The sequence below is a fragment of the Nonomuraea sp. NPDC001699 genome (assembly GCF_053596455.1).
In genome coordinates this window covers 1-56,132 of the sequence record NZ_JBSFGF010000017.1, presented here as the reverse complement: position 1 = coordinate 56,132, position 56,132 = coordinate 1, and the positions used below count along the sequence as shown (strand labels likewise).

The 56,132-nt window shown below is 70.9% G+C and carries 51 protein-coding genes, 1 pseudogene and 1 riboswitch (1 of these 53 running past the window's edge); of the genes and pseudogenes, 24 read left to right on the top strand and 28 right to left on the bottom strand.

The genetic code is table 11. The annotated features are described in order from the left end of the window. Positions 1–1,217: the 3' portion of an FAD-binding oxidoreductase gene (locus ACWCSU_RS37030; protein WP_449941411.1), read on the top strand. It extends 91 nt beyond the left edge of the window; 1,217 of the gene's 1,308 nt are visible here — the last part of the coding sequence; the start codon falls outside the window, past its left edge; the stop codon is at positions 1,215–1,217. Here the strand turns inward: ACWCSU_RS37030 and ACWCSU_RS37025 are convergent, their stop codons facing one another. Next, positions 1,218–2,489, bottom strand: a complete 1,272-nt coding sequence (locus ACWCSU_RS37025) for a C39 family peptidase (RefSeq protein WP_449941409.1) — start codon at positions 2,487–2,489, stop codon at positions 1,218–1,220. A gap of 255 nt (positions 2,490–2,744) precedes the next feature. Here ACWCSU_RS37025 and ACWCSU_RS37020 point away from each other — a divergent pair, with 255 nt between their 5' ends. Further along, positions 2,745–3,731 carry a polysaccharide deacetylase family protein gene (locus ACWCSU_RS37020; RefSeq protein ID WP_449941408.1) on the top strand — a complete coding sequence of 329 codons (987 nt, stop codon included), beginning with the start codon at positions 2,745–2,747 and terminating at the stop codon, positions 3,729–3,731. 30 nt (positions 3,732–3,761) lie between these two features. Then, complete coding sequence (locus ACWCSU_RS37015) at positions 3,762–4,265, top strand: N-acetyltransferase family protein (RefSeq protein WP_449941406.1); 504 nt, start codon at positions 3,762–3,764, stop codon at positions 4,263–4,265. Between the two features lie 25 nt (positions 4,266–4,290). Here ACWCSU_RS37015 and ACWCSU_RS37010 read toward each other — a convergent pair whose 3' ends face one another. After that, entirely contained in the window at positions 4,291–4,737 is a 447-nt protein-coding gene (locus ACWCSU_RS37010; RefSeq protein WP_357693846.1) for an Lrp/AsnC family transcriptional regulator, read from the bottom strand. Between the two features lie 74 nt (positions 4,738–4,811). On the opposite strand from ACWCSU_RS37010, the gene ACWCSU_RS37005 reads away from it, so the two are divergent. Then, positions 4,812–8,315, top strand: a complete 3,504-nt coding sequence (locus ACWCSU_RS37005) for an indolepyruvate ferredoxin oxidoreductase family protein (RefSeq protein WP_449941405.1) — start codon at positions 4,812–4,814, stop codon at positions 8,313–8,315. Further along, positions 8,312–9,445 carry an acyl-CoA dehydrogenase family protein gene (locus tag ACWCSU_RS37000; protein ID WP_357693842.1) on the top strand — a complete coding sequence of 378 codons (1,134 nt, stop codon included), beginning with the start codon at positions 8,312–8,314 and terminating at the stop codon, positions 9,443–9,445. The genes ACWCSU_RS37005 and ACWCSU_RS37000 overlap by 4 nt, the downstream gene beginning before the upstream one ends. A gap of 435 nt (positions 9,446–9,880) precedes the next feature. Here the strand turns inward: ACWCSU_RS37000 and ACWCSU_RS36995 are convergent, their stop codons facing one another. The 5 genes from ACWCSU_RS36995 to ACWCSU_RS36975 form a co-directional block, all read right to left on the bottom strand. Then, entirely contained in the window at positions 9,881–10,222 is a 342-nt protein-coding gene (locus ACWCSU_RS36995; RefSeq protein WP_449941402.1) for an SseB family protein, read from the bottom strand. Then, the gene (locus ACWCSU_RS36990) at positions 10,219–10,488 is read right to left on the bottom strand and encodes a hypothetical protein (protein WP_357693840.1); all 270 of its coding nucleotides are present in this window, start codon (positions 10,486–10,488) and stop codon (positions 10,219–10,221) included. Before ACWCSU_RS36990 ends, ACWCSU_RS36995 begins: the two co-directional genes overlap by 4 nt. Continuing rightward, the gene (locus tag ACWCSU_RS36985) at positions 10,485–11,684 is read right to left on the bottom strand and encodes a hypothetical protein (protein ID WP_449941400.1); all 1,200 of its coding nucleotides are present in this window, start codon (positions 11,682–11,684) and stop codon (positions 10,485–10,487) included. The genes ACWCSU_RS36990 and ACWCSU_RS36985 overlap by 4 nt, the downstream gene beginning before the upstream one ends. 204 nt (positions 11,685–11,888) lie before the next feature. Further along, positions 11,889–12,128, bottom strand: coding sequence for a hypothetical protein (locus ACWCSU_RS36980; protein ID WP_364086981.1), 240 nt, complete (start codon positions 12,126–12,128; stop codon positions 11,889–11,891). A 556-nt stretch (positions 12,129–12,684) separates the two neighbouring features. Next, positions 12,685–13,548 (bottom strand): hypothetical protein, encoded by an 864-nt coding sequence (locus tag ACWCSU_RS36975; RefSeq protein ID WP_449941397.1) that lies wholly within the window; start codon positions 13,546–13,548, stop codon positions 12,685–12,687. Between the two features lie 970 nt (positions 13,549–14,518). On the opposite strand from ACWCSU_RS36975, the gene ACWCSU_RS36970 reads away from it, so the two are divergent. Beyond that, complete coding sequence (locus tag ACWCSU_RS36970) at positions 14,519–15,877, top strand: M20/M25/M40 family metallo-hydrolase (protein ID WP_449941394.1); 1,359 nt, start codon at positions 14,519–14,521, stop codon at positions 15,875–15,877. A gap of 161 nt (positions 15,878–16,038) precedes the next feature. On the opposite strand, the gene ACWCSU_RS36965 is transcribed toward ACWCSU_RS36970, so the two are convergent. Further along, positions 16,039–16,419 (bottom strand): hypothetical protein, encoded by a 381-nt coding sequence (locus ACWCSU_RS36965; protein WP_449941392.1) that lies wholly within the window; start codon positions 16,417–16,419, stop codon positions 16,039–16,041. 81 nt (positions 16,420–16,500) lie between these two features. Further along, positions 16,501–17,367 carry a LysR family transcriptional regulator gene (locus ACWCSU_RS36960; RefSeq protein ID WP_449941390.1) on the bottom strand — a complete coding sequence of 289 codons (867 nt, stop codon included), beginning with the start codon at positions 17,365–17,367 and terminating at the stop codon, positions 16,501–16,503. On the opposite strand from ACWCSU_RS36960, the pseudogene ACWCSU_RS36955 reads away from it, so the two are divergent. Next, positions 17,347–17,877: pseudogene (locus tag ACWCSU_RS36955) on the top strand (EamA family transporter); the annotation flags it as partial. The gene ACWCSU_RS36960 and the pseudogene ACWCSU_RS36955 overlap by 21 nt on opposite strands. Before the next feature lie 525 nt (positions 17,878–18,402). Here the strand turns inward: ACWCSU_RS36955 and ACWCSU_RS36950 are convergent. Beyond that, entirely contained in the window at positions 18,403–19,311 is a 909-nt protein-coding gene (locus tag ACWCSU_RS36950) for a LysR family transcriptional regulator (protein ID WP_449941387.1), read from the bottom strand. 134 nt (positions 19,312–19,445) lie between these two features. Between ACWCSU_RS36950 and ACWCSU_RS36945 the strand changes: the two genes are divergently transcribed. Genes ACWCSU_RS36945 through ACWCSU_RS36935 form a run of 3 tightly spaced genes read left to right on the top strand, consistent with a single transcriptional unit; the run spans position 19,446 to position 21,327 of the window. After that, entirely contained in the window at positions 19,446–19,886 is a 441-nt protein-coding gene (locus ACWCSU_RS36945; protein WP_397042624.1) for a nuclear transport factor 2 family protein, read from the top strand. Positions 19,887–19,914: 28 nt separating this feature from the next. Continuing rightward, entirely contained in the window at positions 19,915–20,457 is a 543-nt protein-coding gene (locus ACWCSU_RS36940) for a YceI family protein (protein ID WP_364086997.1), read from the top strand. A 36-nt stretch (positions 20,458–20,493) separates the two neighbouring features. Beyond that, a complete protein-coding gene (locus ACWCSU_RS36935) occupies positions 20,494–21,327 on the top strand; it encodes an NAD(P)H-binding protein (RefSeq protein WP_449941384.1) in 834 nt (277 codons plus the stop codon). A gap of 221 nt (positions 21,328–21,548) precedes the next feature. On the opposite strand, the gene ACWCSU_RS36930 is transcribed toward ACWCSU_RS36935, so the two are convergent. The 4 genes from ACWCSU_RS36930 to ACWCSU_RS36915 form a co-directional block, all read right to left on the bottom strand. Further along, positions 21,549–23,333: a hypothetical protein gene (locus ACWCSU_RS36930; protein ID WP_449941381.1), complete on the bottom strand. Its 1,785-nt coding sequence runs from the start codon at positions 23,331–23,333 to the stop codon at positions 21,549–21,551. Between the two features lie 116 nt (positions 23,334–23,449). Further along, positions 23,450–23,770, bottom strand: a complete 321-nt coding sequence (locus tag ACWCSU_RS36925; protein ID WP_357693814.1) for a helix-turn-helix transcriptional regulator — start codon at positions 23,768–23,770, stop codon at positions 23,450–23,452. A gap of 116 nt (positions 23,771–23,886) precedes the next feature. Beyond that, positions 23,887–24,567: a TetR/AcrR family transcriptional regulator gene (locus ACWCSU_RS36920; protein ID WP_364087007.1), complete on the bottom strand. Its 681-nt coding sequence runs from the start codon at positions 24,565–24,567 to the stop codon at positions 23,887–23,889. 44 nt (positions 24,568–24,611) lie between these two features. Further along, entirely contained in the window at positions 24,612–25,901 is a 1,290-nt protein-coding gene (locus ACWCSU_RS36915; protein ID WP_449941378.1) for a cytochrome P450, read from the bottom strand. A gap of 206 nt (positions 25,902–26,107) precedes the next feature. Here ACWCSU_RS36915 and ACWCSU_RS36910 point away from each other — a divergent pair, with 206 nt between their 5' ends. Continuing rightward, complete coding sequence (locus ACWCSU_RS36910) at positions 26,108–27,004, top strand: cation diffusion facilitator family transporter (RefSeq protein ID WP_397042614.1); 897 nt, start codon at positions 26,108–26,110, stop codon at positions 27,002–27,004. On the opposite strand, the gene ACWCSU_RS36905 is transcribed toward ACWCSU_RS36910, so the two are convergent. Together ACWCSU_RS36905 and ACWCSU_RS36900 are read right to left on the bottom strand one after the other, a co-directional pair. Beyond that, a complete protein-coding gene (locus ACWCSU_RS36905) occupies positions 26,989–28,245 on the bottom strand; it encodes a DUF3500 domain-containing protein (protein ID WP_449941375.1) in 1,257 nt (418 codons plus the stop codon). The two genes, ACWCSU_RS36910 and ACWCSU_RS36905, sit on opposite strands and share 16 nt — an antisense overlap. 20 nt (positions 28,246–28,265) lie before the next feature. After that, entirely contained in the window at positions 28,266–28,973 is a 708-nt protein-coding gene (locus ACWCSU_RS36900; protein ID WP_449941373.1) for a FadR/GntR family transcriptional regulator, read from the bottom strand. A 66-nt stretch (positions 28,974–29,039) separates the two neighbouring features. Here ACWCSU_RS36900 and ACWCSU_RS36895 point away from each other — a divergent pair, with 66 nt between their 5' ends. Both ACWCSU_RS36895 and ACWCSU_RS36890 read left to right on the top strand, forming a co-directional pair. Continuing rightward, a complete protein-coding gene (locus tag ACWCSU_RS36895) occupies positions 29,040–29,927 on the top strand; it encodes a fumarylacetoacetate hydrolase family protein (RefSeq protein ID WP_449941372.1) in 888 nt (295 codons plus the stop codon). Between the two features lie 29 nt (positions 29,928–29,956). Then, complete coding sequence (locus ACWCSU_RS36890; protein ID WP_364087020.1) at positions 29,957–30,787, top strand: AraC family transcriptional regulator; 831 nt, start codon at positions 29,957–29,959, stop codon at positions 30,785–30,787. Here ACWCSU_RS36890 and ACWCSU_RS36885 read toward each other — a convergent pair. Together ACWCSU_RS36885 and ACWCSU_RS36880 are read right to left on the bottom strand one after the other, a co-directional pair. Next, positions 30,745–31,662: an NAD(P)-dependent oxidoreductase gene (locus ACWCSU_RS36885; RefSeq protein ID WP_449941369.1), complete on the bottom strand. Its 918-nt coding sequence runs from the start codon at positions 31,660–31,662 to the stop codon at positions 30,745–30,747. The two genes, ACWCSU_RS36890 and ACWCSU_RS36885, sit on opposite strands and share 43 nt — an antisense overlap. Positions 31,663–31,756: 94 nt before the next feature. Then, a complete protein-coding gene (locus ACWCSU_RS36880) occupies positions 31,757–32,482 on the bottom strand; it encodes an MgtC/SapB family protein (RefSeq protein ID WP_449941367.1) in 726 nt (241 codons plus the stop codon). Positions 32,483–32,596: 114 nt separating this feature from the next. Between ACWCSU_RS36880 and ACWCSU_RS36875 the strand changes: the two genes are divergently transcribed. Beyond that, positions 32,597–33,430, top strand: coding sequence for an SDR family oxidoreductase (locus tag ACWCSU_RS36875; protein ID WP_357693794.1), 834 nt, complete (start codon positions 32,597–32,599; stop codon positions 33,428–33,430). A 32-nt stretch (positions 33,431–33,462) separates the two neighbouring features. On the opposite strand, the gene ACWCSU_RS36870 is transcribed toward ACWCSU_RS36875, so the two are convergent. Together ACWCSU_RS36870 and ACWCSU_RS36865 are read right to left on the bottom strand one after the other, a co-directional pair. Next, positions 33,463–34,479 carry a hydroxyacid dehydrogenase gene (locus tag ACWCSU_RS36870; protein WP_449941363.1) on the bottom strand — a complete coding sequence of 339 codons (1,017 nt, stop codon included), beginning with the start codon at positions 34,477–34,479 and terminating at the stop codon, positions 33,463–33,465. Between the two features lie 26 nt (positions 34,480–34,505). Beyond that, the gene (locus tag ACWCSU_RS36865) at positions 34,506–34,646 is read right to left on the bottom strand and encodes a helix-turn-helix domain-containing protein (protein ID WP_357693790.1); all 141 of its coding nucleotides are present in this window, start codon (positions 34,644–34,646) and stop codon (positions 34,506–34,508) included. A gap of 141 nt (positions 34,647–34,787) precedes the next feature. On the opposite strand from ACWCSU_RS36865, the gene ACWCSU_RS36860 reads away from it, so the two are divergent. Next, complete coding sequence (locus ACWCSU_RS36860) at positions 34,788–36,230, top strand: acyl-CoA synthetase (protein WP_357693788.1); 1,443 nt, start codon at positions 34,788–34,790, stop codon at positions 36,228–36,230. Positions 36,231–36,241: 11 nt separating this feature from the next. Here ACWCSU_RS36860 and ACWCSU_RS36855 read toward each other — a convergent pair whose 3' ends face one another. The 3 genes from ACWCSU_RS36855 to ACWCSU_RS36845 all read right to left on the bottom strand — a co-directional run bounded on the left by ACWCSU_RS36855 (position 36,242) and on the right by ACWCSU_RS36845 (position 38,908). After that, a complete protein-coding gene (locus tag ACWCSU_RS36855; protein WP_357693786.1) occupies positions 36,242–37,249 on the bottom strand; it encodes an endonuclease/exonuclease/phosphatase family protein in 1,008 nt (335 codons plus the stop codon). A gap of 41 nt (positions 37,250–37,290) precedes the next feature. After that, positions 37,291–37,854 (bottom strand): hypothetical protein, encoded by a 564-nt coding sequence (locus ACWCSU_RS36850; protein ID WP_449941359.1) that lies wholly within the window; start codon positions 37,852–37,854, stop codon positions 37,291–37,293. A gap of 61 nt (positions 37,855–37,915) precedes the next feature. Next, positions 37,916–38,908, bottom strand: a complete 993-nt coding sequence (locus ACWCSU_RS36845; protein WP_449941357.1) for a hypothetical protein — start codon at positions 38,906–38,908, stop codon at positions 37,916–37,918. A gap of 177 nt (positions 38,909–39,085) precedes the next feature. Here ACWCSU_RS36845 and ACWCSU_RS36840 point away from each other — a divergent pair, with 177 nt between their 5' ends. Next, the gene (locus ACWCSU_RS36840; RefSeq protein WP_357693780.1) at positions 39,086–40,861 is read left to right on the top strand and encodes a hypothetical protein; all 1,776 of its coding nucleotides are present in this window, start codon (positions 39,086–39,088) and stop codon (positions 40,859–40,861) included. After that, positions 40,858–41,220, top strand: coding sequence for a hypothetical protein (locus tag ACWCSU_RS36835; protein ID WP_357693778.1), 363 nt, complete (start codon positions 40,858–40,860; stop codon positions 41,218–41,220). The genes ACWCSU_RS36840 and ACWCSU_RS36835 overlap by 4 nt, the downstream gene beginning before the upstream one ends. Before the next feature lie 73 nt (positions 41,221–41,293). Here the strand turns inward: ACWCSU_RS36835 and ACWCSU_RS36830 are convergent, their stop codons facing one another. The 3 genes from ACWCSU_RS36830 to ACWCSU_RS36820 form a co-directional block, all read right to left on the bottom strand. After that, positions 41,294–41,932, bottom strand: coding sequence for a GOLPH3/VPS74 family protein (locus ACWCSU_RS36830; protein WP_449941352.1), 639 nt, complete (start codon positions 41,930–41,932; stop codon positions 41,294–41,296). Beyond that, entirely contained in the window at positions 41,929–43,332 is a 1,404-nt protein-coding gene (locus ACWCSU_RS36825; protein WP_449941349.1) for an APC family permease, read from the bottom strand. Before ACWCSU_RS36825 ends, ACWCSU_RS36830 begins: the two co-directional genes overlap by 4 nt. A gap of 192 nt (positions 43,333–43,524) precedes the next feature. Continuing rightward, a complete protein-coding gene (locus ACWCSU_RS36820; protein WP_449941347.1) occupies positions 43,525–45,819 on the bottom strand; it encodes a chitinase C-terminal domain-containing protein in 2,295 nt (764 codons plus the stop codon). Between the two features lie 293 nt (positions 45,820–46,112). Between ACWCSU_RS36820 and ACWCSU_RS36815 the strand changes: the two genes are divergently transcribed. From ACWCSU_RS36815 to ACWCSU_RS36795, 5 genes are read left to right on the top strand one after another with little or no spacing between them, the layout of a single operon-like run. Beyond that, positions 46,113–47,111, top strand: coding sequence for a LacI family DNA-binding transcriptional regulator (locus tag ACWCSU_RS36815; RefSeq protein ID WP_449941345.1), 999 nt, complete (start codon positions 46,113–46,115; stop codon positions 47,109–47,111). Positions 47,112–47,125: 14 nt separating this feature from the next. Beyond that, positions 47,126–48,391, top strand: coding sequence for an ABC transporter substrate-binding protein (locus tag ACWCSU_RS36810; protein WP_449941342.1), 1,266 nt, complete (start codon positions 47,126–47,128; stop codon positions 48,389–48,391). Continuing rightward, positions 48,388–49,266: a carbohydrate ABC transporter permease gene (locus tag ACWCSU_RS36805; RefSeq protein WP_357693766.1), complete on the top strand. Its 879-nt coding sequence runs from the start codon at positions 48,388–48,390 to the stop codon at positions 49,264–49,266. Before ACWCSU_RS36810 ends, ACWCSU_RS36805 begins: the two co-directional genes overlap by 4 nt. Next, positions 49,266–50,072 (top strand): carbohydrate ABC transporter permease, encoded by an 807-nt coding sequence (locus ACWCSU_RS36800; protein ID WP_357693764.1) that lies wholly within the window; start codon positions 49,266–49,268, stop codon positions 50,070–50,072. The genes ACWCSU_RS36805 and ACWCSU_RS36800 overlap by 1 nt, the downstream gene beginning before the upstream one ends. 10 nt (positions 50,073–50,082) lie before the next feature. Continuing rightward, the gene (locus ACWCSU_RS36795) at positions 50,083–51,444 is read left to right on the top strand and encodes a sulfatase-like hydrolase/transferase (RefSeq protein ID WP_449941340.1); all 1,362 of its coding nucleotides are present in this window, start codon (positions 50,083–50,085) and stop codon (positions 51,442–51,444) included. Here the strand turns inward: ACWCSU_RS36795 and ACWCSU_RS36790 are convergent. After that, entirely contained in the window at positions 51,439–52,482 is a 1,044-nt protein-coding gene (locus tag ACWCSU_RS36790) for a PP2C family protein-serine/threonine phosphatase (protein WP_449941337.1), read from the bottom strand. The two genes, ACWCSU_RS36795 and ACWCSU_RS36790, sit on opposite strands and share 6 nt — an antisense overlap. A 160-nt stretch (positions 52,483–52,642) precedes the next feature. After that, positions 52,643–54,595, bottom strand: a complete 1,953-nt coding sequence (locus tag ACWCSU_RS36785; protein ID WP_449941335.1) for a glycosyl hydrolase family 18 protein — start codon at positions 54,593–54,595, stop codon at positions 52,643–52,645. A gap of 242 nt (positions 54,596–54,837) precedes the next feature. Here ACWCSU_RS36785 and ACWCSU_RS36780 point away from each other — a divergent pair, with 242 nt between their 5' ends. Next, entirely contained in the window at positions 54,838–55,185 is a 348-nt protein-coding gene (locus ACWCSU_RS36780; protein WP_449941333.1) for a luciferase domain-containing protein, read from the top strand. A gap of 263 nt (positions 55,186–55,448) precedes the next feature. After that, a riboswitch (cyclic di-AMP (ydaO/yuaA leader) is annotated at positions 55,449–55,586 on the top strand. 13 nt (positions 55,587–55,599) lie between these two features. Continuing rightward, positions 55,600–56,132, top strand: a 533-nt coding sequence (locus ACWCSU_RS36775; protein ID WP_449941331.1) for a CHAP domain-containing protein, incomplete at its 3' end; no start/stop codon positions are given.

The window sequence follows — 56,132 nt, the reverse complement described above, 5'->3', positions numbered from 1 at the left end:
TGACGGTGGCCCAGCCGGTGGCCGCCGTGGTCGAGGCGGCCGACGCCGGCGACGTGGCCGCCCTGGTCCGCCATGCGCGCCAGGAGGGGCTGACCGTCTCCGCGCAGCCGCGCGGGCACGGCGCCAGCGGCGTCTGCGAAGGCGTGATCCTGCTGCGCACCAACCGGCTGGACGAGTTGGAGATCCACCCGGGCGAGCGGCGCGCCCGCGCCGGCGCGGGCGTGAACTGGGGCGCCGTGCAGGCCGAGGCGGGCAGGCACGGCCTGACCGGGCTCGCCGGCAGCAACCCCACCGTGACGGTCACCGGCTACACCCTCGGCGGCGGCCTGGGCTGGTTCGCCCGCAGGTACGGCTGGGCGGCCGACAGCGTGCGCGCCTTCGACGTCGTGGACGCCGAGGGCAGGCCCGCGCGGGTGACCGAGGAGAGCGACCCCGACCTGTTCTGGGCGCTGCGGGGTGGCGGCGGCGACTTCGCGCTGGTCACCGCCGTCGAGTTCGACCTGTACGCCGAACGCGCCCTGTACGGCGGCCGTCTCATGTGGCCCGGCCAGAAGGAGGCCGAGGTGTTCGCGGCCTTCCGGGAGCTGACCGCCGACGCGCCGCCCGAGTTGTCGCTGTGGCTGAACCGGGTGCAGTTCCCCAAGGCGCCCCCGATGGTGACCGTGGACCTGGCCCACCTGGGCGTGGCGGCCGAGGCCGAGGACCTGCTGGGCCGCCTGGCCAAGATCGACGGCGTGCTGGCCGACACGCGGGCCGCCATGGCCACGGCCGACCTCGGCACGATCACCGCCGAGCCGACCGACCCGGCGCCCGCGCTGTCCCGTACGGAGCTGCTGACCGGGCTGGACGACGACACCGTGGAGATCCTGACGGCCGAGCCGGTCGAGCCGCTGATCAGCATGCAGATCAGGCACCTGGGCGGCGCGCTGACCCGGCCGGGAGGCGGCGCCGGGGGAGCGCTGGCCGAGCCGTACCTGCTCTACCTGCTCGGGCCCGGCGCCACCCCCCAGCTCACCCAGGCCGTACGGGCCAAGCAGGACGCGATCGCCGCCGCCCTGGGGGACCGGGTCAGCGGGCGCAAGCCGTACACGTTCCTGGCGCCGGGCGAGCGGGCGGCGCAGGCGTTCACCGAGCCCGCGCTCGCCCGGCTGCGCGAGATCAAGCGCTCGCGCGACCCGCACGGCGTGTTCCGCGCCAACTACCCGGTCCTGGACTGATCACCAGTTCGCGGGCAGCCCCGGCGTCGTGGCGGGCAGGGCGTGGCCGGGCGGGCGGATGACGTAGGCGACGCCGCCGCTGCTCGAACTGCGCAGCCACACGTTCTCGAAGGCGGCGCGGGGATAGACGTGGCGGACGGCGTCGTTGCCGGACGAGGCCGGGTCGTTCGCGATCACGTCGCCCGTCGCGGTGAAGCCGACGACCACCATGAGGTGGCCGTCGGTGCCGTACCCGGCGCCGGGCAGCTCGCCCTTCTTGAACGACTGCGAGGTGATCACGGGGATGCCCGCCTTGATCAGCCGTTCCAGCTCGGTCAGGGTGCGCAGGCGGGTGACGAAGCCGTCCAGGCCGTACCGGCCGGCGTAGGCGGTGTTGAACGGCCAGTTGCCCGCGCCCTGGTAGGCGTGGTCGTAGGTGTAGCGGGCCGCGTGGTCCACCTCGGGGTTCGGGTCGGACGGGTCCACCCAGGAGGTGTCCTGCGCGCTCGGCCACTTGTCCCAGTAGCCGAGCACCATCGTGGTCGAGGTCGGGCTGCACCACGCCTCGCCGCCGCCGTCCCATTCGGGGTAGTGGCCGGCGTGCACGTTCTGGGAGCGGCGCGGCACGTTCAGCTCGACGCCCCACGCGCCGCCGCCCGGGCTGACCGGGACGGTCTTGCGGTCCGGCACGTTCGAGGCCATCGCGCCGAGCGTGCGCACCCGGGGCGTCACGGTCGAGCCCGGCGTCCGGTACAGGGTCAGGCGCAGCTGGTACGCCGACAGCTGCCGCCCGGCCGCCGCCACCAGCGTGTCCACGGCGACGGACGCGTCCGCGTCGCCCTGGCCGGCCACGGAGGTGCGCAGGATGTCGCCCTCGGCGTAGGACCAGCGGCCCAGGACGTACCACTTGGTCAGGCCGGCGGTGTTCCTGGCCCTGGCCTCGACCTGCACCCAGCTGCCCTGGGGCACGTCGGCGGTCCAGGAGGCGATCAGCTCGGTGGCGGGGAAGCCGACCGTGCGCTCGGGGCCGGTCCAGCGGGCGTACTCCCAGCTCTTGGTGCCCAGGGCGTCGGTGTAGGAGGTGGTGCCGGCGGCCGCGGCGAACGACAGCCCGTCCCCGGCGGACGTGCCCTCGCCGGCGCCCGCGGCGAAGTCGGCCCGCTGGTAGACGACGTCGGGGACGAGCGGCCCCGGCTTCTGCTCGGCGGCGGCGGTGGCGACGGCGGCGGCGGCGGGAGGTTGGAGGGTGGTGGCCAGCAGGAGTCCGGACAGGAACACAGTCAGCACGCGCATGAACCCACCTTGCTCGGAAGGCTTCGGATGGGGCCGACAGTAGGCACATCGGGTGGGCAAAGCATCGGGAAATCTACGTATGGGTCATGAAGCTTTCCGTGCGGCGAAACTTTCTCGGCCGGTTCACGCAGCTCTTCTCGCTGGTCATCGGAGAGCGTGGACGAAAGTTTCTGTGATGGATTGACATGTTTCGGGATGGTCATCACACTCGCCATCGAGCTTCCCCCCTCCGCCCGGCCGCTTTGGAGGCAGACCATGATCCGGAAGTTGCTCGTCCTGGGCGCCGCGTGCACGCTCGCCGCGGGCCTCGTGCTGACCTGGACCACCACCCCCTCGAAAGCCGCCGACTGCGGCGGCGGCTACGTCGGCCTCACCTACGACGACGGCCCCAACCCCGCCACCACCTCCAACCTGCTCAACGCGCTGACCTCCAACGGCCTGCGGGCCACGATGTTCAACGTCGGTCAGAACGCCCAGAACAACCAGGCCCTGGTCCGGGCCCAGCAGAACGCGGGCATGTGGATCGGCAACCACAGCTGGACCCACCCGCACCTGACCCAGCTGGGCGCCGCCCAGATCCAGTCCGAGCTGCAACGCACCCAGCAGGCGATCCAGCAGGCCACGGGCGCCGCGCCGAAGCTGTTCCGGCCGCCGTACGGGGAGACCAACGCCACCCTCCGGTCGGTCGAGCAGCAACTCGGCCTGACCGAGGTCATCTGGGACGTCGACTCCCAGGACTGGAACGGCGCGAGCACCGCCCAGATCGTCCAGGCAGCGGGCCGGTTGCAGAACGGCCAGGTCATCCTCATGCACGACAACTACGCGACGACGATCGCCGCCGTCCCGCAGATCGCCGCGAACCTGCGTGCCCGCAACATGTGCGCGGGCATGATCTCGCCGGCGACCGGCCGGGCCGTCGCGCCCGACGGGAGCGGCCCGACCACGCCGCCCTCGTCCCCGCCGCCCGGCGGCGGCACCTGCACGGCGACCGTCTCTGCGGGCCAGCAGTGGAGCGACCGGTTCAACCTGTCGGTCACGGTCTCCGGCACGAACTCCTGGATCGTCACCGTGACCGTGCGCAGCCCGCAGAAGATCATCGCCACCTGGAACGGCACCCCGACCTGGGACGGCACGGGCAACGTCATGACGATGCGGCCGAACGGCAGCGGGAACACCTTCGGGTTCACCGTCCAGCACAACGGCAACTGGACCTGGCCCTCGGTCTCCTGCCGGGTGGGGTGAGGGCGGTCCCGGTATGGAATGCTCTCCGCCATGCTGATAAGGAACGGGACAATTGACGACATTTCCCCGATCGTGGCGTTGCACGTGGAGAGCTGGCGTACGGCCTACGCGGGCATCATGCCCGACGCCTTCCTGAACGGCCCCCTGGACGACGACCGGCTGGCCCTGTGGCGGGAACGGCTGGACGCGCCGGTGCCGGGGGCGGGCCTGTTCGTCGGCCATGACGACGACGGGGACCTGCTCGGGTTCGTCTACCTGCTCCCGGCCCCGGATGGCCGCGTCCTGCTCGACAACCTGCACGTGCGGCCGGGGAGCACGGGCTCGGGCGCCGGGTCGCGGCTGCTGCGCCGTGGCCTGGCCTGGGTGGCGGAGGAGCACCCCGGCCGGGAGGTCTACCTGGAGGTGCTGAGCGCGAACACGCGGGCCGTCGCCTTCTACGAACGACACGGCGCACGCCGCACCGACGAGCGGATGTGCCGTTTCGAGCAGGGGTTCGAGCTGCCCGAGTACGAGTACGCCTGGCGGGTGAACTGACCGGCCCGTGCCTCGCCGGGTAGGGTCAGGTGAGGGCGTCGCGGGTCCAGGAGCCCAGGACCAGCAGGGACTTGGTGCCCGTGACGTTGCCGGCTCTGCGCAGCCGGTCGATGACCAGCTGGAGGTGTCCCAGGTCCCGTACCCGTACGTGGATGAGGGCGTCGGGGTCGCCGGCGATGGTGAAGACGGCCTGCACCTCCGGCACGTCGGTCGCCGTGCGGACGATCTCGGCCACCGGCGTGGTGCCCGGGTACCGCAGCTCGGTGAACGCCTCGATGCCCCATCCGAGCTTGGCGTAGTCGATCTGGACGGTGAACCCCGTGATCACCCCGATCTCCCTGAGCCGGTCGACCCGCCGCTTGACCGCCGCCACCGACAGACCGACCTGCTCGGCCATCTCGGAGAAGGTCCTCCTGCCGTCCTCGCGCAGCAGCCGGAGCACGTGGTGGTCGATGTCGTCGATGTCCGGCATGTGAGAATCCTCCCTGGTGACGCAAAGATCTTCTGTGTCAGAATCGCCCAGCTCACATTATTTGCGTCTTCTTCGTGGTTTCGCGTCTGATACTTGCGCACAGTAGCTCTCCGTTGCTGTGCTGGGGAACCCACATACGCATTGCCCGCCAGGAGGTTCGCGTGAGCGTGAACAGCGCGACCGTGTCGCTCGACGACAAGTACGCCGCGCCCGACGGCCGGGTGCTGATCTCCGGCATCCAGGCCCTCGTCCGGCTGACCCTCGAACAGCGGCGCCTGGACCGGGAACGCGGCCTGGACACCAGGGCCTTCGTCTCCGGCTACCAGGGCTCCCCGCTGGGCGGCGTCGACCTGGAGATGGCCCGCGCCGCCCGGTTCCTGGACGAGGCCGGCGTCGTCTTCCGTCCGGGCCTCAACGAGGAGCTGGCCGCGACGGCCGTGGCCGGCACGCAGCTCCTCGGCCAGGTCCCCGGCCGCAGCCACGACGGCGTCACCGCCTTCTGGTACGGCAAGAACCCCGGCCTCGACCGCGCCGCCGACGCCATCAGGCACGGCAACATGGCCGGCACCGCCGCGCTCGGCGGCGCGGTGGCCTGGATCGGCGACGACCCCGGCTGCAAGTCCTCCACGGTGCCCAGCTCGTGCGAGCCGATGTGTCAGAGCCTGTCGATGCCGCTGCTCGCGCCCGGCTCGGTCGCCGAGATCATCGAGTTCGGCCTGCACGCGGTCGCCCTCTCCCGCGCCACCGGCCTCTGGACGGGCCTGAAGATCGTCGCCGACATCGCCGACGCCTCGGCCACCGTCGACCTGGGCGCGCTGCGCGACGGCATCCCCTTCCCCGACCACGCCGACCGCGGCAAGTCGCCGATCCTGGTCGGCCCGTCCGCCCTGGACGCCGAGTACGACCTGCTCACCCGCAGGCTGGAGCTGGCCCGCGACTACGCCCGCGTGAACGGGCTCAACCGCGTCATGCGCGACGCGCCCCGCGCCACGCTGGGCATCCTGGCCTCCGGCACCACGTACGCGGTGGTCCTGCGCGCCCTGGCCGACCTCGGCCTGGACGAGAGCGCCACCGAGGACCTCGGCCTGCGCCTGATCCGGCTCGGCATGCCGTTCCCGCTGGCCGCGGCCGACCTGGCCGCCATGACCTCCGACCTCGACCGGGTGCTGGTGGTCGAGGACAAGGTGCCGTTCCTCGAAGGGCACCTCAAGCAGGCCCTGTACGGCGGCGAGCGCGCGCCGGTCGTGTCGGGCCGGGACCTGCTGACCGCCCGCGGCACCCTGGGCGCCGAGGACGTCGCCAAGGCGCTGGTCAGCTGCCTCGGCCCCGACCGGCTCCCGCGCGGTAGCGTCCGCCTGACGCCGCCCCCGTCCGCCGCGCGCCGCCTGCTGCCGGTGGTCGCCGCGCGCACGCCGTACTTCTGCTCGGGCTGCCCGCACAACTCCTCCACCCGCACCGCCGACGACACGCTGGTCGGCGTCGGCATCGGCTGCCACGCCATGATCGCCCTCGACGGGCACGGCCGCGGCACCCAGATCGGCATCACCCAGATGGGCGGCGAGGGCGCCCAGTGGATCGGGCTCGCGCCGTTCACCCGGGACCGGCATTTCGTGCAGAACCTCGGCGACGGCACCTTCCACCACTCCGGCTCCCTGGCGGTGCGGGCCGCGGTGGCGGCCGGGGTGACGATGACGTACAAACTGCTCTACAACGACGCCGTCGCCATGACCGGCGGCCAGCGCGCCGAAGGGCGGCTCGACGTGCCCGCGCTGACGCGGTCGCTGGCCGAGGAGGGCGTGCGCCGGATCGTGATCACCACGCCCGAGCCGGAGACGTACCGCGGGGTGCGGCTCGGGCCGATCGTGTCGGTGCGGCACCGCGACGACCTCGCCGACGTCGAGCGGGAGCTGGCCGCGCTCGACGGCGTGACCGTCCTGCTGCACGACGACAAGTGCGCGGCCGAGGAACGGCGGCTGCGCAAGCGCGGCAAGCTGCCCACCCCGACGGCGAAGGTCGTGGTCAACGAGCGCGTCTGCGAGGGCTGCGGCGACTGCGGCGACGTCTCCACGTGCCTGTCCGTCCAGCCCGTCGAGACCGAGTACGGCCGCAAGACCCGCATCCACCAGCCGTCGTGCAACTCCGACCTGAGCTGCCTCAAGGGCGACTGCCCGTCGTTCCTGCTGGTCGAGCCGGGCACCAGGGCGCCGCGCGAGCTGCCGCCGCTGCCCGTGCCGCTGCCCGATCCGGTCGTCAGGCTCGACGGCGACGCCGAGACGCTGATCCGGATGCCCGGAATCGGCGGCACCGGGGTCGTCACGGTCTCGCAGATCCTCCAGATGGCCGCCCACCTCGACGGCCTGCACGCCGCCGGCATCGAGCAGACCGGCCTCGCGCAGAAGGGCGGCCCGGTCGTCAGCGACGTGCGCATCGCCAAGCGGCCGGTGGACGGCTCGGTGCGGGCCTCGCGCGGCACGGCCGACGTGCTGCTCGGGTTCGACCTGCTCGGGGCCGCCGCCGACGCCAACCTCGCCGTCGCCGCGCCCGGCCGTACGGTCGCCGTGGTGAACACCTCAGTCGTGCCCACCGCCGCCATGGTCACCGGACGGGTCGCCCTGCCCGGCTCCTCCGCCGACGCCGTGGTCAGGCTGGAGTCGGCCACGGAGGGTGGGGACAACCTCTACCTTGACGCCCACGAGCTGGCCGAAGCGCTGTTCGGCGACCACATGCCGGCCAACATGCTGCTGGTCGGGGCGGCGTACCAGCACGGCTGCCTGCCCGTCTCGGCCGCGTCGGTCGAGGCGGCGATCAGGCTCAACAAGGCCGCCGTCGAGCAGAACCTCGCGGCCTTCCGCTGGGGCCGGGCCGCCGTCGCCGACCGCGAGGCGGTACGCCGGGCCGCGCTCGCCGAACCCGCCGAGCGGCCCGCGCCCGGCCTGGAGGAGACGCTGGCCCTGCGGGTGACGGACCTGACCGGCTACCAGAACGCGACCTACGCCCGTACGTACGAGACCGAGGTCAGGCGCGTGATCGCCGAGGCGGCCGGGCGTGCGGGGGAGGAGGCCGGCGCGCGCGTCGGGCTCGCCTACGCCCGCTCCCTGCACAAGCTCATGGCCTACAAGGACGAGTACGAGGTCGCCCGCCTGCACCTCGACCCCGACGAGCAGGCCAGGCGCGAACGCGAGTACGGCGCCGACGCGGTCGTGTCCGTGCTGCTGCACCCGCCGCTGCTGCGTGCGATGGGCATGAAGCGCAAGATCCGGCTGCGCCGCAGCGCGCCGACGCTGTTCCGCGGCCTGCGTGCCGCACGCGTGCTGCGCGGGACCGCCTTCGACGTGTTCGGCCAGGCCGGGGTCCGCCGGGTCGAACGGGAACTGATCACCGAATATCGTGATCTCATGCGCGCCGCCCTCGCCCGGCTGACCCCCGGCACGATCGACGCCGTCGCCGAGATCGCCGGCCTTCCCGAGTCGATCCGCGGGTACGAGGACATCAAGCTCGCCCGCGTCGCCGAGTTCCGTGAGCGGGCGGCGACCGCCCTGGCCCGCCTCGCCGAAGCCGCACCCAAGGAGTCGTCGTGACCGTTGACCGCCTGCTCCCCGACCAGGACGCCAAGGACCTGATCGAGCTGACCCGGGACATCGCCGACAAGGAGCTCGCGCGCCGGGTCGACGAGCACGAGCGCGCGGAGACGTACCCCGAGGGGCTGTTCGCCACGCTCGGCGCCGCCGGGCTGCTCGGCCTGCCCTACCCCGAGGAGTTCGGCGGCGGCGGGCAGCCGTACGAGGTGTACCTCCAGGTGATCGAGGAACTGGCGGCACGCTGGGCGGCGGTCGCGGTGGCGACGAGCGTGCACACGCTGGCCTGCTTCCCCGTGGCCGCGTACGGCACCGCCGAGCAGCGCGAACGCTGGCTCCCCGACATGCTGGCCGGACGGATCGTCGGCGGCTACAGCCTGTCGGAGCCGCAGGCGGGCTCGGACGCCGGCGCGCTCACCTGCCGCGCCGAGCGCACCGAGAGCGGCGACTACCGCATCACCGGCAACAAGGCGTGGATCACCCACGGCGGCATCGCCGACTTCTACGCCCTGTTCGCCCGTACCGGCGAGCGCATCTCCTGCTTCGTCGCGCCCGGCGCGGCCGAGGGCCTGACGTTCGGCCGTCCCGAGGAGAAGATGGGCCTGCACGCCGTGCCCACCACCAGCGCCCACTGGGACGGCGCCGTCATCGACGGCGACCGGCTGATCGGCGAGGAGGGCCAGGGCCTGCAGATCGCCTTCAGCGCCCTCGACTCCGGCCGGCTCGGCATCGCCGCCTGCGCCGTCGGCCTCGCCCAGGCCGCCCTGGACGAGGCCGTCGCCTACGCCAAGGAACGACAGACGTTCGGCAAGCGCATCATCGACCACCAGGGCCTCGGCTTCCTGCTCGCCGACATGGCGGCGGGCGTGGACAGCGCACGGGCCACGTACCTGGACGCGGCCCGCCGCCGCGACGCCGGCCTCGACTACAGCAGGCAGGCCAGCGTGGCCAAACTGGTCGCCACGGACACCGCCATGAAGGTCACGACGGACGCGGTCCAGGTTTTCGGCGGCTACGGCTACACCAGGGAATTCCGGGTGGAGCGCTACATGCGCGAAGCCAAAATCATGCAGATCTTCGAGGGTACGAACCAGATCCAGCGCCTGGTCATCAGCCGCTCGTTGGCCAAGTAGCCTCCGACCTGCGATAACCCCTGCCTTCCGGTCCTGGAAGGCAGGGTTCGCTGTCTTGTGTTCGAGGCTCAAATGGTCCCGCTGTAGGTCCGGGAGCTGATGTGGCGGTCATCCGTCCAGCGGAAGAGCAGGTTGTGGGTGCGGGGCTTGCCATCCAGCCTCTCCCAGGGCAGGGAACAGCCCAGCGGACGGTAGACCGAGACGTGCCGATCGGACGGCCTCTGCCGTCCTATCGGGCAGCGGTACGACGCGCTCCCGGTCGTGCGGCCACACCCTGGACGTGGTATGACGTCGAGTTAAAGCGACTACTCGCAATCGAGAGGAGAATTTCGCTGCTCTCTTCGCGTATAGGAATAAAGCGGGCACTTTCTCCCATGGGCCGGATCAGGGCGGTACGGCCGGAGGCATTCTTCTCGGACTCCGTAATCCCAATCCTTATGGGCGTTGAGTCTGTATCGCGACCCGCTGGATGGCATCGGCGCGCAGATGGAGGGCGTGGTCAGTGCCTGGGTCGAGGAGAAGGTGGCATCTGCCGGGGAGCTGGGTAAGTAGATCGTCCCCTTTCGTGCGGAACCAGGCCCGATGCTCGGTGAACCCGGCCAGAGCAGCGAGTGAGCTGAAGATCGGGATGATGCTGCGGCCGGTCACTTCTCTGGCAAAGAAGCCGGGTGCGGATGGAGCCTCGCAGAAGACTGGTGAGAGGCGGAAGACCTCGTGGAGGGCCACGCCGTCCAGCCTTCCGTCGGCAAATCGCTTCGCTGCTTCCACCAGTGTCACGGGGCTTTTGGACCGAACTTCTGCTGGAACGATGCGATCACCTTCTCCGCCTGCGCCTGACTGATTTCCACAAGATCTCCGACTGCATTGCCCACTTCCCAGTGCTTGATCTCGCGTGTTGGATGCCATTGGAGGTCCCGGTGTAGGGCTTCGTCAACCTGGGTGCCGTTTTCCAGCACGCGTCGGCGTGCGAGCCCGCCAGGGCTTTCCGGGCTGTCGGGGCCGTCCAGAAGGACCATCGCGTAGTACTGCACATGTTCGTTCATCTAGGTGGGTTGACCTTCGTGAAGGAGGGGATGTCGCGTGCGCCTGGCGGCACCGGAACCGCGGAGAACACCTCCTCCTGATACCTTTCCCAGCGCGTAATCTCTTCAGGTGGAGTCGTCGGGTCCTCAATCTTCTCATAAGCGTCGTGTGTCGACTGCTTGGCCTGCCAGCTGCTGGGGGTGTGGAATTGCACCTCGAACAGTTGGCCGCTCTTCGGATCCCGCCACCTCGTATTGATACCCTTATAGCTTCCCGGGTTGCTCCAGGAAGGCTTCTGCAGGATCAGCTCGTAACCTTGCTGCTCCAGCAGTTGTCTCGCACGTGTCACCCCAGAGGTGTAGCGGTCATCAGAAAGGCTGAAGGTATACCTGATGCCGTCAGGGATGCTTCCTAACAGCTTGTCCAGCGGCAGATCAGGGCGCTCGGCGACCTGCTTGGCCAGCTTCTCTTTGAAACGATCCTCACTCTTCAGTACGAATTCCGGATAGCCTTCCATCTTCGCGCCCAACTCCCCTGCGTTCATCCGCATGTTGGCCGACACGTCCTGCTCGGCCTGCCGTAATCCGGAGAACACCTCAGTCACTCGGCGGTTGACCTCAGGCTCGAGCCGCAGGCCCTTCCATTCCCAACCTCCGTCAGCGGTGATCTTTGCTGCTGCCTTGCCCGCTCCAGCCACTTTGTCCAAAGCGCGGGAGGCTTGGTCGACTGCACGGGCCCCCTTTACAGCACCCGAGGCCGCGCCACTCGAACCCGCCGACGCCGCCGCCATGAGCATGTCCGGCACCAGCCGACCGAAGGCCCTGTCGGGGTTGGTGGCCCACGTGTCCCAGTCCAGCAGCGCCTTACCCAACTCGATCGGGTGTTGGGCTCCATGCGCCAGGCCGCTGCCCAGGTCTTCAAGGTCTTGTGCCCAGCCCGCTGGATCCACGACAAGCCGGACGGTGGAATATGCGGAGGCCATGTCCACCAGACCACCTACGGCCTCCACTGCACCCTTGGCCATCTCCGCTGCCGAGAAGCCCGAGTTCTGATTGAGGTCAAGAGCGCTTTGGAACATCTGTCCCAACCTGTCCCCAACATCACCCATGAGCGGCAGCGGCTTGCCGGGGGCAAAGGTCTCGGCGTCGACCGTTATGGCCCTTCCCCCTTGGAAGAGGTCCGGCCGTACCTGCTCCATCCGCTCCAACAGCAGCACGCGCTGATTGATCCCGGGGACTTGCCGGCCTGCCCACCCGGCTGCTTGCCGTACAGCATGTGCGGGGGTAACCGACAACCCAGCTTCCAGCAGGAGCCCCCACAACCCCTCCGCTGCTGCCTCCAGCGACGACTCGGCCCGGCGCAGCCTCCCCATCAGAGCCCTGACCCCGTCAGGCACCATGCCCTCTAAGCCGCTCATGGCCTACTGTGGTGCATCGGCCGGAGTGCGGGCCAGGAGCATACGTAGCTCACTGATCGCCGCAGTGAACGCCCCCATGACGGCCTGACGCTGCCCGGCCAGTTCCTGGCCGAACTGATCCGCAGCTGGTCCCGTCCAGACACTCTGCGACATGAGTGCCACAGCGCCATCGAGATCAGCCCTCGCCTGCTCCGCCAGCGCCTCGGCGCCTCGTAGCGCCTGCTCCAGTTGCTCTCGTGTCATACACGACTCCCTCGCAAGCCGGACAACAATTGCACAATCACTCGAAGCATCAGGCAACCGAAGTGTCGGAATTGGTCTATCTAGAACACCCTGCTCAGTCCAGTGATCTGGCAGGGCAGCGGACATGGCTCATCCACAGGGCTGGCCTTGCTTGCTGAGCCACGGCCAGCCGCACGGCGAAACCGGCGGGAATGTCTTGCTCCGCAAGAAGCGCGCCAGAAATGAGCCCCCGGTCAAGCCGGGGCCGAAAGCGGGTTGATCAGGACTACCCGTCCAACACGTCGTTGAGCTTGGTATTCATCTGCCCTGTTGACCATCCATGCACTTGGCATAGCCCCGACGCAGAACATCGACGCTGTGGCCGGCCCGCTTGGCGGGCCTTCTCTTGCTCGAACGGCGAGGCTTCTCCTCCGGGGCGTCGGCCATCACGCAGCGCTCCCACGCCGCGCGGTGACCGGCTCGACAAGTCCCGCCGAAATGAACGCCTCAAGGGCCGCCGTACCCGGCCCTCTGCCGCCCGCCGGTCGGGACTTAGCGTATGGCGGCTGACTGACGATCATCTCTGCGGAGGCTCGAAGTCGACGAGGTATTCCGCGCTGATCGCACGCAGCTTGCTCCCTGCGGCAAGGGTCTCGTTGAGACTCAGAGTGGTTGAGTCGACCTCAACAAGCCGGCGCCCGACCCTGGCGAACAGCACCATTCTGCCGTTCGCCTCCTTCTTGGACAGCCATCGATCCGCCGCCAGCCGCTCGCAGGACTCAGAGCCCCTTTCCCACGCCGTACACGCCTTGCGTGGATCCCCGCTGCTGCTGATACGGACGAATACGTCGGGCTCGCTCTGTCGGTCCTTGGCGTAGTCGAGCGCCAGGACGTCGTCGGCGATGGTCCATACGTTGACCAGTGTGCGCCCCGGGACTACGTCAGGCACCGCCAGGGGAAGGGACTCGTTGTAAGAGGCGATCAAGTCTTTGCGCAGTTGCTGTTTCCGAGCCTCCGTTCGCTGTTGATGGATCGTCGTCGTCGTGATCACGCACGCGCACACGACCACGGCCGCGATGACCCGGGGTATCAGCGACGCCGTACTCGCCAATCCGGCGGCGCTCGCATAACTCGCCATGGCCAGGACGGTGAATCCGAGCAAGGCCAGATGGGGACGGGGGCTCGGCACGGCCAGATCCACCGCGTTCTTCAACATCAACAACAACAAGGGCGCTAGCAACGCGCTGCGGATCGGATGCGCAATCCTCAGCATCCTGGCAAGCAGCCATCCGACGGGAACGACCAGCAATACGCCCACAGCCACCAAGGGCATGACCGTGTACGTCTCTATGTCCTCCTCGTACAACCGCGACACCGGATACCCGAGCCCGAGGCCTACCACCAGCCCAACAGCAGCGCCCCGGACAAGATCCTTCCCCATGGGCCCACGATGCCATCCACCGGTGTAGGGCACACACCGAACCACTCAAATAGTGCTTATCAACGGCAGACGGGATGGTCAGGCGGGCGAAGGTGTGCGCGTCCGCGCGGGGTTCTCAAGCCGTGGCCCGATGGGGCGGCAAACCAGGGGAACAGCGGGAGGTCACGGAGAACGCGATCAGTGCCGTGAGCTGCGTCTTCGCAGGTCAGGCCTGATCAGGATTCGTCTTTGCAGGCAAGATGCCGGGAGTTCGTATCTCCTTGGCTCCACTCGAGGTCAAACGCCACTACCCGTGATCGGGAAGTGGCCTTGGCGATCTTGCGCAGCTGCCAGGTACAGCTACGGCATCAGCTGTTCTCCAGGCGCTCGCTTTACTGCTGGGGGATGGGGAAGCCGTAGCGCTGCGAGATCTCATTGAGTGCCTCGATACATGCCGAGTGCGTGAACTCGCGGTCCGCCTCCTCGTGCCTGATCTTCACGCTTGCGTACGGCCTGTGCGGACACGGACCCCGCCTCAAAGTCATCTCATGCCAATCGCAGAGGCCCTTGCGCCCCTTCGTGTCTGGGTTGTGATTCTGCGGCTCGAAGGGCTTCGCCCAAATGACGATGTCTGCCATGACGCCGATCTTATGAGCTGTGAGTAACGGCGACGTTGCGATCCGTTGACATGGGCGCCATCCCAAGCCAGCCAAGGCCGTCCCAGAGGGGAACGGCCTTCGTGATTGAGCCTGTTGCCCCATACGTTCCAACTGATCGAGTTGTTCTCCAAGGGAGAGGTCCTGTCCGGCCTGCTCCCGGTGAGCGACGGCCGATCACGGAGTACGGGGCCGACAGCTTCTGGCTGGGCCGTCGCGCTCGCCGTGCGTGAGAGGCGCGGGGGTTGCGCCAGTATTACCGCATGGACCATCAGAAACTTCGCGAATCGGTCAGTCGGGCCTGGGCGACGGACGTCCTGTCCAGCCTCTCCGCATTGATCGAGATTCCGGCCGTGTCGTCCGCCTACGACGCCGCCTGGGAGGAGCACGGTCATCTGCTGGCCGCCGTCGAGCACGTGCGGGACTGGGTGGCGTCGCGGGGCCTGCCCGACGCGCGGTGCGACGTCGTGCGGCTCGACGGCCGTGCCCCGCTCCTGTTCGTGGACGTGCCCGCGACGCCGGGCGCGGCGGCGACCGGGACCGTCCTGCTGTACGGGCACCTCGACAAGCAGCCGCCGCTGGGTGACTGGTCGGAGGGCCTGGGCCCGTGGCAGGCGGTGATCCGCGACGACCGGCTCTACGGCCGCGGTGCCGCCGACGACGGGTACTCGGGCTACGCCGCCACGACCGCGCTGGAGGCCGTACGCGGGGCAGGCGGCGAACACGCGCGGGCGGTCCTGCTTCTGGAGACTGGCGAGGAGTCCGGCAGCCCGGACCTGCCCGCGTACCTGGAGCATCTCGCCGACCGGCTCGGCGAGGTGTCGCTGGTGGTCTGCCTGGACGCGGGCGGCGGAGACTACGAGCGGCTGTGGCTGACGTCCAGCCTGCGCGGCGCGGTGCAGGCGACCGTCACGGTGCGCGTCCTCGAGACGGGCATCCACTCCGGGCTCGGGAGCGGCATCGTGCCGAGCTCGTTCCGCGTCATGCGCCGGCTGCTCGATCGGGTGGAGGACTCGGAGACCGGTGAGGTCAAGGTGGCCGAGATGGTGGTGCCCATCCCGGAGGAACGGCGGGCGGAGGCGGCGGCGCTCGTCGCGCTCCATCCGGAGGTCGCCGTGCCCCGGTTGCCGCTGCTGCCGGAGACGAGGCGCGTGTCCGACGATGACGTCGAGCTCGTCCTCAACAACACCTGGCGGCCGACCCTGTCCGTGACCGGCGCCGGCGGGCTTCCGGACCCCGCGGTGGCGGGCGCCGTGCTGCGGCCCTGGACCTCCTTCCGGCTGAGCTTCCGCCTGCCGCCCTCGGCCGATGCCGAGGCGGCGCGGGCCGCGCTGGAGAAGATCCTCACGACCGACGTGCCGTACGGGGCGCAGGTCGAGGTCGGCGACTTCATGGTCCTGAACGGCTGGCACGCGCCGGCGCCGGCCCCATGGCTGGCCTCGGCGTTGCGGCAGGTCGGTGATCGCGTGTTCGGGAAGCCGTGCCAGAACATGGGCATCGGCGGCGGGATCCCCTTCATGGAGATGCTCGGCAGGCGGTACCCGCAGGCGCAGTTCGTCGTCACGGGCGCGCTCGGTGCGGACTCGAACGTGCACGTGCCGGACGAATGGCTGCACATCCCGTTCGCCGTACAGGTGACCGAAGCGGTCGCGCACCTCCTCGACGCGCACGCACACGCCGGTGGGCATGCCTGACCCGATCCGTCATGACGCCTGAACGGTGGCATCCAGGCCGACATCCCGTCCGGCTCGGCGTGCCGAGCCGGGTCAGCTTCACCAGTCTCCGACGAGGACGATGCCAACGCCAACGGTGCCAAGGCGTCGAGCGAAGTCTTCGATGCCGTCACCTTGCGGAATCATGCCCCAAAGAAAGGGGAAGCTCGGATCGGATGCTGAGGCGGTTCGCCCAGGACTGTGGCCAGCTCGTCCTTTGTAACAGTGAGGGCGAATCCCGTGCCTGGTTGCCCCGAGTTCCATCCTTGCTCGACGGCTCGCCGGATGCATTCGACGACGAGAGCAGGACGGATCGCGATCGCTCGCTCTCCTAGCCAGTTGTCCGGCCGGGCGTAGGGGAGTGACACCATGAGAACGGCTCCCGGCTCCTCGGCTCGCTCGACTGCGAAGCTGAGGGGTGACCAGGCCATGCCCTCGTCGTAGGTCGGCTTGTGGCGCACGCGCCAGCGGAAGGCGGTGCCGTCGACGGTGATGAGCCGTGAGCCCTTCTTCGGCATCGCCACAGCCGCCTCCAAGCTCTGCTCTTGTTCCGTCGCTGTTCCGTGGGGGATGGCGCAGTGCTCTGAGGGGCGCGGCACCAGAGGTCACGAGTCGGGGGCGCCGTGTACGACGGCGTGTGCCACCCGGCTGAAGTCTGACAGGGCGGGGTGTCGGGAATTGGGGGCCCACGCGAGAAACACCGGCACCGCGGGTGCGTCGGTCAGGGGAATGTAGACGATCTCGGCGTGCGGATGCAGGCGGGTGCTCGATGCCGGGGTGATGCCCACACCGTTGTTCGCGGCGATGTTGCTCTGCCAGTCATCGACCGAGCCGACCTCCGCGGCGACGCTCGGCCGCGCCTCGGCGTTCCACAGTTCGGGTGTCGTCGTGCCTCCGTTGCGGTGCACGATCAGGCCTTCTCCGGCGAGTTCAACGAGCCGGAGTTCGCGACGGCGGGACAGACGGTGCTCCACGGAGACCGCCGCCACCCGCTCCTCGCTGTAGAGCAGCTCGCTGCGATATCCGGGCCGCGGTTGCGGGCCGCGCAGCACGCTGATGTCTATCCAGCCGCCCGCCATCCCCGCGTAGGGATCGTCCAGCCGGCACAGCTCAAGCGGCTGTTCCGGCCGCAAGGTGCGCCAGCGGCGCAGTACGGCCGAGGTGTGATCGCCGAAGGCTGACCACGCGTGCCCGACGCGCAGCGGCCGCGCGCCGCCGAAGGGCCGCTCCACGGCTTCGGTGAACGAGGCCATCGCGGCAGCGGCCTTGATCCGGAAGGTTTCGCCTTCGGGGGTCAAAGCGACACCGTGGGCGGAGCGCACGAGCAGCGCCGCGCCGACATGGCTTTCGAGCTGGGCCAGGGTGCGCGAGACCGCGGGCTGCGCCAGTCGCAGACGACGGGCTGCGGCGGTGATGCTGCCCTCCTCGACGGCTGCCAGGAAGGTCTCCAGATGCCGGATGTCCAGCCCCATAACCACGGAGCATACCCCATCGCTAATCGGCATTTCCGGGATATCCATGCGCCTCGCTACCTTTGCCCGAGTACCTCTATTCATCGGTCTCTCTTGCCGAGGATTTTCTCGATGCCCCGAAAGAATTCGTCATTCATTGTTCTCGCTCCGGCTGCTTTTGTGCTCATGTGGGCGAGCGGGCCCGTCGCCGTCGAAACGGGATTGTCGTACAGCTCGGTGCCCACCTTCCTGCTTCTGCGCGCACTTGGTTCCGCGGTGTTGGCGTGGACCATCTGGTTGTTCGTGCGCGACAGGTTGCCTCGTACCGGCCCGGAATGGACGCGGACCGTTCTCGTGGCAGTGCTTCTGCAAACGGCCTATCAAGGTTTCTTCTTCGTCGCCGTCGGCGCCGGAATACCCGCCGGCATCATCGCCGTCGTGCTGGGGACACAGCCGATCTTCACCACGCTGCTCACCCGTCCGGGTCATGACCGCCGATTCCGGATGGGGCTGCTGATCGGTCTCCTCGGTGTCATACTGACGGTTGGTCCGGCTTTCGGTTCGACGTCCCGGGCCAGTGAGACCGGTACGCTTTCGGGATTCCTTTTCGCCTTTCTCACATTAGGGGCCATCACCGTCGCCACCATCGTCCAAGGCCGATCCGTGGGCGTGGGCACCTGGGCGGCACTGGCGATTCAATGCACCATCAGTTCGGCGGCGTTCGCCGTGATCACGGCATGTACGGGTGGGCTGCACCTGACCAGCCATCCGGCCTTCTTCCTCGCGCTCGGCTGGATGATCGTGGTCGTTTCGGTCGGCGCAGCCGCATTGTTGTACTTGATGGTCGCGGCCGGTGAAGTCGCCCGGGTGACCAGCCTGTTCTACTGCGTGCCACCCGTCACCGCACTGCTGGATCTGCTGTTCTCCGGTACGGTGCTGACCGCCGTCGAGTTCGTCGGGATCGGCCTGGTCGTGGTCGCTGTCGCCCTTGTCCCGCCGACGGCGCGGCAGGGCCGTCGAAGCGACCTCGGCGACCGCGCCCGTGACCTTCCTGCGTCAAGCACCGTGAGGAGCGTCCAGCACGATGGGACCGAGGTCGGCGGCGGTCCGGGCCAGGGCCCGGATGGCCGGGTTGTCGATGCCGGACGGCCAGATCAGGGCGAACTGAAGAGCGGGAGCGTCGGTGAGGGGCACGAAGACGATGCCGGGAGGGCGGTTGTAGCGGGCGGCGATCTCGCCCAACGGGTGGACGCAGTGCCCGGCGGCGACCAGAGCGAGGATCTCGTGGAAGGTACGCGCGATGGGCCCCCGGGGGACCCGACGGCCGAGCGGCGTACGAAACGGAACCATTGACGCGACCCAGTAGTCAGGTGCACGAGGCCCGAGGTCGATGACGTGGTTGTCGGCGAGATCCTCCAGGGAGGCGCTGCCGCGTTCGGCGAGCGGATGGCCCTCGGCCACTGCCAGCACCCGGCCGCTGGTGAGCACGGTGGGCCCGACGGAGAGGTCCGGTTCGGCCACGGGCAACCACAGCACGTGCCCGTCGGCCTCCCCGGCCCGCAGCGCGGCGAACGGGTCGCCGCCGGTGACCTCGCTGAACTGCACGTCGCCGCCGGGGTGACGGGCGCGGAAGGCGTCCACGAGAGGCTGTAGCTCGTGCCCGGCGTGGCCGAACACGCCCAATCGGAGGGTGCGGCCCGTGCCCTGACCTGCCGCCTGGGCGCGGGCCAGGCCCTCCCGCAGCAGGTCGTAGGCCTGCTGCAGATCCTCGCGGAGCCGTCGGCCGATCGGGGTCAGCGCCACGCGCCGGCTGGTGCGGTCGAACAGCGCCGCGCCGATCTGTCGTTCTTGCTTGCTGATCGCCTGGCTGACACGCGCCTGGGACACGTGAAGCCGTTCGGCGGTGCGGCCGAAGTGCAGCTCTTCGGCGAGCGTCAGGAAGATCTCGATGTCCCGTAACTCCATGAATAACCCCCATGTTATGAATCGCCCCACGAACCTTACATTGATCGGCCTCTGACCTGCGCTGATGATGAACACGTCACCACCTGGAAGGTGGCGAAGCACCTCAGGAACACATCGACAAGGCAGGGATTCCGATGAGCGACATGCAGGCCGTCGCCGACCGCGTCGAGATCGAGGCGCTGCGCGGCGAGCTCACCGACGCGGTGATGATGCGCGACTACGACCGCCTCGCCTCGCTGTTCGTCCCCGACGCCGCCATGCGCTGGCCGCACATCGGCAAGGAGTTCCTCGGCAGGGAGCAGATCCGCGAAGGGGTCAGGTGGGGCCAGGGACTCTGGGAGTTCTTCGTGCAGAACGTTCACCCCGGCATCATCCGGATCGACGGCGACACCGCGACCGGCCGGGCCTACATCCAGGAGTTCGGACGCATGCGCGACGGCAGCTCGCACCTGAACTTCGCCCTCTACCACGACCGCTACCAGCGCACCCGCGAAGGGTGGAGGTTCGCTGAGCGCGTCTACGAGGTCAGGTACCTCGACTCCACGCCGCTGCCGGGCTCGCCGCTCAACGCCTGATCCCCCGACGCATCCAGGAGAGACCAGCATGACGACCACCTTCGTGCTCAGCGACCTGACCGGCGACTACACCCTCGACCTGGCCCGCACTCGGATCGGCTTCGTCGCCCGGCACACGATCGGCCCCGAGGTCCGCGGACGGTTCGACGACTTCGAGGGGCACGCACGTCTGGACGGCGGCGACCCGGCCAGGTCGGCCGTCCAGCTCACCGTCCAGAGCGCGAGCATCCAGAGCGGCAACCCGAAGCGCGACGAGTACCTGCGGGACAAGTACCTGAACCTCGCCGAGCACCCGGCCATCACCTTCACCTCAAGTGAGGTGCGGCAGATCGGCGCGACCGCCTTCGAACTCACCGGGGACCTGACCATCCGCGGCGTGCGCAACCCGATCACCGTGAACCTCGAACTGACGTCCGCCGAGCACGACCCGTCGGGCGACCTCCGGCTCCAGCTCAAGGGCGGCGCCACGATCAACCGCAAGGACTGGGGCGTGCACTGGTCCGCCGCCGCCGGCCTGGTGGCCGGGAAAGTGACGCTGGAGTTCGACGTGGCGGCACTCAGAAGGCCCTGACCGGCCCGGCCCCGAGAAGAGAAAGAGAGATCGATCATGATCCTGGTCACCGGCGCCTCAGGAAACGTCGGCGCCGACATCGTCCACCAGCTCCTGGAAGCGGGGGAGCAGGTCCGCGTGCTCACCCGTGACCCCACCCGCCACCCGTTCCCCGATGAGGTCGAGGTGGTGGTCGGTGACCTGACCCGGCCGGACACGCTTCCCGCGGCGCTGACGGGAATCGACCGGGCCTTCCTGTTCCCCCTCCACGACGCCGTCGACGGCTTCCTGGAGGCGGCCAGGCAGGTCGAGCTGCGGCAGGTCGTCCTGCTGTCGTCGGCGGCCGTCACCTACGCCACGCCCGGGCTGATCGGCGAGAAGCATCTGCGGCTCGAACGGGCCGTCGCCGCCTCCAGGGTGCCGTGGACCTTCATCCGTCCCGACTATTTCATGACCAACGACCTCGGCTGGGCTCGGCAGCTCGCCGAAGGGGAGGTCGTACGCGGCGTCCACGGCAACGCGGCAGTACCCGCGATCGATCCCCGTGACATCGCCGCGGTCGTCGTCCGAGCCCTGCTCGACGCACGGGTCGGTGAGGCGTACCTCCTGACCGGACCGCAGTCGCTGACCCAGATCGACCGCGTGCGGATCATCGCGGAGACGGTGGGCCGGCCGGTGCGCTTCGAGGAGGTGCCGCGCGAGCAGGCCCGGCGGCAGCTGGTCGGCAGCGGCATGCCCCCGCAGGTGGCCGACGCCTACCTCGATGGGCTCGCCGCGCTGGACGGCAGGACCGCCGAGACGTCGCCGACCGTCGAGGACGTCACCGGACGGCCGCCGTTCACCTACGCCCAATGGGTCGCCCACCGCGCGGCGGCGTTCAGCCTGACCTGAGCGTGAAGCGGGCCAAGGAGCACTTCGGTCGGCTGGACGTCATCGTCAACAACGCGGGCTACGGCCTGTCCGGCGCTGTGGAGGAGCTGACCGAGCCGCAACTGCGCGACCCGCTCTACGACGGCCTTCGCGACGACGCCCCATCCGGCCGGCTGACCAGCGCCGGGGGCGGCAGTGACAGGCGGCGCAGCCGGTTGAGCTTGACGTCCGGCGGCCGCCGCTCACGGCTTCAGCGTGAGCCGCTTTCTCGACGTACCCGGGAACACGACGACCAGGTGTTCCTCTCCCGTCTCGCCGATCCGCACGTAGACACGGAGACGGTAGCCGCCCTTGCCCGCGATCGCCAGGTTCGGCATCGGGGCGCCCGCGCCCACCTCGCCCTCCCCCTTCTCGGGCACGGTGAGCCGGCCGCTGAGGCTGACGATCGGCACCTCGTCGACCTGATCCCAGCCGGCGGTGCGCCGTGGCGGCGCGGTACGGAGTGCCTTGACCGTGAGACACAGATCAGAGACGTCCTCGACATGCCCGATGAGCGCCGCGCTGCGAGACACCCCGATGCCGGCGCTGTCGTCGTAGCTCCTGTCCGTCGCCTGTTCCGCCGCCACTTCGGCGGCTTCGTCCGCGGGGTCGTGGACCAGGTAGCCGGGATCGCCGTCGACGAACAGGAAATAGTTGGCCGTGGCCTGGACGACCCCCTTCGTCCGGGGCCACGGATCGCGGCATTTCGCGTTCTCCTTGGCGATGTAGGCGTCGTGCGCCGCCTTGGTCTCCGCGGTCGACCGCAGCAGTTCGGGATTGGTCGCGCCGACGATCTCCGGGCAGACGTAGACGAGGTCCCACGGGGACGCGCCCGAGGCGGGCCGCGCGCTCCCGGCCCGCTTCAGGATCACCTCCTGCTCGTCACGGTCTCTGGCGCGGCACAGCGCCCGCCCGTACGCGAGGATCGCCTGGTCCGACAGGTTGTCCGGGAACATGGGCGGGATCCCGGCAGTTGTGCTGCGCGCCAGGCACAGGAACGCGGCGTCGCGTTCCGCGGGTTCGAGGTCGCCGAAGCTGGGCCGGTCGTAGCAGCCCGGCGACGTGCCGGTGTGGGTGGCGGTGTAGGTGCGGTACGCGTTCTGCTCCGGGTGGATCGCCGCGATGATCGGCAGCACGACCACGGCCGCCACCGCGACGCGGACCGCCCGCCGCCGCGCGGGCGGAAGATCCGCCAGGCGGTCGTCGGTGGGCAGTTCACGGGCGGTCGCGGCGAGCCACACGAGGCTGACGAGCCCCACCGCGTCCATCACGACGGCCGTCGCCAGACTGCCGCCGAAGACCTCCGCGAAGAGCAGGCTGAGCGGGATCACCAACGCCCAGACGCCCACCGATGACCACCCGGCGATCAGCGTGCCGCGGCTCCACCGTCCGTCGCGCCACTGCCCGAGGACCGTGATGACGGTCGCCGCCGCTCCGCTCAGCATCAAGACCGGTCCGACGATCCCGCCCGAGCCGAGCTCCGAGAGGTCGAGCTCGTCGAGCAGTTCGTTGGCCATCCCGGTCAGATCGACCGCGAACACCGCCCCGGCCGCCGTGCGCAGCGCCCAGGACCGCCAGCGGATGACGAGCAGGTACAGGACGTCGATCGAGGTCCACAGCGCGAGCCGGAACGCCGCGCCGACCACGTCGGGGAGCAGCGCGATCGCGACCCACAGCACGAGCATGTACGCCACCGCCAGACACAGCAGCAGGCGCAGCACCTTCGCCCGGCCGTCCAGCGGGCCCGGTGCGGGGGCACGCAGGATCAGCCACAGGAGCACGGCCTTCACCGGGGCCGCCGCGAGCAGCGTCACCGTCGTCAGGGTGTCGAACCCGTTGGGCGCGTAGAACCTCAGCTGAGCCGGTGGCGACCATTCGACGGCCACCCAGAGCCAGGAGTCGCCGATCATCAGTCCCGCGACCGTCGCCGCAAGGACCAGACCTACCAATCCGATCCTGATAATTCGCCATAAACCGTCCGGCTGCACGGGACGCGATCTTAACGCGGCATCGCCGTCGCCCGGTCTTCCGTGATGTAGGCGGTGGCGTCAGCTGATGGTCAGGGGGGCGCCTTCGGGGAATTCGCCTGCTTGTCGCAGGACCTTCAAGGTCCGGGGTCGTGGCGGGTGGGGAGGTCGTGCTGGGCGAAGATGTCGATCAGGGCGCGGACCGGCATGCCGGCCTCCGTCGGGTAGCGGAAGCCGCGGTCGAGGTTGAGGCTGTAGTGGTTGCGGCGGCCCACGCGCTCGCGGTTGAGGTAGCCGCCCTCGTGCAGGTCGGAGACGATGCCCTGGACGGCCCGCTCGGTGATGCCGATGCGGGCGGCGATGTCGCGCAGCCGGGTCTCGGGATCTCTGGCGATCTCCATCAGGACGCGTGCGTGGTGGGTGAGGAAGGTCCAGGTGGAGGGGCGGTCGTCGGGCACGCTGGCTGCTCACTTCACGGTCGGCTGCCGGGCAGGCTCAGAGGAGTTCGATCACTCACCACCATATAACGAACTCTCTTTCCGGTAATCAGCTTCAGTTCTCGGCCGGGCGGGCGCTACGGGGCGTCGTGGCCGGGGTGGTCGAGGCCGGACGCGAGCTGGCCGATGGCCGTGTCGATCTGCCGCGCGAGCAGGGCCGTGTCCGGCGGCCGGGCGGAGGCCGCGGTCTGCCGGAGCCACTGGTCCAGGACGACGCGGAGCGCCGTCAACGCGGCGGACGCGCACAGGAGGGGATAACCGGTGTCGCCGGGCCGTCCGGGGGCGGGGTGGCCGATGTGCTCGGCGATCGCCTCGGCCAGGGCCTGCTCCTGCGCGGCCAGTACGGCCAGTTGCTGGGGCACCAGCGTGGGCGCCGCCCGTACGAGCTGCAAGGCCCGGACGTGGTCGCGGCCGGCGGCGTCGCTCTCGTTCATGACGGCCAGCACGGCCTCGCGGAAGGCCCGCAGGACCGGCTCGGTGCGCGGCCGGGCCCTGAACCGGGCGATGAGCTCCTGGGCGGCGGCGGCCAGCGAGGCCACGACCGCCTCCTCCTTGCTGGAGAAGTAGTTGAAGAAGGTGCGCAACGCGATGTCGGCCTCGTCGGCGATCTGCTCGACGGTCACGTTCGCGACGCCGTGGCGCAGGGAGAGCCGGAGCGCCGCCTCGCGGAGGGCGGCGCGGGTGGCCTGCTTCTTGCGTTCGCGGCGGCCGACGGCCGGCGACGCGGGCTCCCCGCCGCCCGATGCGAGCTGAACCACCCCGGCCTCCTTCACCACGGTCCCCATTATGGGGTCCGGCCCGGTCAGGACCAGGTGACGGGCAGGGAGTGCACGCCGAAGATCAGCATCTCGTTGCGCACCGGCACCTGCTCGGCCGATACGGCCAGCCGCAGGCCGGGCAGCCGCGTGATCAGCTCTTTGAGCCCGATGCGCATCTCGACCCGGGCGAGCTGCTGGCCCAGGCACTGGTGCACGCCGTGCCCGAAGGCCAGGTGCGGGACGCGGGCGCGGTTGACGTCGAACCGGTCGGCGTCGGGCCAGTGGCGGGGGTCGCGGTTGACCTCCGGTGTGGCGATCACGACCGTCGAACCGGCCGGGAGGTCGGCGCCGCCCAGCGTGACGGGCTCGGTCGTGACCCGGCTGACGCCGAGCTGGATGATGCTCAGGAAGCGCAGCAGCTCCTCGACCGCGTTGTCGACGAGGGAGGGGTCCTCCCGCAGGGCGGCGAGCTGGTCGGGATGCTCCAGCAGGGCGAACGCGCCCAGGCCCAGCATGTTGGCGGTGGTCTCGTGGCCGGCGCCGAGCAGGACGAGGGCGACGTCCACGAGCTGGGCGTCGGTCAGCGGCGGGTCGGCCTCGTGGACGAGCCCCGACAGCAGGTCGTCGGCCGGTTCGGCACGCTTGGCGGCCACCAGGCGCTGCATGAACGCGTAGAGCTCGGCGCCCGCGACGGCCCGCTCCTCGGCGGTGGAGTTGGCGTTCAGCCCTACGGAGGTGCGTTCCTGGAACTCGGCGCGGTCGGCGTAGTCGACGCCGAGCAGCTCGCAGATGACCAGGGAGGGCAGCGGCAGCGCGAACGCCGGCACCAGGTCGGCCCGCGGGCCGGCCGCCCGCATCGCCTCGATGTGCTCGACCGCGATCTCGGTGACCCGCGACTCCAGCTCCCGCATGCGACGGACGGTGAACTGGCCGGTCAGCAGCCGGCGGATGCGCGTGTGCTCGGGCGGGTCCATGAACACGAAGAAGCCGTCCTCGCGGCTCTCGACCGGCGGGCCCGGCTGGAGGGTGCCGGCCGCCTGCTCGGCCACCTCGTGCGGCTGCAACGACGTGGCCTCGCGGTGGCGGACCCGGTCGGCGCTGAAGCGGGCGTCCGACAGGACGGTGCGGGCCTCGTCGAAGCCGGTGACCAGCCACGCCTGGGCGCCGTTGAGCAGCCGCACCGGCTGGACCGGGTCCTGGCCGCGGCGCTCCCGCAGGCCCGGCGGCGGGTCGAACGGGCAGCGGCCGCGCTCGACCAGGTCGGCGGGCAGGATCCGGCGCATCGCCGTGGGGCCGGCGCCCGGGGAGTCGTCGGTCAGGCTGGTGTCGCTCATCGGCACGTCCTGTTCTCTCGGAGGCGGCCGTTCCACCCTACAAAGATGCACGACGCGCATCAATGCACGCCGTGCACGGCGACCCGGACGCGGATCAAGGTGTGGACGCGGGCCCACGGGGCAAAGGCACGCATCCAACAGACACGACGGCCCGGGAGGACAGCGATGACCCGACAGCCCGCACGAGCACCGGTTGCGGGGACGGCGTGAGCGGTAAGGGTTCGCAGGAGGCCACCTACGCGGCGCTGGCCGCCAACCTGGGGATCGCCGTCACCAAGTTCGTGGCGTTCTTCTTCACCGGCTCGTCCTCGATGCTCGCCGAGGGCATCCATTCCTTCGCCGACTCCGGCAACCAGGGGTTGCTGCTGCTCGGCCAGTCCCGCGCCAAACGCGGGCCCACCCCGGACCACCCCTTCGGCTACGGGCGCGAGCGGTACTTCTACGCCTTCCTGGTCTCGGTGGTGCTGTTCTTCGGCGGCGGCCTGTTCGCCCTGTACGAGGGCTACGAGAAGATCAGCGACCCGAAGCCCCTGGAGAGCTGGCCATGGGCGATCGGCGTGCTGGTGGGCGCGATCGTCATGGAAGGGCTGTCCCTGCGCACGGCGGTGCGCAACGCCGACCAGGCCCGCCGCGGCCGGTCGTGGACGCGTTACATCCGCGAGGCCAAGGCCCCCGAGCTGCCCGTGGTCCTGCTGGAGGACACCGCCGCGCTGACCGGGCTGGCCTTCGCCCTCATCGGGGTCACGCTCGCGCTGGTCACCGGCAACCCGGTCTACGACGGCATCGGCTCGATCGCCATCGGCGTGCTCCTGATCATCGTGGCCATCACGCTGGCCACCGAGACCAAGAGCATGATCATCGGTGAGTCGGCGTCCCCGGAGGTCCAGCGGGCCATCGAGGAGGCCCTGCGCGAGGACGACGCCGTCGCCTCCTTCACCCGCCTGCGCACCCTGCACCTGGGCCCGGAGGAGCTGCTGGTGGCCGCCCGCGTCACCGTCGCCGAGCAGGGGGACGCGGTGGCCGAGGCGCTGGCCGAGACCGAGCGGCGCATCCGCGAACGGGTCCCGATGTCCACGGTCGTCTACCTTCAGCCCGAGTCCTGACCCGCGGCCGTCCACCGCCGGACCCACGCGCGGCCGTAGTCGTTGCCGTGCGGCGTGCGCAGCACGGTGTGGACGTGGAACGGCTTCGGCGTGTCGTAGTCGAGGAAGACTCCGCAGTGGTGGTCGAGCTCGGCGACGATCACCGGTGACTGCAGCCGGTAGTAGAAGACGTCGCCGGGCGTGTGGCCGCCGATCCAGCAGAACCAGGTCTCGTCCAGGTGCGCGGCGATCTCCCGCAGCCGGGCGGCGCGCGGGCCGGGCGGGAGCAGGCCGGCGAACGACTCGGCGACGGCCAGCGCGTGCTCCCTCGCCGCCGCGGGCATGGCGGCGACCCGAATCCCTTCGTACGGGATCACGCGGTTGTCCTGGAACGCCCCGGCCAGATGACGTTCGTCCCCGGGGTGCACGCGTCCCTCGGGCATCGCCGGATCGACCATGCGCTCGTACACGACGGCCTGCCTGCGCTGCTCCTCGGGCAGGGCGGCCATCAGCCGCAGGCCGAGGGCGACCCGGTCGGCGAACAGGTCGCGCAGGCCGGCGTGCGGACCGGCGTCGATCTCGTCCGGCTCGGCGCCGAGGAACACCGGCGACAGCGCCATGCGGCCCTCGACGACCAGGCAGTTCAGGGCGCAGTGGTGGCCGTAGAGCTGCCAGCCCCAGGGGGCCCGCAGGTCGGGGGTGCCGTAGAGGGCGAGGTTGTAGCTGAACTCGTTGAGCACGGTCTCCAGGCCGACGATCTCGCCGAGGAAGCCGTTGACCCGCATCACCGCGCGGACGAGCCGGTGACCCTCGGGCGAGAGCGAGGCGCCCACCAGGGCCAGCGCCTTCTCCCTGACGACCGGCGGCCGCAGGTCCAGCCGCAGGCCGGTGTCGAACTGCATGAACTCGGGGTTGGCCCAGGTCTGCCACTCCACGGCGTCGACCTCGTACGAGAGGCGTTCGCGGCCCTCGTCGTCGAGGCAGGCCAGCAGGTCGCGGGCGGCCGACACCATGGCGGCGACCGGGGCCTCCTCGCCGGGCGCGGCCGGTGTCAACGGGTGCAGGCCGTCCCTCAAGGCGCCGTCCTCGGTGACGCCGCGGAAGTCGTTCCCGTACAGCGGGGTCCAGCCCTCGATCAGGCCGCCGGTGAACGTGCCCGGCGTCCTGGCCAGCTCGCGGTAGGCGTAGGGGTCGAGGCCGCGGACGCCGGCCAGCCGCGGGTGGTCGTGCGGGAACAGGTACTGGCGGTACTCGCCGGGCATGCGGGCCCCTTCGGTCTGTCTCAGGTGGTGGTGTTGTGCCGGGCGACGGCGGCCCGTACCGCGTACTCGTCGCCCGCGGCGATCGCCTCGACCAGGTCGGCGTGGACCTGGTAGCGCTGCTCGCGGTAGCCGGCGCCGGCCGCGTCGTCGGGGCTCGGGGAGGTGGCGCCCAGATGGCCGAGGGTGCCGGTGTAGACGGCGCGGGCCATGGCGTTCGGGGTGATCGCGGCGATGCGGTCGTGCAGGGCCCAGTTGGCGCGGACGAAGGCGTCCCAGCCGGGCGCGGCGCGCAGCCGTCGCAGCAGGCGGCGCAGGTCGGCGACGTCCCGGCGGGTGCGATGGCGGGCGGCGCCGACGTCGATCAGCTCCTCCAGGTGGTCGCGCAGCTCGATGGCGTCGGCGACCGTGCCCGGCTCCTCCGCGACGCCCAGCAGGGTGTGCCGCAGCCGCACCACCGGACCGGGGTCGGCGACGAACAGCCCGCCGCCGCGCCCCGGCCGGATCTCCAGCACGCCCCGGTCGCGCAGCAGCCGGACGGCCTCGCTGACCGTGGCGTAGCCGAGGCCCGTCTCCGCCCGCAGCGACTCCAGCGTGCCGACCGGTTCGCCGGGCGTCAGCCCGCGCGACCTGATCCGGTCGTCGAGCGCGGCGGCCAGCCGCTCGGCCCGCGTGAGCGCGCCCTGTCCGGGGGCGGACGCCGGTTGTCCGGGAGAGGAGAGGTAGGGCATAGTCCGGATCCAACCACAAAACCTGCGAACCTTTGGAAGGTTTTCGCGGCCTTGAGGAGATGAACGATGAGGATCGTCGGGATCCGCCGGAACGCCCCGGAAGGGGCCGTTCAAAGGGGCGACGGGGTCGAGGTGGGCGCGTTGTCGGACGACGGCGCCGAGGTCGCCGTGCTGGCCCCGCTGGAGCGGTTCTGGGCCGGCGCGGCCGGGTTCCTGTCCGGCGAGCCGGCCGGTGAGCGGGTCCCGGCCTCGTCGGTCACCTTCGTGCCGCCGGTGCTGCCGCAGGCCCGGGTGATCTGCGTCGGTCTGAACTACCTCAGGCACGTCGCCGAGGGCTCGTACGCCGGGGAGGGCGTGCCGCCGCACCCCACGCTGTTCGCCCGCTGGACGCGGTCGCTGACCGTGGACGGCGTCCCGGTCCCGGTGCCCTCCGGCGAGGACGGCCTGGACTGGGAGGGCGAGGTGGTCGCGTACGTCGGCGCGCCGCTGGTGGACGCGGACCCGGAGGAGGCGCTGGCCGCGGTCGCCGGCTACTCGGTCTTCAACGACCTGACCGCGCGCAGGGCGCAGAAGCTCACCAGCCAGTGGATCCTCGGCAAGAACGCCGACCGCTCCGGCCCGCTCGGCCCGCTGGTGCCCGCGTCCGAGGTCGGCGACCTGCGTGACGGGCTGAGAGTGCGGACCCGGGTGAACGGCGAGGTCGTCCAGGACGGGCGTACCGACGAGATGGTCTACGGCGTCGGCGACACCCTGGCCCTGATCTCGCGCACGTTCACGCTGCGGCCCGGCGACCTGCTGGCCACCGGCACGCCCGCCGGGGTCGGCTACGCGCGCACCCCGCCGTGGCTGCTGCGGCCCGGCGACGTCGTCGAGGTCGAGGCCGAACGCCTCGGCCGGGTGCGCAACCCGATCGTCGGGAACGACGCGCGGGCGCTGCCCGAGACGGAGGGGTGATCCCGGCCGCGATGGCCGACACTGGGGTGGTGGAGACACGACCTGTCCGGGGCGGGGCGGCACGGCCGGGGCACCGGCTGCGCTTCGGCCCGGCCGCCGAGGGCATCGAGCGGCTGGCGGCCTCGCTCGTCGGCGAGGCGTTCGCGCCCCACCGTCACGACACGTACGCGATCGGCGTCACGCTCGCCGGCGTGCAGACCTTCCGCTACCGCGGCGAGCTGCGGCGATGCCTGCCGGGGGAGTGGCACGTGCTGCACCCCGACGAGCCGCACGACGGCGCCGCGGGCACCGACGCGGGCTTCGGCTACCGGATCTTCTACGTCGACCCGTACCTGGTCCAGGAGGCGCTGGGCGGCCGGCCGCTGCCGTTCGTCGCCGACCCCGTCGTGCGGCCGGAGGGGATGTCGCCGGCCCTGCTGGCGTGGCTGCGGCACCTGGACGAGCCCCTGGAGGAACTGGCCCGGCTGGAGGTCGCGCTGCTGGTCGCGGCGGCGCTGGAGCGTCACGCCGACGTCCCCGCCCGGCGGCGGCGCGGCGCCCTCGCGCTGGAGGCCCTGACGCGGGTGCGCGAGCTGATCGCCGCCGACCCCGCGACCCGGCACCCGGTGGCCGTGCTGGAACGTGTCTCGGGGCTCGACCGCTGGACGATCGCCCGCCAGTTCCGCGCCGCCTTCGGCACCAGCCCCACCCGGTTCAGGACGATGCGCCAGCTGGACCTGGCCCGGCGGGCGATGCGCGGCGGCCTGCCGCTGCCGGAGGCCGCGCTGCGGGCGGGCTTCGCCGACCAGAGCCACCTGACCCGCATGTTCAAGCGCGCCTACGGGCTCACACCCGGCGAGTGGACCGCCGCCCTCACCTGAGGCCCGTCGGTCCTGGCCTCGATCGCGCGCACGACGGCCGCCATGTCGAGCGTGCCGTGCCCGAGCGCCAGGGTCTCGGCGAACAGCTCGTGGCAGACGTCCAGCAGCGGCGAGGCCACGCCCGACGCCCGCGCCGCCTCGGCGATGAGCCGGTTGTTCTTCAGCACGTCGGCGACGGCGGCCTGGGCGGCGAAGTCGCCGTCCAGCAGCTTGCGGGCCTTCGACCGGGACACCTCGCTGGCCATCGGGCCCGAGTGCAGCACATGGGCGAACGTCTCCAGGTCCAGGCCGTGCCGGGCGGCGAAGTGCGTGGCCTCGGCCAGGCCGCTGACCATGGTGATCAGGAAGATGTTCACCGCCAGCTTCATCAGCAGCCCGCCGGGGACCTGGCCGCACGCGATCACCTCGGAGCACATCGGCGCGAGCAGGGGGCGTACCTCCTCGACCACCGCGGGCTCGCCGGCCGGCATCGCCACCAGCCGTCCGGCCTCGGCCGGGCCGCGCGAGCCCGACACGGGCGCCTCGACGTAGTCGCCGCCCGCCGCCCGTACCGCCGCGCCCAGGTCCCCCGAGTACGCCGGGGACGTCGTGCCCATGTGCACCACGACCCGCCCCGCGACCATGGACGCGAACCGCGGCGTGCCGCGTCCGAGCACCGCGTCCACGGCGGCCTCGTCGGCCAGCATGAGCAGCACGACCCGGGCCGCCTCGAACACCTCGGCCGGGCTCGCCGCGACCCGCGCGCCGGCCGCCCGCAACGGCTCGCACCCGGCCGCCGTACGGTTCCAGACCACGACCGGCGTGCCCGCCCGCACCAGGTTGAGCGCCATGGGCCGTCCCATGATGCCCAGTCCGATGAATCCCGCTCCGGCCATGCGCCCGACCTCCCGCTCCACGCGTGCCGCCGCCAACCGTTGTAGCCGGGCGGACGGGCCCCGGTCTTGAACGGTTGTGCGGCCCCGGCCGCCGTCAGGGCGTGGTGACGTCGAGGTCCTCGCTGGAGACGCCGAGCACGCCGTCGATGTCCAGCAGCTCGGCGACCAGCTCCCTGACCACCCCGGAGCCCTGGACGACGAGCCAGATCGAGACCGACCGCGGGTCCTTGCCCTCGTGCTCGCGTTCCATGGTGAGCTCGGCGATGGCGAAGCCCCTGTCGCTGCACAGGGAGAGTACCCGCCGGAGCGCGCCGTGGCGGTCGAGGTAGGTCAGGTGCAGGCGCGACTGGGCGTACTTCGAGCGCGGCAGCCGGGCGCTGAGCGGGGTGAAGACGAACAGGACCAGGAAGTGGCCGGCGGTGACGGCGATCGCCAGCAGCCACAGGCCGGCTCCGGCGGCCATGCCGACCGCGCAGGTCAGCCAGACCACCGCGGCGGTGGTCAGGCCGCGCACCGCGTCCCGCCGGACGAAGATCAGGCCGCCGCCGATGAACCCGATGCCCGACACGATCTGCGCGGCCACCCGGGAGGGGTCGAGCGTGACGTGCTCGCCCAGGACGTCGGCGAAGCCGTACTTGGACACCAGCATGATCAGGGCCGAGGCGAAGCCGACCAGCGTGTGGGTGCGCAGGCCGGCGCTCTTCTGGCGGATCTCGCGTTCGAGCCCGATGGCGGCCGACAGCAGCAGGGCCAGGCCCAGTTCGCCCAGCTGGGTCCATCCTTGCCCGGCCAGCGCCGGGGCAGCGAGAACCGTCCCCATTTGCCCAGATGTCCCCGGGGTGCGCGGGATTCACACGTAGTTAGTTGCCTGACTCACTTTCTGTGTTACGGTTCTTGTTAGTCAGGCAACTGACTAATGACTGAGGAGAGAATCATGATCGTTGTCACCGGTGCCACCGGGAACGTCGGCCGTCCGCTGGTCCGCCTGCTCGCCGAGCGGGGCCACGAGGTGACCGCCGTGTCCCGCCGCATCACCCCGTCCGACGTGCCGGCCGGCGTGCGCGCGGTCGCCGCCGACCTGTCCGGCCCGTCCGCCGGCCTGCCTGCCGCGGCGGACGCGGTCTTCCTGCTCATCGGCGGCGACCTGATGATGACCGGGGACCCCGTCCGGGTGGTCGCGCCCTTCGCCGGGGCCGGCAGGATCGTCCTGCTCTCCTCCCAGGGAGTGGCCACCCGGCCCGACTCGCCGTCGCACGGCCTGGCCTTCGCCGCCTTCGAACGCGCCGTCATGGAGTCCGGCGCCGACTGGACGATCCTGCGCCCCGGCGGCCTGGCCTCCAACGCCTACGCCTGGGTCCCGTCCGTCCGGTCGGGCCGTGCGGTGGCCGCGCCCTTCGGAGAGGTCGGCCTGCCGATCGTCGACCCGGAGGACATCTCGGCCGTGGCCGCCGCCGTCCTGACCGAGCCGGGCCACGCCGGCGCGACGTACGAACTGACCGGGCCGGCCCTCACCACCCCGCGCGAGCGGGCCGCCGCCATCGCCGAGGCCGTCGGCGAGCCGATCGCCTTCGCCGAGCAGACCCGCGAGGAGGCCCGCGCCCAGATGGTCACGTTCATGCCCGCCCCCGTCGCCGACACCACGCTCGACATCCTCGGCACCCCGACCGTCCGGGAGCGGACCGTCAGCCCCGACGTCGAGAAGATCCTCGGCCGGGCCCCCGGCGACTTCGCGGGCTGGGCCAGGCGCAACGCCGCCGCCTTCCGGTGACAGCCGCGGGGGCGGGCGGCCCGCGCGTCGGCTCAGGCGCTCACGCCGAGATCCCCGGCCGTCACGGGAGCGCGCGGCGGACGGCCCGACACGTGCCGTTCGAGCTCGTCGAGTGCGCTGTCGCTGAGCCGCCGGGTCTCCGCGCCGAGCGAGCCCGCGACGTGCGGGGTGAGCATGACGTTGGGCAGGTCGTACAGCGGTGAGCCGGCCGGCAGCGGCTCGGGGTCGGTGACATCGAGGATGGCGTCGATCCGGCCGGCCGCGCACTCGCGTTCCAGCGCGGCGGTGTCCAGGACCGAGCCGCGCGCGGTGTTGATCACGGTCGCGCCGTCGCGCAGCAGGGCCAGCTCGGCGGCCCCGACGAGGTGACGGGTGGCGGGCAGCGCCGGGACGTGCAACGTGAGCACGTCGCAGCGGGCCAGCAGCTCGGGCAACGCGACCAGGCGGGCGCCGGCCGCGCGCACCTCGTCCGCGTCCGCGTACGGGTCGGCGACCAGCACCTCCGCCGCCTCCAGGACGCGCAGCAGGTCCACGACCCGGCGGCCCACCCGGGAGAAGCCGACGACGCCGATCGTCCTGCCGCGGTTGGACAGCTCGCCGCGGCGGGCCAGGTAGGACCGGTCCTCGCGGTACCGGCGCGCGTCCTGGGCGAGGAACGGCGCCTTCTTCCCGGCGAAGACGATCGCGGCCAGGGTGAACTCGGCCACCGGGATCGCGTTCTCGTCCGCCGCCGTGGTGACGAGCAGACCGCGGCGCCAGACCGCGTCCGTGGCGAACCCGCGTATCGAGCCGGCGCAGTGGAAGATCGCGCGCAGCCGGGACGCGTCCGCCAGGCGCTCGGCGGTCAGCGGCGGGCAGCCCCACGACGTCACCAGCACCTCGGCCGCGTTCAGCGCCCGCCGCGCCGCGGGCGCGTCCAGGTCGGCGGTCCAGATGGGGTCGCCGACCTCGGCCAGTTCGCGCAGCCGCCGCAACTGCGGCTCGTGGAACTGCTCGGCGAAGGTGGCGGGGTCCATGACGAGCAGGGCACGCGGCCGTCGTACGTTCACCTGGGTCCTTCCGGCGGCGGCATCGCTCAGGACGTGAACCTGACCAGCTCCACCCGTGAGCGGATGCCGAGCTTGCTGAAGATGTCCCTGAGATGGTGCTCGACCGTGCGCCCGCCGAGGAAGAGCTGCTCGGCGACCGCCTTGCCGGCAGCGCCCTCGGCCACCATGCGGGCTCGCCCGGGCGGGGCGGGAGAAAGTGTGGCATTCCGGTGACAGCAAGCGCTTGGTGACCTACCTTGAGTCCTGACCGTCAAGGAGTGCCGATGCGCAATCAGGGGCTTGGGTCTTGGCCGGCACGCAGGGCGCGGATGACGCCCGCCCGGCCCGCGATCGGTTTCCAGGGAATCGACCGCACTTATGGCGAGCTGTACGACCGGGTCACCCGGCTGGCTCACGGGCTCGCGGCCCTCGACGTGGGCCGCGGCGACCGGATCGCCTACCTCGGGCCCAATCACCCGTCCCTGGTGGAGACGTTCTTCGCCGCGGGCCTGCTCGGCGCGGTGTTCGTCCCGCTCAACGCCCGGCTCGCCCCGCCCGAGCTGCGGTTCGTCCTGGACGACTCCGGCGCCCGGGTCGTCGTCCTCGGCGAGGGCCGCGACGGCGGCGGGCTACCAGGACGGCACCTGAGCCAGGACGCCGTCGAGGAGCTGATCGCCGGCGCGCCCGCCGACCCCCTCGACGAGCCGGTGAGCCAGGACGACATCTGCCTGATCATGTACACCTCGGGCACCACGGGCCGCCCCAAGGGCGCGATGCTCACCCACGGCAACCTCATCTGGAACGCCGTGAACCTGCTGGTCGACGTGCCGCTCGCGCACGACGAGGTGACGCTGGTCAGCGCGCCGCTGTTCCACATCGCGGCCCTGGCGCAGACGCTCGTGCCGACCGTGCTCAAGGGCGGCAGGGCGCTGCTGGAGCCGTCGTTCGAGGTGGACAGGACGTTCGACCTGATCGAGTCCGAGCGGGTGACGGTGATGTTCGGGGTGCCGTCGATGTTCACGGCCCTCGCGCGGTCGCCGCGCTGGGCGGGCGCCGACCTGTCCGGAGTGCGGCACCTGCTGTGCGGGGGAGCGCCGGTACCCGAGCCGCTGATCAGGACGTACCGGGCGCGCGGGCTGACGTTCCTCCAGGGGTACGGCATGACGGAGACCTCGCCCGGCGCGCTCTTCCTCGGGGAGGGGCACCCGGACGACAAGCTCGGCTCGGCCGGGGTGCCGTGCTTCTTCTCCGACGTGCGCCTGGTGGCCCCCGACGGCTCGCCCGCCGCCCCCGGGGAGCCCGGCGAGGTGTACGTGCAGGGCCCCAACGTCATGCCCGGCTACTGGCGGCGTCCGAAGGAGACCGCGAAGGTGCTGTCCGCCGACGGCTGGTTCAGGTCGGGCGACATCGGCGTGGCCGACGAGGATGGTTACGTCCGCATCTCCGACCGGATCAGCGACATGTACGTCTCCGGCGGCGAGAACGTCTACCCGGCCGAGATCGAGAACCTGCTGTACGCCCATCCGGCGGTGGCCGAGTGCGCGGTGATCGGCGTACCGGACGAGAAGTGGGGCGAGACCGGCAAAGCGCTGGTCGTGCTGCGACCGGGAGCGAGCGCGGAGCCCGACGACCTGCTCGCCCACCTGGACGGCCGCCTGGCCCGCTTCAAGATCCCGAAATATCTGGAGTTCGTCCCCGAGCTGCCGAGGAACGGCGCCGGCAAGGTGCTCAAGGCGTCCCTCAGCAGGCTGTACGGGGAGCAGGGCGGCTGACCCGGGCGGGATCAGCCGATCGCGGGCAGGCGGAGGTCGGCGAAGACGCCGCGGTGGTCGGTGCCGGGCACGTCGAGGAGCTCCGTACGGGCCACGCCCACCCGCCGGTCGGCCAGCACGTGGTCGATCGCGATGATCGGCGGTATCGCCCGGCCGCTGGGCCAGGTCGGGACGAGCCCCTTGCCCACCTGGTCGGCCGCGTCGACGTAACCGCGGGCCAGCAGGTCGCGGAAGGCGCGGTGGTCGAGGGTGGCGTTGAAGTCGCCGGCCAGGACCCTGATCACCGACGGCGACGGGGACGGCAGCGCCCTGAGCGAGGCGTTCCACCGCTCCACCATCGGGCCGAGTGGCGCGTCGGGATGCACCGCCACGACCTCGACCTTGACGCCCCCGGGCAGGGACAGCGTGGCGGCCGGCATGTTGTGGCCGATCGGGGTGAACAGGCCCCGCAACGACCTGAGCGGGCGCTTGGCGAACAGGCCGCTGCCGATCGCGCCGTCCGCGGCCTGGAGCACCCGGTAGGGGAGCAGCTTGCGCAGCCCGGCCTGGTCGAGCCGCCGGACCGCGTCCGGCGTCAGCTCCAGCGCGCTGAACACCTCGATCTCGTACGTGCTCACCAGGCGCACCACGGCCTCGGCGTCGGCCCGGCCGAACAGGTTGACCGACAACACCCGCAGCGGGACGCCGTCGGTCACCTTGCCCGCCTCCACCCCGGACGCCCTCGGGATCAGGCACGCGACCAGCACCACGCCCACGAGCGCCGCGCACAGCCCCGCCGGACGGTTGCGCCTGAGCACCGACAGCAGCGCGGTCAGGGCGGCCAGCCCCGCGCCGATCGGCGTCACCGTCATGAGCTGGGTCAGGAAGGAGCCGGTCTCCAGGCCGCCGACCCGCAGCGCCGCCCAGGCCGCCAGCAGCGCGACCACCGTCCAGGCGAACCAGCGCCTGCGTCGCCGGGGGGCCGGACGCTCGTCGGCGGATGCGCGTTCGGCCGTCGCGCTCGCTCCCCGTTGATCCACAGCATGAACCCTAAGGCAGCGGCGGAGGAGGCGAACCGGGGTCAGCCCGCCGACTCGGCCCCGGCCTTGACGGCGAGGAGCTGCCTGCGCATCGTGACGAAGTCCCCGACGTCCGTCATCGCGACGTGGGCGGCGCCGCGTACGGTGGGCTCGCCGCGCGTCCGGAGCCGGTAGATCAGCCGGGTGCCGCCGCCGGTGTCGCGGAGCGCGACGGAGCAGGTCGTGGTGGCGTCCGCGCCGCGGTCGGCCAGCACCAGGCTGTGGGGCACCTCGGCCCGTTCGACGACGAAGCCGCCGCCGATGACGTCGCCCGGCCTGAGGTCCCGGAGGGGCCGGTCGGGTTCGGCGGCCGCTCCGGGACGCGTGCCGGGACGCGGGTAGCCGCCGAGCCGGACCACCCAGGCCCAGACCGCGGCGGGCGGGGCGTCCACGGTGACGGCGCGGGTGGCCTGGAGCTGGGGGAGCGGCACGATGTCGTCACCCGGCAGGTCCTCGTGCACCTCGCTGTCGGTGGCGCCCCAGCGCAGATGCCAGGGGCGTACGGCGAGCAGGTACCCGGCCGCCGCACCCGCGGCCAGCCGGACCAGACGTCGTGGCAGGAACATCGCAACACTCCTTCGTACGCTCGGAATTTCGGCTATATGTGTGAATTATGGGCCAATATGGCTAGATCTGATCGGCTTTCCAAAATGTCAGATCGTAGGTCTCCGCTATCGGTCGCCATGCCTGGACGAATTGCTCCTTCGCCGTCTGCGCGTCCGCCGATCTGCTGAGACCCCGCCGGTAATTCCGGTCGCCGGAGACCGGGCCGGTGCAGCCCCCCGCCAGATGGCGCCGAGCCCAGGACAGGAAGGCGGTGTCGGCGTCGTAGGAGGCGTCGAGCGCGGTGATGAGCGCCTGCTTCAGCGCCGCGCCCTCGGGCAGGGCCGTCACCTCCAGCGTCCGGGCGGCGGCGAGCTGGTCGCGGCGGCTCGCGGTGATCTCCTCGATCGTGGTCACGGCGGCCCGGCGGCAGCCGGTCGCGTCGGCGATCGCCGCCGACAGGCTGGAACGGGTCGAGCTGCTGCTGGACAGGAGCTCGTCCACCTGCCCGGCCTGGCCGGCCGCCGTCCCGGCCCCGTCCGTGGTCGGGTCGCCGCTCGGCGTCGGGTCCCCGGTCGAGGCCGGGTCTCCGGTGGCGGTGGCGTCCCCGGTCGCGGGGTCCTCGCTCGCCGGGTCCCCTGCCGTCGCGGCCGACGTCTGCGGCTGCCCGGCCGGCGGCCCGCCGTCCGGGCTCCGGCCCGCCTCGGCCGGTGCGGACGGCCCGCTCCCGGCCACCCACCACACCAGGGCCGTCGTCGCACAGGCCGCCGCCACGCTGACCAGCACCACCGGTCGCCGCCACCCCGGCGGACGCAGCCGTGAGGGCGGCGGCGGATGGTCGTCCCCGGGCGCCCTGGGCGAAGCCCCGCCGAGCGGCCCGCCCTGGAGCGGACGCCCGGCCGACCCGACGCCCCTGACGTCCGCGGGGCCGACGGGCGGCGAGCCGGTGCCGGTGTCCGGGGTGGTGGTCGGGGTGGGGGAGGGGGTGGGAGGGGGGACGGGGAGGAGGGCGCCGCAGCGGGGGCATTGGGCCAGGGCGCCGGTGTCGCTGCCGCATCGCCCGCACCGCCCTCCCACGCCTGAATGGTGGACCAATACACCCTCCCGTAATGTTCCGTAAAGGGATGAATTTCGATTTTATCGGGCTTTTGTCCTGAGCTTCACTTCTGGTGAACGAGACTATTTGATAACAACGAGCCCCCCAAAGCACTCGCCCCTCATAAGCTCGGCCAGGTCCACCGACGAAGGAGGGTCATGGCCGTCGGCAGCTCCGGTGCCACCGGCTCGACGCGGGACACGGCGGCCCACCCGGGCGTGCCCCGCATGAGCAACGTCACCCGCTACCTCAGCGCCGCCGCCTACCTGGACAGCGGGTTCCGCGACCGGGTGCTGGCGGAGCTGATGTTCGATCCCTACCGCGCGGTCCCCCCGTCCTACGGCGGCTTCGACCTCATCCCGGTGATCCACCACTGCCGCCGCTCGCGCTCGATGCTCGTCGTCCGCGACGCCCTCATCACGGTGTTCTTCCTCATCGGGTTCATGATCTCCCCGATGAACACGATCGCGTGGGTGGCGGTGCTCGTCCCGCTGGTGCTGCTCACCTCGGCGCGGGTCCGGCGCGGCTCGGCGGTGCTGCGGGCCATGCTCTGGTTCTGGGCCGCGAGCATGGCCCTGGTCACGCTGTTCGCGGTGTTCTTCACCGGCCTGTACACGATCCTGCTGGGGTTCTCCGGGTCCTCGTTCTACGACGACCGCCCCTCCTACGACCTCGCCGACGTCCTGGGCCAGAACGCGGGGCCGCTGGCGCTGGCGATGTCCGTGCCCCTCACCACGCTCGGGGTGGCGCTGGTCTACCGGATCGCGACGTACATGACCCTGGCCGGCACGCTGCGGCCGGGCGCGCCCGAGCCGGTCACCGGCGCGGCCGGCCCCCGCGCCGCCCATCGCATCGACTACGTGCGCAGCGCCCAGTGGGGCAACGTCACCATGTACGCCAACGAAGACGCCTTCATGGGCGCCGGGTCCATCGCCCGGAGCTGGTCGATCGCCGTCGAGCTCGACCGCGTACGCGGCCGCGAGGGCCCGCCGCGCCGCCAGGACGACCCGGTCGACCTCGACCCCGTCGAGCTGCACGCCTTCGTCCGCGAGCGGCTCAAGGACATGCGCGACCGCGTGCTGCGTCCCAACGAGGGCATCCAGCGCCTCGACATCGGCGACCACGTCGTCACCCGGGGGATCTTCACCGTGGCCGACTGGCACCAGGGCGGCGCCCCGGTGTCCCATCCGCTGATCGGCAAGAACGGCCTGCCCAGGTCCCACGCCACGCCCGAGGAGATCGAGGCCGTCGTCCGCCATCCGCAGGGCGGCGTGCGCTACTACCAGCGCGTCACGATCAACAACGCCGGGCAGGAGATCCGCGACCGCAACGGCCGGCTCGTCGCGCCCGCCGAGGACCAGGAGGCGCTGACCTCGGCGTTCATCTACCTGGCCGTCGAGGGCCGGATGCTCTACACCCAGTTCGTGGTCACCGTGCTGCCGCCGGCCTACGGCCCGTACCACGTGGTCGACCGGCTGCCCACGATGACCGGCGGCCGCATCGCCTGGGAGGCGGTCCGGTCGCTGAAGCTGCGGCTGCTGCGCGACGTGCTCGCCGCCCCCGCGCGCCTGGTCCGTACGGGCACGCAGGCCGTCCGGCAGAACATGATGGCGCCCGACCCGCGCAAGCACATCGTCTACCCCTACGGCGCCCGCTTCAGCGTCCGCGAGCTGGGCGCGAGCGACGACCTGCAGACCCACATCCAGGTGCTCGACGTATCCAAGTACGTGCGGATGATCGAGCAGCGGCTCACCGAGGCGGTCCTCGACTTCCTGGAGGACCGGGGCGTGGAGACCGGCGCCTACCGTCTGCAGGCGGCGAGCGTGACCATGAACACGCTGTCGGTCAGCGGCGGCGCCACGGTCAGCGGCCCGGTCGCCTTCGGGCACCAGGCCGCCGCGACGGTCAACAACCTGGGAGGGCAGAGCGCGTGACGAACGAGGAGACCCCCATGCCCGGCTCGTACGGCGTGCACATCAGCGGCGGCGAGGTCAGCGGCCCGATCGCGGTGGGCCCGCACTCCCGCGCCACGGTCAACAACCTGGGCGGCACGTCCCCCGGCGAGGCGGCCCGGCTCCTCGACCTGCTGGAGCGGCTGCTCACCGAGCACGAGGCGGCCGTGACCGAGCCCGCGCGGGCCCGCCGGGACGTCGCCGACGTGCGGCAGGAGATCGAGCAGGCCGACCCCGACCGCTCCCGCGTCATGGACGCGCTCAAGCGGCTGTCGGCCCGCGCGGCCGAGGTGTCGGTGATCGTGGAGGTCGTCGGCCAGATCCGCGAGCTGTTCACCTGACCCGGGCGGGGGGCCGTGGTCGGGGGGAGGCCGTGCCCCCCGGCAGAGGCCGTGTTCCCGGCGGAGGCCGTGGTCAGCGGAAGACCGCGACCGCGGCCTCGCCGAGCATGTCGTCGATCAGCTCCACGACCGCCGCGACGACGGGGGAGTGCTCGCGCGCGATCTCCCGCAGCCGTTCGATGAGCCGGGCAGAAGGCTGGTCGAGGTAGAGCTCGGCCTCCAGCCGCAGCGCCCCCACCAGCCCGCACAGCGCCGCGCCGCGCCCGTCGGGCTGCTTCCAGCCCTCCACGGCCGAACGCACCCCGGCCGAGGCGCGCACCACCGAGGCGATGTCGGCCAGCTGGTGACGCGTGTACGGCAACATGCCCATGCGGCGCCTGGTCACGATGACGAGCACGCCCGAGGCGACCAGGCTCTGCCGGGTGCGGTCGTAGGCGTCCTCGGCCAGCTTCTTGATCCAGAACCTGGCCTCCCGCTCGGCCCGGTCGCGGGCCAGCATCGGGACGAGTGAGTCCACCGCGGCGTCGCCGACCGGGGTGGGGTCGGTGACGGCGATCCGGCCCTGCTCGACCGTGACGCGCTCGCTCAGCGCCAGGTCGAGCAGCATCGCCCCGGCCAGCCCGAGCGCCATCGAGTGCTGGTGCACCAGGGGCTTGCCGGACTGGTCGTGGCCGATGAGGAACAGCTCCTGGTGGAGCGGCGGCCGCGTCATGGCGACCGGATGCCGGTCAGGCCGGCCTTCTCGCCGTCGTCCAGCGTCGGACGGCGGCCCCGGGCGTACAGGACGCCGAGGACGACGAAGCCGACGGCGAGCCAGATCAGCCCGACCCGCTGGGCCAGGATGTTGGCGTTGATGATCACGAAGATCAGGATCGCCATGCCGACCAGCGGCATCACCAGGTGCGACCAGAAGTCGGACGAACGCCCGCGGACCCGGTAGTGGACGATCACCGACAGGTGCAGCACCACGAACGCGATCAGGCCGCCCATGTTCACCAGGCTGCTCAGCAGCGTGACGCCGGCGCCGCCCTCCAGCTGCGCCGCCCACACGCCGATGCCGACGGACAGGACCGAGACGAACAGGATGGCGTTGGCCGGCACCGAGTGCTTGATCGACACTTTGGCGAGGAAGGCCGGCAGTTGCCGGTCGCGGGCCATGGCGTACAGCAGGCGGGAGACGGCGACCTGGGCCACCAGCGTGTCGGCCAGGCCCCAGGAGATCGCGGTGGCGGTCGAGGTGACGTGCCGCAGCCACTCGCCGCCCGCCGAGGCGGCGGCGTCGTAGAAGGCGCTCTCCGAGCCGGACGCCAGCAGGCCCGCCGGGTCGGGCACCAGCAGGGCCGCCACCCAGACCTGGACGACGAACAGCAGGCCGGCCAGGATCAGCGCGAGCCGCATGGCCCGGCTCACCTGGGCGGAACCGCCGGCGGACTCCTCGACGAGCATGCTGATGCCGTCGAAGCCGAGGAAGGACAGCACCGCGACGGAGACCGCGGCGAAGATCACCGGCCAGGAGAAGGTGTCCGGGTTGAACAGCGGAGAGAGGCTGAACCCGTGGCCCTCGCCCTGGAGCAGGGCCCAGATCCCGATGAGCACGAACAGGCCGAGCACGACCAGCTCGCAGGTGATCAGCACCTTGGTGAGGGTGATCGTCATCCGGATGCCGCGCAGGTTGATCAGCGTGTTGACGGCCACGAAGACGAGCAGCCAGCCCCAGACCGGCACCTCCGGCACGCTGTTGTTCATGGCGACCGAGGCGACGAGGTAGAGCAGGCTCGGCACCAGGAGGTAGTCGAGCAGGATCGCCCAGCCGGTCATGAACCCGACCGGCGGGGCGATGCCGCGGCCCGCGTAGTTGTAGACCGACCCCGACAGCGGGAAGGCCCGGACCATCTGCGTGTACGAGGCCGCGGTGAACAACATCGCGACCATGCCCACCAGGTACGCCAGCACGGGCATGCCGCCCGAGATCTTGTACACCGGGCCGAAGATCGCGAACGGCGCGATCGGCACCATGAAGATCAGGCCGTAGAACACGAGGTCGGTAAGCCCGACCCCGCGACGTAATTCCTGACGGTAGCCGAACTGCTCGACGTTCTCCTGAGGTTGCACGACAGCCTCTCCATGTCGTCATGCGCGCACGCGGGGGGTGACGGGCCTCGGTATACGCATGGGGTTACGGATACCGGTGGGGCTCGATCTGGCGATCCTTCCGTAGCTCACGGTCACGTCGCAAGGGTCTGCTCCAGGTGCTTGCGTACCTGACCTCGCCGAGGGCCCGTCCGCGCGGTCGCCGGCGCCGCCTCAGCAGGCGCCGACGTCCTTCCAGACCCCCCATTCGCCGGTGGTGCCGGGCTCCTGGCCCTGCGTCCACCACTTGGCCTCCCACGTGTGCGCCTTGTGCGAGACGCGCTGGCCGCCGTTGTAGACGGCCGTCGCGCTCCAGGCGGGCGCGGTGCAGGAGCCGCCGGTCGGGGTGACGGTCGGCGTCGGGCTCGGGCTGGGCGCGACGCCGCCGCGCGCCAGGTCCTGGAGCAGCCCGTACGTCCTGCCGCCGAAGGTCAGCGTGTAGTTCGCCTGGCCGGGGACGGGCAGGTAGTACACGTAGTCGAGGGTCACCGACGCCCCGGGGGCGAGCGTCTGCCACGTGGGCAGCTTCACCGACACCCGGTTGAAGTCGCCCTTGAGGCCGCCGACGTTGTTGCCGGTGTGCTCGCTGCTGATCACCCTCAGGCCGAAGCCGGACTGGTCCTTGGCGTTGTTCGGGGCCGAGGACGCGTAGTCCCACTGGAACTCCGCGCCGCCCGGGATGGTGGTCTGCGTCTTGTTGGTGATGACGAGCTTGGGGTTGATCGGGTAGTTGCTGTCGCCGGCGGGGAAGCCGGTGGCCTCGATCGTGACGTCCACCTTCTCGGCGGGGACGGCCACCTTGGCCTTGGCCGCGCCGTACGGGCTCGCCGTCCTGAGCTTGTCGTAGAGCAGGCCGGTCAGGGTCTGGCCCATGAAGTACTCGCCCTTGGCCGCGTCCCAGGCGTAGTCGCCGGCCAGCTCCCAGATCATCACGCCGCCGATGCCCTGGTTCTTGACGTAGTCGGCCTTGGCGCCGAGCGACTGGTCGTCCTCGGTGGACAGGAACACCTTCTTGGTGGCGTTCCACAGCCAGGGGGCGGTCAGGGTGGCGTTGTAGTTGCGGGTGTAGGTGCCGGTCAGCCTGTCCTCGGGGTCGCCGGCCGGGTCGAGGCCGTAGGCGGGGCCGTAGGAGCCGGCGATGCCCTTGGCCAGGTTCATGGCGTGCCACATGGGGTTGGAGCCGGCGCCGACCTCCTTGCCGTTCTCCTCGTCGTGCCACAGGTTGTCGATGCCGCGGGCGCCGTCGCCGCACGTCGTCAGGCCCTGCGGGCAGCTTCCGCTCTGGCCGTTGGAGGTGCCCCACAGGCCGTTCGTGCCGCCGTTGACGTTCTTCCAGCCGCGCGTGTAGTACGGCACGCCGATGTTGATCCGGCCGGCCGGCATCGCGCCGCGGAAGTAGTGGTAGGCCCAGTCGGTGTTGAGGTAGCCGAGGCCGCCGTACTGGGCGGTGGTGTAGACGCCCCACTTGGCCAGCTCGGCGTCCTTGCCGTCGTCGTACAGGGCGGCGTTGGGGCCGACGAACTCGTTCCAGGCGCCGTGCAGGTCGTACGACATGATGTTCACGTAGTCCAGGTACTGGGTGACCTGGAAGGTCTCCATGCCGCGCAGCAGGTAGCCGGAGGCGGGAGCGGCGACGGTCAGCATGTAGTACTTGCCGTCGGCGGCCGCCGCGGTGTCCAGCTTCTGGCGCAGCGTCCGCATCAGCGCCGCGTAGCCCTTCATCAGGTTCGGCCTGCGGGCGTTGGCGATGGTCCAGTCGAGCGGGTTCCCGGCGTCCTTCATCGAGGTCGGGTACTCGTAGTCGATGTCGACGCCGTTGAACCCGTACGCGCGGATGAAGGCGACGACCGAGTCGGCGAACGTGCCGATGCCGGCCTGGTTGACCGAGCCGTCGGCGTTGGTGGTCATGGAGTAGAAGCCGCCGGAGGGCACGCGGGCGCCGTTCGCGTCGAAGTAGCCGCCGGTCTCGGCCCAGCCGCCGACCGACACCAGCGTCTTGGTGCCGGGGAACTGCTTCTTGTACTTGTTGAGCAGGTTGAAATGCCCCTTGTAGGAGTAGGCGGGGTCCATCTCGGCGCCCGCGACGCCGGGCCACTCCGTCGCGGTGGCGTTGGCGTCCACGGCGATCTTGTTGGCGCCGTCGACGTGGGCGAAGGCGTAGTTGAGGTGGGTGACCTTGCCCCACGGGATGTTGTTGGCCAGGTAGGCGGGCTGGCCGTTCTTGCCGGTGCGCCAGCTGGTGAAGTAGCCGATGATGCGGCGGGGGTGGTCGGCCCCCATCTTCTCGCGGCCGTCCTCGTCGTAGGCCAGGCAGTAGGGGACGTCCACGCCGGGGGTCTGGTAGAGGCCGTCCGGGCGGCAGGCGGCGTTGTCGGCCGCGGCGGTGGCCGTACCGGCCAGGGCTCCGGCGATGAGCAGCAGTGAGGTGCCGCACGCGGCGAGCGCCGCGCGGGTGCGTAAGGGCTTCAAGGCCACCTCCGATGGGGCATGGCTGGGGGGTTGATCGGAACGTAAGCCGAGTGACCAGGACCGTCAATGCTCTCTGTTAGGAAACTTTCTTAATAGTTCACCTGAGGGCCGCCCGAGGTGCCGCTTGCCCGTATGCGACCAGGGGGAGTACGGTTCGTCCACCTCTCTGTTAAACGATTAACAGGACGGACGGCCTACGCATGTCCACTCCCCACTCCAGCCACAGCAGCACGAGTTCACCATCGCTCAATTACCCGTCTTTCCTATAGGGAATGCTAGGTTATTCGACTAACATGAGACCGACAGCGCGACAGGTGGCCGAACTGGCGAACGTGTCCGTGGCGACCGTCTCCTACGTGCTCAGCGGCCGGGACCGTCCCGTCGCCGCCGGCACCAGGAAACGGGTGCTCGACGCGGCCAGGCAGCTCGGCTACACCCCCGACCAGGCGGCCAGGAGCCTGCGCAGACGGCGGACCCAGCGGGTCTGCCTGGTGCAGAGCTCGCCCGGCGGCGTGCCGTCGGAGGAGCGGCTGGCCAGGGACCTGCACGAGATGGCCGACGTGCACGGCTACTCCGTGATCACCCTGGCCGTCTACTCCCGGGCCCGCGCGAGGGCGGCCGCGGACGTGCTGCGCAGCGGCATCGCCGACGGCGCCCTGGTCAACGTCGCCGTCGACGAGCTCGTCCACGACCTGCTGGCCGAGCCGGCCGGACGGCCGCCGATGGTGGTGGTGCACGACGTGGACGTGCCCGAGGGCTGCGACGTCGTCCGCACCCCGGAGGCCGAGGCGTGCGCCGAAGCCGTCGAGCACCTCCTGGACCAGGGCAGACGCCGCATCGCGTTCATGGCCCAGCGCCACGAGCTCTACCGCGACCGTCCGGTCGGCCGGCTCCTGGGCTACACCACGGCCCTCGACCGGCACGGCGTCACCGAACGGATCATCGTCTCCGGCGCGGACGACCGCGTCTCGGCCTACCAGACCGCCGCCGAGCTGCTGGCCTCGCCCGGCCGTCCGGACGCGGTCTTCGCCGCCTCCGACCGGGCCGCGATCAGCGTCATCCGGGCCGCCAGGGACGCGGGCTTGCGCGTCCCCGGCGACCTGGCGGTGGTCGGGGTCGGCAACGTCGGCGAAGGTCTCATCAGCAACCCGCAGCTCAGCACCGTCGGCCCGCTCAGGCACGACTACACCGACGTCGTGCGCCTGCTCTTCGACCGCCTCCAGGCCGAGGAGCCCCTGCCCGCCCGCGAGATCGTCCGGCCGTGGACGTTCCTGCGGCGGGGCTCTTCCTAGAAGGGAAATGCGAGATGTCCCCCACCCTCTCCCGCCGCGACCTGCTCCGCCTGGCCGGGGCGGCGGCCGCCGTGCCCGTCCTGTCCGCCTGCGCGGGAGCCCCGCCCGCGCAGAGCGCGGCGCCCGGCACGTTCACCGTCTACTGGAACGCCGGCCACGACTACCAGGCCTACCGCAAGGTGATCGCCGAGTTCGAGCAGGCCCACAAGGTCAAGGTCAACCTGCAGAAGTACCAGTGGCCCGACCTGCGCACCCGCCTGCTGGCCGACTTCGCCTCCGGGACCGGCCCCGACGTGGTGGAGGAGCCCGGCGGCTGGGTGCAGGAGTTCGCCATCTCCGGCAACGCCCGCTCGCTCCAGGACCACGTCGACCGCGACGGCGCCGCCATGGGCTTCCCCGCCGACTGGCGTCCGGCCACCGTCGAGCGCAACTCCTACCAGGGCAAGGTGTACGGCGTTCAGCTCCACCTGACCTGCAACACGCTCCTCTACAACAAGGCCATGCTCGACGACGCCGGCCTGGAGCCCCCGTCCACCTGGGACGAGTTCCTCGCCGCCGCCGTCAAGCTCACCAAGGACGGCGTCCACGGCGTCGCGCTCAACCAGGACCACGGCTACATCTGGCCCTGGCTGCTCCAAGCAGGCGTCACCCCCTACGACGCGAAGACCGGCCAGATCATGACCCCCTTCGCGGACGCGGTCGCCGCCATGCAGTTCCAGGCCGACCTGATCCACAAGCACAAGGTGGCCCCCGTCCCGGTCTCCAGCACCGACTACTCCGGCCCGCAGAAGCTGTTCTCGGCCAAGCGCGCCGCGATGATCCTCACCGGTCCTTGGGACCTGGACCCGATCAGGAAGACCAGCCCCGACATCGACCTCGGCGTCGCCCCGCCGCTGCGGAAGGCCCGGCAGGCCACCAACGCGGCGGGCGTCAGCCTGTTCGTGCCCGCCAAGGCGGCCAGGCCCGACCTGTCGTGGGACTTCATCAGGCGCGTCACCACCCTCCAGGCCGAGCAGGCGGCGACCGCGGAGGTCGGCATGCTCATGCCCCGCACCTCCTGGGCCGCCCTGCCCGAGGTCCAGTCGGACGCGGCCACCAAGGTCTTCGCCGACGCCCTGGCCTACGCCGAGGACCCCGGCAGGCAGGTCCGGCTCACCGGGCAGCTCGGCAAGTGGGAGGAGCAGCTCAAGATCATGTATCAGGAGGTGCTCATCCGGAACACGCCCGCCGAGGCGGCCCTGAAGAAGTTCACCCAGGCCGCGGAGGGCTTCCTCAAGTGATCCCGCGCCCCAGGACCCTGGCCGGCCGCTACGCCAGGACGGCCTACCTGTTCCTGACCCCCGCCATCCTGTTCTTCGCGGCCTTCTTCTACCTGCCGATCGGCAACGTCGTCGCCACCAGCCTGCGCACCGGACCGCAGGCCGACCGGTTCGCCGGCCTGGCCAACTACGGCCAGGCCCTGGCCGACCCGGCGGTGCGGCACTCGTTCCTGGTCACGGTGGCCTTCGCGGTGGCCGTGGTGGCCGGCTCGATCGTGATCGGACTGGGCCTGGCGCTCGCCATCGACCAGCCGCTCAAGGGGCGGGTGGCCTTCCGCGTGCTGCTGCTGGTGCCGTACCTGACGTCCGTGGCCATCGTCGGGCTGCTGTGGCGCAACATCCTCGACCCCGAGCTGGGCGTGCTGAACCGGCTGCTCGGCGCGCTCGGCCTGCCCGGACAGCAGTGGCTCAACACCGCGCCGCTGCTCACCATCGCCGCGGTCACGCTGTGGCAGAGCGTCGGCTACACGATGGTGCTGTTCCTGGCGGGCTTGCAGGGCATCCCGGAGACCTACCACGAGGCCGCCAAGATGGACGGCGCCGACGCCTGGCGCCGGTTCTGGTCGATCACGCTGCCGCTGCTCGCGCCGACCACGCTGTTCGTGTCGGTGATGGCGGTCATCTCGGGGCTGCAGGCGTTCGGCCAGGCGTACATCATCACCAACGGAGGGCCCGGCGACGCCACGGACCTGTCGGTGTTCCACATCTTCAACGTGGCCTTCCGCACCAGGGACTTCGGCTACTCCTCGGCCCAGTCGGTGCTGCTGCTGGCGGTCATCGTGGCGTTCACGCTGATCCAGCTCAGGGCCGGCCGGCGCGGGGAGGTCGTGTACTGATGCGCAGGCCGCTGCTCTACACCCTGCTCGGGCTGGCCTCGCTGGTCACCGTGCTGCCGCTGCTGTACATGGTGTCGCTGTCGCTGCAGACCGAGGCGGAGACCATGTCGGCCGAGGCGGTCCTGTGGCCCGCCGCGCCGCAGTGGGGCAACTACGCCGAGCTGTTCACCCGCGCGCCCTTCGGCGACTTCATCGTCAACAGCCTCGTCGTCGCGGGCGCCATCACGCTGGCGCACCTGGTGTTCGACCCGCTGGTCGGGTACGTGTTCGCCAAGTTCCGCTTCCCGCTGCGCAACACGCTGTTCGTGGCGTTACTGGCCACGCTGATGGTGCCGTTCTTCGTGCGGATGATCCCGTTGTACGTGCTCATGGCCCAGCTCGGCTGGCTCGACACGTACCAGGGGCTGATCACGCCGTTCCTCATGGACGCGTTCGGCATCTTCCTCATGCGGCAGTTCATCCAGCCCATCCCCGACGACCTGATCAGCGCGGCCCGCATCGACGGCGCCTCGGAACTGGCCATCTACCGGCGGATCATCCTGCCGCAGGCCAGGCCGGCGATGGCCGTGCTCGGGCTGTTCACCTTCGTCTTCCAGTGGAACGAGTTCCTGTGGCCGCTGGTGGCCACGTCCACGCCGGAGATGCGGACCATCCCGGTCGGGCTCACCCTGTTCAACCAGGAGTACTTCACGCTGTGGCACCTGACGGCGGCCGGTTCGGTGATCCTCTTCGTGCCCACCGCCGTCCTGTTCGTCCTCACCCAGCGGTACTTCGTGCGCGGCATCGCGCTCACCGGCCTTCGATAGGAGCCCCTTCTTGCGTCCGAACGTGATCGTCGTCCTCACCGACCAGCAGCGGTGGGACACCGTCGGCCCCTTCACCCCGAACCTCGACAGGATGGCCAGGCACGGCACGCAGGCCACGGTGGCGCTCACCCCGCAGCCGGTGTGCGCCCCGGCCCGCGCCGCCCTGCAGACCGGCCGCTACCCGACGTCCGTGGGCGTGCACCGCAACGGGCTGACCCTGCCCGGCGGGCAGCGCACCCTGGCCCACCACTTCGGCGAGGCCGGGTACGCCACCGGCTACATCGGCAAGTGGCACCTGGCCGACGGCGACCCCGTACCGGCCGGGCAGCGCGGCGGCTACGGCACCTGGCTGGCGGCCAACACGCTGGAGTTCACCTCCGACGCCTACCGCACGATCGTCTACGACGACGCCGACGAGCCGGTCTTCCTGCCCGGCTACCGCTCCGACGCGCTGGTGGACGCCGCGATCAGGTTCGTCGCCGACCACCACGCCGAGCCCTTCTACCTCTTCGTCTCGTTCCTTGAGCCCCACCACCAGAACGAGGTCGACAACCACCCCGCCCCCGACGGCTACGAGGAGCGCCACCAGGGCCGCTGGCTGCCCGCCGACCTGGCCGCGCTCGGCGGCACCTCGGCCCGCCACCTGGGCGGCTACCTGGGCCAGGTCAGACGCCTGGACGAGGGCCTCGGCCGGCTGCTCGACGCGCTGCGCAGCATGGGCCTGCTCGACGACACGATCGTCGCCTACACCTCCGACCACGGCAACCACTTCAAGACCCGCAACGACGAGTACAAACGTTCCTGCCACGACGCGTCCCTGCGGGTGCCGCTGGCGCTGCGCGGCCCCGGCTTCGACGGCGGCGGCGCCATCTCCCGCCCGGTCAGCACCCTGGACCTGCCGCCCACGCTGCTGGCGGCGGCCGGGCTGCCCGTCCCGGAGGAGATGCAGGGCCGCTCGTTCCTGCCGCTGCTCGCCGACTCCCGCGCGCCGTGGCCGGAGGAGGTGTTCTTCCAGGTGAGCGAGTCGGAGGTGGGACGCGGCCTCCGTACGCGGCGGTGGAAGTACTACGCCGTCGCCGAGGACGCCGACCCCTGGAACGCCCCGGCCGCCCCCCGCTACCGCGAGCAGGCCCTGTACGACCTCGACAGCGACCCGCACGAGCTGGTCAACCTGGCCGGGCTGCGCTCGCACGCGCAGGTGGCCGCCGAGCTGCGCGAACGCCTGCTGCGCCGGATCGTCGAGGCGGGCGAGGCCGAGCCGGTCGTCGACCCGGCCGCCGAGCTGGACTCCGACGAACGCGTCCTGCCCGACCCGGCGGTACGGATGCTCGGCCCCGAGCCGGTCAGGTTCGGCCACCAGCGGCGGTCATGAGCCGGTCCTGCGCAGGATGAGCACGGCGATGTCGTCGCGCGGGGCGCCGTGGGTGAAGGCGTTCAGGTCGGCGGCCAGGGCCTCGACGGTCCTGGCCGGCGGGTCGCGGGCCCAGGAGCGCAGCCGCTGCTCCAGCGGGTAGAAGGAGCCGTCCCGATCGCGGGCCTCGGTGACGCCGTCGGTGCACAGCAGCAGCGAGGCCCCCCGCGGGAAGGCGAAACGCGCGCCGTGGCGGGGCTCGCCCGTCAGCGACGCCAGGCCGAGCGGCACCTCGGGCTCGCCGAGCCAGAGCTGCCCGGCGTTCCCGTTGTGGATCAGGTACGGCGCGATGTGCCCGCAGTTGACGGCGTCCACCTCCAGCTCCGGGCCGACGTCCAGCAGGAGCGCGGTGACGAAGCGCTCGGGCTCGCCGGTGTGCGCGGCGAACCTGTTGTGCCTGGTCACCGCGTCCTCCAGGGCGTCGGCCACGCCCATGAGGCTGATCTCGCGGTAGGCCGCCTCCCGGAAGGCGCCCAGCACGGCCAGCGCGGCGCCGATCGCGGGCAGCCCCTTGCCCTGCACGTCGGCGATCATGACGCGGGTCCCGTACGGCGACGGCGCCACCTCGTACATGTCGCCGCCCACCATCGTGTCCTCCTCGATGGGCTGGTAGAGGCCGTCCACGACCACGTCGAGCGAGCGCAGCGGCAGCGGCCTGACGAGCTGCCGCTGCAACGCCGCGGCCGCCGAGCGCAACCGGCGCACCTCGTCCTCGCGCTGGATCCGGTAGCTCGCCCCGACCACGCTCATCAGCCCGAACGCCGCGGTGAAGCCGGAGACCTCCAGGTTCGTCCGCAGGTTGCCGCCCAAATAGGCGACCGAGGCCGACACCACCGCCAGCACCCACACCGACGCGATCGCCGTCTGCCACACCGTGCCGAGCCCCGAGACGATCGCCGGCAGGAAGATCAGCACCGGCACGAGCTCCGCGCCCCCGCCGGTGAACCGGTCCAGCCCGACCACCAGCGCCGTGATCCCGACCAGGCCGACCAGGAACACGGGCGTCGTGAAGAAGGGCTGCCTGAGCCCGCCACCCCAGAGAATCGTCGTTCACCCCCGGTGACCAGCTTCTCCCAAGGCGTCCACGTTCCGTCATGCGGCGCGCCGGACACGGCGAAGGGCCGGCCCCGAAACCCGGGACCGGCCCTGACGTGCGAACTTATCCGAGGCCGTTCTTCATGGCCGTGAGCAGTTCGGCGTTGGTGGTGTCACCGCTGAGCTCCCAGAAGAACGCGCCGCCGAGGCCCTGGCTCTTCGAGTAGCCCATCTTGCCGCCGATCGTGCTCGGCGTGTCGTAGCTCCACCACTGGTTGCCGCAGTAGGCGTACGCCGTGCCCGCGACCGTGCCGGTGGACGGGCAGCGGGTCTTGATGACCTTGTAGTCCTCGATGCCCTGCTCGTACGTGCCGGGCGCCGGGCCCGTCGCCGTGCCGCCGGGCGCGGCCTGGGTCACGCCGGTCCAGCCGCGGCCGTAGAAGCCGATGCCGAGCAGCAGCTTCGCGGCCGGGACGCCCTTGCTCTTGAGCTTCTGGATGGCGTTGTCGGTGTAGAAGCCGGGGACCGGGATCTTGTCCCACGTGGTGAGCGGCGAGTGCGGGGCGGTCGGGCCCTGCGCGTCCCAGCCGCCGAAGAAGTCGTACGTCATGACGTTGTACCAGTCGACGTACTGGGAGGCGCCGCCGTAGTCGGCCGCGTCGATCTTGCCGCCGTCGTTGCCGTCGGCGGTGATGGCCGCGGTGACCAGGTTGTTCGCGCCGAAGCGCGAGCGCAGCGCCGACATGACGTTCTTGAACGCCGCCGCGCCGCTGGTGTCACAGGTCAGGCCGCAGGCGTTCGGGTACTCCCAGTCGATGTCGATGCCGTCGAAGACGTCGGCCCAGCGGGGGTCCTCCACCAGCTTGTAGCAGGAGTCGGCGAAGGCCGTCGGGTTCTGCGCCGCCTGGCCGAAGCCGCCGGACCAGGTCCAGCCGCCGAAGGAGAAGAGCACCTTCAGGTTGGGGTACTTCTTCTTCAGCTTGCGCAGCTGGTTGAAGTTGCCGCGCAGCGCGCCGTTGTCCCAGGTGTCGGCGACGCCGTCCACGCTCTCGCCCGCCTGGTAGAAGCGGTCGTAGTCGGCGTAGCTGTCGCCGATCGTGCACTGCCCGTTCTGCACGTTGCCGAACGCGTAGTTGATGTGGGTCAGCTTGGCCGCCGAGCCGCTGGTGTCGATGTTCTTGACGTGGTAGCCGCGCTGGTAGATGCCCCACTGGACGAAGTAGCCCAGCACCTTGTTGCCGCCACCGCCGCCGCCCGTGGTGGTCGCGGTGATCTGGTTGCTGTCGGCCGAGCGGTTGCCGGCCGCGTCACGCGCGCGCACCGTGTACGTGTAGGACGTGTTGGCGCTGAGGCCGCTGTCGGTGTGCGAGGTGCCCGTGACGGTGGTGACCAGAGTGCCGCCGCGGTAGATCTCGTAACCGGTGACGGCCACGTTGTCGGTCGAGGCGTTCCAGGCCAGCGAGACGCTGCTGTTGCTGACGCCGGTCGAGCGCAGGTTGCCCGGCACCGACGGCGGGGTCGTGTCGTCGCCGCCGCCGCCCGTGGTGGTGGCGGTGATCTGGTTGCTGTTGGCCGAGCGGTTGCCGGCCGCGTCGCGCGCGCGCACGGTGTAGGTGTAGGCGGTGCTCGCGGTGAGGCCCGTGTCGTTGTACGTGGTGCTCGTGACGGTGGTGACGAGAGTGCCGCCGCGGTAGATCTCGTAACCGGTGACGGCCACGTTGTCGGTGGAGGCGTTCCAGGCCAGGGCCACGCTGTTGTTCGTGACGCCGGTCGAGCGCAGGTTGCCCGGCACCGACGGCGCGGTCGTGTCGCTGCCGCCGCCGCCGGAGACCTTCCACAGCGCCGCCACGTTCGGCGGCTCCCAGCCGGGCTGGGAGGTGTGCGCCTGGAGGCAGACGTAGTCCACGCCGTTGTAGGTGACGACCGTGCCCGCGGTGTACGCGGTCCACGGGGCCCAGGCCGCCGCGAAGGCCACCGTGCTGGCGGAGGCGATCGGTGGGACGGCGACGGCCGCGGTCAGGGGCAGGGCCAATGCCGCCATTCCTGCCAGGACCTTGCTCAGAATGGTGTGTTTCATGTCGCTCCGACATCCGTTGGGGGGTGTGTGGGGAGTGGGATGGGAGACTTCTGGGGAAACTATTAGGAAAGTTTCCTTTAAGTTGTGAATCGACGGTAGCCTCTGCCTGCGGGAGCGTCAATACGTATCGGTCAGGCGTCCGTAATCGTGCCGGTCAGACCCCGAATGTGCCCGTTCACGAGGGGATAACGGTTCAGGAACGGGGGCTGACGGCGGGGTGAGCCGTGGCCCAGCATGGGAGCGTGGCAGGAATCTCCGCCTGGCGGCGGACGCCCACGCGCCGCGGACCTTACGTGGTCCGCGCGGTCGCGGAGTTACGGTCCTGGCCGTCGCTGAACGTCAGCGGCACCGGGCGACAGGTCGCCTTCGCCGTACACGGAACCGAGATCCTGCGCCTGGCCGGGCGGGACGAGATCCACGTACGGCTCACCGCCCCCGCCATCGGACGTCTGGAGCCCTATTTGCAGGCGTGCGATCAGGTCCATGCCTGCCGCGACCGCGCCTGGGTCGCCGTGCAGGTCGACGCCGAGCCCGATCTGGAATTGTTGCTGGCCCTCACGAGCGTGGCGATAAAGGCGCACGTGGCCTGAAACGATTCTTCGCGGTGCGTAGCGTTTCTCCTACGCACCGTCCGAACAATGCCCTCCATTTGCCCTGGAATTACTCGCCGGGTAGCTTGGTTGTACACAGCCGAACGGGGAGACGTCCCAGGTAGGGATGTCATTGCCGGGGAATTACCCCAGCGGGACCCGTGTTGTACAGAGTCGGCGCGGATACACCGCGTCCGGGCGTCGCAGATATACCTTCAGGCCCTTTCCTGGGCCCGGGAAGACGATGCGTCAGCCCTTTGCCTGACCAGAGACCGCTGAATCCGCATGTGCGCGGAACCGGGGACCCATGTGTCCATCGGGGTGAATCGGCACCACGGTGCCGTAGGGCAGCTTCCCGCCCGAACCCGTCAGCTAACCCGGCAAGCGGCACGGAAGCACAAGGAGTAATCCCTCATGGCCAAGCACCGTCTTCACCGTGCCTACAAGCTCGACCTCGCCAAGATCGCCCTCGGCGCGACCGCCGTCGCCGGCGTGCTCGGCACGCACGCGGCAGTGAACGCCGACACCGTCCACGCCACCGCCGGCACCGCCGCCCAGACCGCCAAGGTCGCCGGCGTGGCCGCCGCCCAGCCGCGTGTCGCCACCGTGGCCGACAAGCGCGCCACCGACGAGAGCGCCAAGGGCAAGGTGAACGTCACCGCCGCCCAGGTCCTGGCCACCGCCCGCGCCCAGGTCGGCGTCTCCGAGGACGCCAACGGCGGCGGCACCAAGTTCCAGAAGTGGTACGCCGGCTCGCCCCGCGCCGCCGAGACCGTCGCCCGTGACGGCGGCAGCCGCCAGGACTACGTGAACGCCGCCTGGTGCTCGATGTTCGTCTCCTGGGTCGGTGACCAGACCGGCGCCCGTCCGCAGGTCGGCTGGGACGCCTACACCGTCTCGCACGCCAAGTGGTTCGCCTCCAACGGCCGCTGGGGCACCGAGGCCAA

Coding starts and splice junctions, on each gene's coding strand:
- ACWCSU_RS37025 (WP_449941409.1), bottom strand. CDS start 2,489: ATGCGCGTGCTGACTGTGTTCCTGTCCGGACTCCTGCTGGCCACCACC.
- ACWCSU_RS37020 (WP_449941408.1), top strand. CDS start 2,745: ATGATCCGGAAGTTGCTCGTCCTGGGCGCCGCGTGCACGCTCGCCGCG.
- ACWCSU_RS37015 (WP_449941406.1), top strand. CDS start 3,762: ATGCTGATAAGGAACGGGACAATTGACGACATTTCCCCGATCGTGGCG.
- ACWCSU_RS37010 (WP_357693846.1), bottom strand. CDS start 4,737: ATGCCGGACATCGACGACATCGACCACCACGTGCTCCGGCTGCTGCGC.
- ACWCSU_RS36990 (WP_357693840.1), bottom strand. CDS start 10,488: ATGAACGAACATGTGCAGTACTACGCGATGGTCCTTCTGGACGGCCCC.
- ACWCSU_RS36980 (WP_364086981.1), bottom strand. CDS start 12,128: ATGACACGAGAGCAACTGGAGCAGGCGCTACGAGGCGCCGAGGCGCTG.
- ACWCSU_RS36975 (WP_449941397.1), bottom strand. CDS start 13,548: ATGGGGAAGGATCTTGTCCGGGGCGCTGCTGTTGGGCTGGTGGTAGGC.
- ACWCSU_RS36960 (WP_449941390.1), bottom strand. CDS start 17,367: ATGGGGCTGGACATCCGGCATCTGGAGACCTTCCTGGCAGCCGTCGAG.
- ACWCSU_RS36950 (WP_449941387.1), bottom strand. CDS start 19,311: ATGGAGTTACGGGACATCGAGATCTTCCTGACGCTCGCCGAAGAGCTG.
- ACWCSU_RS36945 (WP_397042624.1), top strand. CDS start 19,446: ATGAGCGACATGCAGGCCGTCGCCGACCGCGTCGAGATCGAGGCGCTG.
- ACWCSU_RS36940 (WP_364086997.1), top strand. CDS start 19,915: ATGACGACCACCTTCGTGCTCAGCGACCTGACCGGCGACTACACCCTC.
- ACWCSU_RS36935 (WP_449941384.1), top strand. CDS start 20,494: ATGATCCTGGTCACCGGCGCCTCAGGAAACGTCGGCGCCGACATCGTC.
- ACWCSU_RS36915 (WP_449941378.1), bottom strand. CDS start 25,901: ATGAGCGACACCAGCCTGACCGACGACTCCCCGGGCGCCGGCCCCACG.
- ACWCSU_RS36905 (WP_449941375.1), bottom strand. CDS start 28,245: ATGCCCGGCGAGTACCGCCAGTACCTGTTCCCGCACGACCACCCGCGG.
- ACWCSU_RS36900 (WP_449941373.1), bottom strand. CDS start 28,973: ATGCCCTACCTCTCCTCTCCCGGACAACCGGCGTCCGCCCCCGGACAG.
- ACWCSU_RS36895 (WP_449941372.1), top strand. CDS start 29,040: ATGAGGATCGTCGGGATCCGCCGGAACGCCCCGGAAGGGGCCGTTCAA.
- ACWCSU_RS36885 (WP_449941369.1), bottom strand. CDS start 31,662: ATGGCCGGAGCGGGATTCATCGGACTGGGCATCATGGGACGGCCCATG.
- ACWCSU_RS36880 (WP_449941367.1), bottom strand. CDS start 32,482: ATGGGGACGGTTCTCGCTGCCCCGGCGCTGGCCGGGCAAGGATGGACC.
- ACWCSU_RS36875 (WP_357693794.1), top strand. CDS start 32,597: ATGATCGTTGTCACCGGTGCCACCGGGAACGTCGGCCGTCCGCTGGTC.
- ACWCSU_RS36865 (WP_357693790.1), bottom strand. CDS start 34,646: ATGGTGGCCGAGGGCGCTGCCGGCAAGGCGGTCGCCGAGCAGCTCTTC.
- ACWCSU_RS36860 (WP_357693788.1), top strand. CDS start 34,788: ATGACGCCCGCCCGGCCCGCGATCGGTTTCCAGGGAATCGACCGCACT.
- ACWCSU_RS36850 (WP_449941359.1), bottom strand. CDS start 37,854: ATGTTCCTGCCACGACGTCTGGTCCGGCTGGCCGCGGGTGCGGCGGCC.
- ACWCSU_RS36840 (WP_357693780.1), top strand. CDS start 39,086: ATGGCCGTCGGCAGCTCCGGTGCCACCGGCTCGACGCGGGACACGGCG.
- ACWCSU_RS36830 (WP_449941352.1), bottom strand. CDS start 41,932: ATGACGCGGCCGCCGCTCCACCAGGAGCTGTTCCTCATCGGCCACGAC.
- ACWCSU_RS36815 (WP_449941345.1), top strand. CDS start 46,113: ATGAGACCGACAGCGCGACAGGTGGCCGAACTGGCGAACGTGTCCGTG.
- ACWCSU_RS36810 (WP_449941342.1), top strand. CDS start 47,126: ATGTCCCCCACCCTCTCCCGCCGCGACCTGCTCCGCCTGGCCGGGGCG.
- ACWCSU_RS36800 (WP_357693764.1), top strand. CDS start 49,266: ATGCGCAGGCCGCTGCTCTACACCCTGCTCGGGCTGGCCTCGCTGGTC.
- ACWCSU_RS36785 (WP_449941335.1), bottom strand. CDS start 54,595: ATGAAACACACCATTCTGAGCAAGGTCCTGGCAGGAATGGCGGCATTG.